Annotated in this window: 42 protein-coding genes, 1 tRNA gene, 1 pseudogene and 2 riboswitches (1 of these 46 running past the window's edge); of the genes and pseudogenes, 32 read left to right on the top strand and 12 right to left on the bottom strand. The window is 65.7% G+C overall.

Annotation, left to right across the window (positions count from 1 at the left end; genetic code table 11):
• Positions 1-279: 279 nt before the first annotated feature.
• Together QPK31_RS18150 and QPK31_RS18155 are read right to left on the bottom strand one after the other, a co-directional pair.
• Positions 280-1,278 (bottom strand): NAD(P)/FAD-dependent oxidoreductase, encoded by a 999-nt coding sequence (locus tag QPK31_RS18150; protein ID WP_290424306.1) that lies wholly within the window; start codon positions 1,276-1,278, stop codon positions 280-282.
• 69 nt (positions 1,279-1,347) lie between these two features.
• On the bottom strand, positions 1,348-2,289 hold the full coding sequence (locus tag QPK31_RS18155; RefSeq protein WP_290424307.1) for a cation diffusion facilitator family transporter: 942 nt from the start codon (positions 2,287-2,289) through the stop codon (positions 1,348-1,350).
• A gap of 146 nt (positions 2,290-2,435) precedes the next feature.
• Between QPK31_RS18155 and QPK31_RS18160 the strand changes: the two genes are divergently transcribed.
• The 11 genes from QPK31_RS18160 (at position 2,436) to QPK31_RS18210 (ending at position 13,533) form a co-directional block, all read left to right on the top strand.
• Positions 2,436-2,512 (top strand) — tRNA-Val (locus tag QPK31_RS18160).
• A 262-nt stretch (positions 2,513-2,774) separates the two neighbouring features.
• Positions 2,775-4,685: a threonine--tRNA ligase gene (gene thrS, locus QPK31_RS18165; RefSeq protein ID WP_290424308.1), complete on the top strand. Its 1,911-nt coding sequence runs from the start codon at positions 2,775-2,777 to the stop codon at positions 4,683-4,685.
• 12 nt (positions 4,686-4,697) lie between these two features.
• The gene (gene infC, locus QPK31_RS18170; protein WP_290424493.1) at positions 4,698-5,243 is read left to right on the top strand and encodes a translation initiation factor IF-3; all 546 of its coding nucleotides are present in this window, start codon (positions 4,698-4,700) and stop codon (positions 5,241-5,243) included.
• A 560-nt stretch (positions 5,244-5,803) separates the two neighbouring features.
• Positions 5,804-6,001 carry a 50S ribosomal protein L35 gene (gene rpmI / locus QPK31_RS18175; protein WP_026354218.1) on the top strand — a complete coding sequence of 66 codons (198 nt, stop codon included), beginning with the start codon at positions 5,804-5,806 and terminating at the stop codon, positions 5,999-6,001.
• Between the two features lie 20 nt (positions 6,002-6,021).
• Entirely contained in the window at positions 6,022-6,381 is a 360-nt protein-coding gene (rplT, locus tag QPK31_RS18180; RefSeq protein WP_056334468.1) for a 50S ribosomal protein L20, read from the top strand.
• A gap of 130 nt (positions 6,382-6,511) precedes the next feature.
• Positions 6,512-7,528: a phenylalanine--tRNA ligase subunit alpha gene (gene pheS, locus QPK31_RS18185; protein WP_290424309.1), complete on the top strand. Its 1,017-nt coding sequence runs from the start codon at positions 6,512-6,514 to the stop codon at positions 7,526-7,528.
• A gap of 95 nt (positions 7,529-7,623) precedes the next feature.
• Positions 7,624-10,065 carry a phenylalanine--tRNA ligase subunit beta gene (pheT, locus tag QPK31_RS18190; RefSeq protein ID WP_290424310.1) on the top strand — a complete coding sequence of 814 codons (2,442 nt, stop codon included), beginning with the start codon at positions 7,624-7,626 and terminating at the stop codon, positions 10,063-10,065.
• Between the two features lie 155 nt (positions 10,066-10,220).
• A complete protein-coding gene (locus QPK31_RS18195) occupies positions 10,221-10,574 on the top strand; it encodes an integration host factor subunit alpha (protein ID WP_290424311.1) in 354 nt (117 codons plus the stop codon).
• A 7-nt stretch (positions 10,575-10,581) separates the two neighbouring features.
• Positions 10,582-10,998 (top strand): MerR family transcriptional regulator, encoded by a 417-nt coding sequence (locus QPK31_RS18200; protein ID WP_290424312.1) that lies wholly within the window; start codon positions 10,582-10,584, stop codon positions 10,996-10,998.
• 143 nt (positions 10,999-11,141) lie between these two features.
• On the top strand, positions 11,142-11,774 hold the full coding sequence (locus tag QPK31_RS18205; RefSeq protein WP_005667428.1) for a response regulator transcription factor: 633 nt from the start codon (positions 11,142-11,144) through the stop codon (positions 11,772-11,774).
• 226 nt (positions 11,775-12,000) lie between these two features.
• Positions 12,001-13,533 carry a CHASE3 domain-containing protein gene (locus tag QPK31_RS18210; protein ID WP_290424313.1) on the top strand — a complete coding sequence of 511 codons (1,533 nt, stop codon included), beginning with the start codon at positions 12,001-12,003 and terminating at the stop codon, positions 13,531-13,533.
• Here QPK31_RS18210 and QPK31_RS18215 read toward each other — a convergent pair.
• A complete protein-coding gene (locus QPK31_RS18215; protein ID WP_313176219.1) occupies positions 13,530-14,339 on the bottom strand; it encodes a Crp/Fnr family transcriptional regulator in 810 nt (269 codons plus the stop codon). The two genes, QPK31_RS18210 and QPK31_RS18215, sit on opposite strands and share 4 nt — an antisense overlap.
• A 277-nt stretch (positions 14,340-14,616) precedes the next feature.
• On the opposite strand from QPK31_RS18215, the gene QPK31_RS18220 reads away from it, so the two are divergent.
• The 9 genes from QPK31_RS18220 (at position 14,617) to QPK31_RS18260 (ending at position 26,684) form a co-directional block, all read left to right on the top strand.
• On the top strand, positions 14,617-15,282 hold the full coding sequence (locus QPK31_RS18220; RefSeq protein ID WP_290424315.1) for a response regulator transcription factor: 666 nt from the start codon (positions 14,617-14,619) through the stop codon (positions 15,280-15,282).
• Entirely contained in the window at positions 15,279-16,598 is a 1,320-nt protein-coding gene (locus QPK31_RS18225) for a sensor histidine kinase (protein ID WP_290424316.1), read from the top strand. The genes QPK31_RS18220 and QPK31_RS18225 overlap by 4 nt, the downstream gene beginning before the upstream one ends.
• Positions 16,599-16,745: 147 nt before the next feature.
• Positions 16,746-17,180 carry a type IV pilin protein gene (locus tag QPK31_RS18230; RefSeq protein ID WP_290424317.1) on the top strand — a complete coding sequence of 145 codons (435 nt, stop codon included), beginning with the start codon at positions 16,746-16,748 and terminating at the stop codon, positions 17,178-17,180.
• Positions 17,168-17,800, top strand: a complete 633-nt coding sequence (locus tag QPK31_RS18235) for a type II secretion system protein (RefSeq protein WP_290424318.1) — start codon at positions 17,168-17,170, stop codon at positions 17,798-17,800. Before QPK31_RS18230 ends, QPK31_RS18235 begins: the two co-directional genes overlap by 13 nt.
• Entirely contained in the window at positions 17,797-18,243 is a 447-nt protein-coding gene (locus QPK31_RS18240) for a prepilin-type N-terminal cleavage/methylation domain-containing protein (RefSeq protein WP_290424319.1), read from the top strand. Before QPK31_RS18235 ends, QPK31_RS18240 begins: the two co-directional genes overlap by 4 nt.
• The gene (locus tag QPK31_RS18245; protein ID WP_290424320.1) at positions 18,240-19,430 is read left to right on the top strand and encodes a PilW family protein; all 1,191 of its coding nucleotides are present in this window, start codon (positions 18,240-18,242) and stop codon (positions 19,428-19,430) included. Before QPK31_RS18240 ends, QPK31_RS18245 begins: the two co-directional genes overlap by 4 nt.
• Before the next feature lie 3 nt (positions 19,431-19,433).
• A complete protein-coding gene (locus tag QPK31_RS18250; RefSeq protein WP_290424321.1) occupies positions 19,434-20,021 on the top strand; it encodes a hypothetical protein in 588 nt (195 codons plus the stop codon).
• Between the two features lie 77 nt (positions 20,022-20,098).
• Positions 20,099-24,868, top strand: coding sequence for a pilus assembly protein (locus QPK31_RS18255; protein WP_290424322.1), 4,770 nt, complete (start codon positions 20,099-20,101; stop codon positions 24,866-24,868).
• A gap of 157 nt (positions 24,869-25,025) precedes the next feature.
• Complete coding sequence (locus tag QPK31_RS18260; RefSeq protein ID WP_290424323.1) at positions 25,026-26,684, top strand: peptide chain release factor 3; 1,659 nt, start codon at positions 25,026-25,028, stop codon at positions 26,682-26,684.
• Positions 26,685-26,758: 74 nt separating this feature from the next.
• On the opposite strand, the pseudogene QPK31_RS18265 reads toward QPK31_RS18260, so the two are convergent.
• Positions 26,759-27,732: pseudogene (locus tag QPK31_RS18265) on the bottom strand (IS1595 family transposase).
• Between the two features lie 228 nt (positions 27,733-27,960).
• On the opposite strand from QPK31_RS18265, the gene QPK31_RS18270 reads away from it, so the two are divergent.
• Positions 27,961-30,120, top strand: a complete 2,160-nt coding sequence (locus QPK31_RS18270) for a TonB-dependent siderophore receptor (RefSeq protein WP_290424324.1) — start codon at positions 27,961-27,963, stop codon at positions 30,118-30,120.
• Between the two features lie 3 nt (positions 30,121-30,123).
• Here QPK31_RS18270 and QPK31_RS18275 read toward each other — a convergent pair whose 3' ends face one another.
• Positions 30,124-31,203 carry a DUF3108 domain-containing protein gene (locus QPK31_RS18275; RefSeq protein ID WP_290424325.1) on the bottom strand — a complete coding sequence of 360 codons (1,080 nt, stop codon included), beginning with the start codon at positions 31,201-31,203 and terminating at the stop codon, positions 30,124-30,126.
• Positions 31,204-31,437: 234 nt separating this feature from the next.
• Between QPK31_RS18275 and QPK31_RS18280 the strand changes: the two genes are divergently transcribed.
• The gene (locus QPK31_RS18280) at positions 31,438-33,156 is read left to right on the top strand and encodes a methyl-accepting chemotaxis protein (protein ID WP_290424326.1); all 1,719 of its coding nucleotides are present in this window, start codon (positions 31,438-31,440) and stop codon (positions 33,154-33,156) included.
• 466 nt (positions 33,157-33,622) lie between these two features.
• Here the strand turns inward: QPK31_RS18280 and gcvP are convergent, their stop codons facing one another.
• The 3 genes from gcvP to gcvT form a co-directional block, all read right to left on the bottom strand.
• Positions 33,623-36,505 (bottom strand): aminomethyl-transferring glycine dehydrogenase, encoded by a 2,883-nt coding sequence (gene gcvP, locus QPK31_RS18285; RefSeq protein ID WP_290424327.1) that lies wholly within the window; start codon positions 36,503-36,505, stop codon positions 33,623-33,625.
• 230 nt (positions 36,506-36,735) lie between these two features.
• On the bottom strand, positions 36,736-37,116 hold the full coding sequence (gene gcvH / locus QPK31_RS18290; RefSeq protein ID WP_229439779.1) for a glycine cleavage system protein GcvH: 381 nt from the start codon (positions 37,114-37,116) through the stop codon (positions 36,736-36,738).
• 55 nt (positions 37,117-37,171) lie between these two features.
• Positions 37,172-38,314: a glycine cleavage system aminomethyltransferase GcvT gene (gene gcvT, locus QPK31_RS18295; RefSeq protein ID WP_290424328.1), complete on the bottom strand. Its 1,143-nt coding sequence runs from the start codon at positions 38,312-38,314 to the stop codon at positions 37,172-37,174.
• A 66-nt stretch (positions 38,315-38,380) separates the two neighbouring features.
• Positions 38,381-38,475: riboswitch (glycine riboswitch) on the bottom strand.
• Positions 38,476-38,491: 16 nt separating this feature from the next.
• A riboswitch (glycine riboswitch) is annotated at positions 38,492-38,579 on the bottom strand.
• 126 nt (positions 38,580-38,705) lie between these two features.
• Between gcvT and QPK31_RS18300 the strand changes: the two genes are divergently transcribed.
• Entirely contained in the window at positions 38,706-39,266 is a 561-nt protein-coding gene (locus QPK31_RS18300; protein WP_290424329.1) for an ATP-dependent Clp protease proteolytic subunit, read from the top strand.
• A 355-nt stretch (positions 39,267-39,621) separates the two neighbouring features.
• On the opposite strand, the gene QPK31_RS18305 is transcribed toward QPK31_RS18300, so the two are convergent.
• Together QPK31_RS18305 and QPK31_RS18310 are read right to left on the bottom strand one after the other, a co-directional pair.
• Entirely contained in the window at positions 39,622-39,957 is a 336-nt protein-coding gene (locus QPK31_RS18305; RefSeq protein WP_290424330.1) for a hypothetical protein, read from the bottom strand.
• Between the two features lie 198 nt (positions 39,958-40,155).
• Positions 40,156-41,469, bottom strand: coding sequence for a methyl-accepting chemotaxis protein (locus QPK31_RS18310; protein ID WP_308633863.1), 1,314 nt, complete (start codon positions 41,467-41,469; stop codon positions 40,156-40,158).
• Between the two features lie 237 nt (positions 41,470-41,706).
• Here QPK31_RS18310 and QPK31_RS18315 point away from each other — a divergent pair, with 237 nt between their 5' ends.
• A complete protein-coding gene (locus QPK31_RS18315) occupies positions 41,707-44,334 on the top strand; it encodes a DUF1631 family protein (protein ID WP_290424331.1) in 2,628 nt (875 codons plus the stop codon).
• Positions 44,335-44,790: 456 nt separating this feature from the next.
• Here the strand turns inward: QPK31_RS18315 and QPK31_RS18320 are convergent, their stop codons facing one another.
• Entirely contained in the window at positions 44,791-44,994 is a 204-nt protein-coding gene (locus QPK31_RS18320) for a hypothetical protein (RefSeq protein ID WP_290424332.1), read from the bottom strand.
• Positions 44,995-45,354: 360 nt separating this feature from the next.
• Between QPK31_RS18320 and smc the strand changes: the two genes are divergently transcribed.
• From smc to QPK31_RS18350, 6 genes are read left to right on the top strand one after another with little or no spacing between them, the layout of a single operon-like run.
• Positions 45,355-48,879 (top strand): chromosome segregation protein SMC, encoded by a 3,525-nt coding sequence (smc, locus tag QPK31_RS18325; RefSeq protein WP_290424333.1) that lies wholly within the window; start codon positions 45,355-45,357, stop codon positions 48,877-48,879.
• A complete protein-coding gene (locus QPK31_RS18330; protein WP_290424334.1) occupies positions 48,876-50,057 on the top strand; it encodes a cell division protein ZipA C-terminal FtsZ-binding domain-containing protein in 1,182 nt (393 codons plus the stop codon). The genes smc and QPK31_RS18330 overlap by 4 nt, the downstream gene beginning before the upstream one ends.
• An 8-nt stretch (positions 50,058-50,065) precedes the next feature.
• Positions 50,066-52,414, top strand: coding sequence for an NAD-dependent DNA ligase LigA (ligA, locus tag QPK31_RS18335; protein ID WP_290424335.1), 2,349 nt, complete (start codon positions 50,066-50,068; stop codon positions 52,412-52,414).
• 33 nt (positions 52,415-52,447) lie between these two features.
• Positions 52,448-53,344, top strand: coding sequence for a UTP--glucose-1-phosphate uridylyltransferase GalU (galU, locus tag QPK31_RS18340; RefSeq protein ID WP_290424494.1), 897 nt, complete (start codon positions 52,448-52,450; stop codon positions 53,342-53,344).
• On the top strand, positions 53,331-53,867 hold the full coding sequence (gene def, locus QPK31_RS18345; RefSeq protein WP_290424336.1) for a peptide deformylase: 537 nt from the start codon (positions 53,331-53,333) through the stop codon (positions 53,865-53,867). The genes galU and def overlap by 14 nt, the downstream gene beginning before the upstream one ends.
• Positions 53,864-54,358, top strand: coding sequence for a hypothetical protein (locus QPK31_RS18350; RefSeq protein WP_290424337.1), 495 nt, complete (start codon positions 53,864-53,866; stop codon positions 54,356-54,358). Before def ends, QPK31_RS18350 begins: the two co-directional genes overlap by 4 nt.
• Before the next feature lie 116 nt (positions 54,359-54,474).
• On the opposite strand, the gene QPK31_RS18355 is transcribed toward QPK31_RS18350, so the two are convergent.
• Entirely contained in the window at positions 54,475-56,223 is a 1,749-nt protein-coding gene (locus QPK31_RS18355) for a DUF885 family protein (RefSeq protein ID WP_290424338.1), read from the bottom strand.
• A 294-nt stretch (positions 56,224-56,517) separates the two neighbouring features.
• On the opposite strand from QPK31_RS18355, the gene QPK31_RS18360 reads away from it, so the two are divergent.
• Positions 56,518-56,925 (top strand): hypothetical protein, encoded by a 408-nt coding sequence (locus QPK31_RS18360; RefSeq protein ID WP_290424339.1) that lies wholly within the window; start codon positions 56,518-56,520, stop codon positions 56,923-56,925.
• Positions 56,926-57,671: the 5' portion of an ATPase domain-containing protein gene (locus tag QPK31_RS18365; RefSeq protein WP_290424340.1), read on the top strand. It continues 724 nt past the right edge of the window; only the first 746 of its 1,470 coding nucleotides appear in the window; its start codon is at positions 56,926-56,928; its stop codon lies beyond the right edge, outside the window.

The following is a 57,671-nucleotide window of genomic DNA, read 5'->3' on the forward strand; positions in this document are numbered from 1 at the left end:
CATCTGTTTGAACTGCTCTGTGTACTTCGTCATATCACCCCAAAAAGTTGTGTCTAACTTTTTGGGGTCACTTCATCCATGCCCACGCGGTACGTGCTTAACTCCCGGCCACGTGCGGCGACGTGTCGCTCGAAACATGAGCCTCTGACAAAACATCCATCGTGCTGCTTTCGTCGTGCTGCATGCGCCATGGAAATCTGCTGCACGGCCAACGGAAATGGACACGCACGTACCGCGTGGGCACGGAGTGCCCACCCTACCGTTAGCCTTGGCGGAACATCAGGCGGCGCGCTGTTCTTTCTCCGGCGCCGGGCGCAAGGCCCACGGCAGGGCATTGTGGATCGTGGTCGCCGCGATTGCCGCCTGGCCGGCGGCCACCGCGATCTGGTTCAGGCCGCGCACCACGTCGCCGATCGCATACAGGCCCGGCACGTTGGTGCGCTGGTGATCGTCGACCACCAGCTTGTCGCACTCCGCCGTTTCCGCGCCGAGGTCGGCCGCCAGCTTCGAGCGCGCCGATTCCCCCAGCATCGGATAGAACACGTCGAAGGTGCGGCTCTCGCCATCGGCCGTGTTCAGGACCGGCTTCATGTCCTCGGTGAGGGTCACGCCCAGCAGCGGCGACTCGACGTATTTCACGCCGGCCGCCTCGATCTGGCGCCGCTCGTCGTCGTTCAGCATCGATTCCTCGCCGCGGTCGAACAGGGTCACGTCGGCGCTGAACGAGCGCATGAAGAGGGCATGGCCGACCGGGTTGGTTTCCGAGGTGACGACGGCGATGCGCCGGTCCATGACGTCGTAGCCGTCGCAGACCGGGCACAGGCGCACGGCGCCGGCCGCCACCGCGTCGTGCCAGCGTTCGACCGGCAAGCCGGCGTCGGCCACGCCGGTAGCCAGCAGGACGGTGAGGGCACGGATCGGCCGGGTGTTGCCGTCGTCGTCGAGATAATCGCCGATGAAGACGCCGTCTTCCAGGCGCAGGCCGGTGATCTCGCCGTGGCGTACCTCGCCGCCATAGCGCTTCAATTGCTCGGTGAGATTGACCAGCAGCTGCCCGCCCGGTACGCCTTCGGGGAAGCCGGGATAGTTGTGCGAGACGGGAATCAGGCACAGGCGGCTGTTGCCCTTGTCGACCACGACGATGTTGCGCGTGAAGCGGCGCAGGTAGATGGCGGCGGTCAGCCCGCCGGGGCCGCCGCCGATGACGAGCGTATCGAAAACGTGCTCGCTCAGGTCGGCATTGAGGTCGGCACTGCGGTGTTCGGTGATGTCATTCATGCACCGATTATGCGGCTCCGTGAGCGCGCCATCTATAGGCGTGCGCACCCAGCAAGAGTCGGAAGATACTTACACCGCCTGCAGCGGCTTGCCGTCCAGCGCTTCCGGCTGCAGGGTCACGTGGTCGATCCCGTGCTTGTCCAGCAGCATTTCCTTGACGCGACGTAGCACGATGGGCCATTCGCCCAGGTCGGCGATCTCCAGGTGGCCGATCAGGGCAGGGTGGCCGGGCGACATGTCCCAGACGTGCAGGTCGTGCACCGACAGCACGCCCTCGACGGCGGCCAGGTCGGCGCCGACCTGCAGGTAATCGATCCCGTGCGGCACGCCTTCCATCAGGAAGTGATAGGACTCGCGCAGGATGCCGACCGTCGATTTCAGGATCAATAGCGAGACGAAGATCGACAGGATCGGGTCGATCCGCACCCAGCCGGTGAAATAGATGATGGCGCCGGCGGCGATCGCGGCGACTGAGCCCAGCAGGTCGCCCATCACGTTGACCAGGGCCGCGCGGGTGTTGATGCTGTCGGTGTCGCGCGACAGCACCCAGGCCACCGCGATATTGATGCAGGCGCCGAGCGCCGCCACGATCAACACCACGCCGCCCTGCACAGGCTCGGGGTGGGTCAGGCGCTGCACCGCCTCGTAGACGATCCAGGCGACCAGGGCCAGCATCGCCAGGCAATTCACGAAGGCCGCCAGCGCTTCGGCGCGCACGAAGCCAAAGGAATGCCGGCTCGAAGGCGGGCGCTTGGCGATGAGCTGGGCCAGCAGGGCCAGGCCGAGGGCGGCGGCGTCGGTCACCATGTGGCCGGCGTCGGAGATCAGGGCCAGCGAATTCGACACGAAACCGGTGACGACTTCGACCAGCGCGAACAGCAGCGTCAGCGTGAGGGCAAAGGCGAGCGCCTTCTGGCTGCGCGGCTCGATGTAATGGCCATGTTCGGCGTCGCCGTCGAGGTGGGCGTGCAGATGGTCGGAGGTCGGCGGCGCGGCGTGCTGGGAGGACATGTTCAGTACTGTGGATTCAACGACTGGCAAGTGTAATGGATATCGCCTCGCAAGGCGGGCAGGGCGCTCGCCTTGAACTGCTGGAAATACTTAATTCGGATCAACCCTTGCGCGGTCGGCGCCTGGCCCCTATAATGCTCCTCATTGGGCGGTTAGTTCAGCTGGTTAGAATACTTGGTCGACATCCAAGGGGTCGCAGATTCGAATTCTGCACCGCCCACCAGAATAAATAGACAGTGCGGGGAACTCCGGTTTTCCGCTCTTGTCGTCCAGAGTAAGAGCGAGAAAGGCACAAACGGTTATGACACCGCGAACTACAACCTGGTTGTGGGGGAATCGCTAGACGCGGTACGGTGGCCTTTTGCTCGAAGAAACTCGACAACACTGAAGACAACGCGCCTGGTGCGCGTTTTTTTTCGTCCCGACTTTTTTAGTTTCAAATTTATACATGTTAGCGGGCGCAGCGGCGCCGATTGGAGATCAAAATGTTGAATGTGCGACTTCCGGATGGCTCCAGCCGTCAATTCGAGGGACCGGTCACCGTTGCCCAGGTGGCGAGCAGCATCGCCACCAGCCTCGGCAAGGCTGCCCTGGCCGGCAAGGTGAACGGCAAGGTCGTCGACACCTCGTTCCTGATCGAGCAGGACGCCGATCTCGCGATCGTCACCGACAAGGACCCCGAGGGCCTGGACGTGATCCGTCACTCGACCGCCCACTTGCTGGCCTATGCGGTCAAAGAACTGTTCCCGGACGCCCAGGTCACCATCGGCCCGGTCATCGAGAACGGTTTCTACTACGACTTCTCGTACAAGCGCCCCTTCACTCCGGACGACCTGAAGGCCATCGAAAAGAAAATGGTGGAGCTGGCCAAGAAGGATGAGCCGGTCACCCGCAAGGTGCTGCCGCGCGACGAAGCCGTGGCTTATTTCAAATCGATCGGCGAAGACTACAAGGCCGAGATCATCGCCTCGATCCCGGCGAACGAGGACGTGTCGCTGTATTCGGAAGGCGGTTTCACCGACCTCTGCCGCGGCCCGCACGTGCCGTCGACCGGCAAGATCAAGGTCTTCAAGCTGATGAAGCTGGCCGGTGCCTACTGGCGTGGCGACTCGAAGAACGAGATGCTGCAGCGCGTCTACGGCACCGCCTGGACCAAGAAGGAAGACCAGGAGCAATACCTGCACATGCTGGAAGAAGCCGAGAAGCGCGACCACCGCAAGCTGGGCAAGCAACTCGACCTGTTCCACTTCCAGGAAGAAGCACCGGGCCTGATCTTCTGGCATCCCAAGGGCTGGACCGTCTGGCAGCAGGTGGAACAGTACATGCGCAAGACCTATCAAGTGACCGGCTACAACGAAGTCAAGGCGCCGCAGATCCTGGACGTCACCCTGTGGCAAAAGACCGGCCACTGGGATAATTATCGCGACAACATGTTCACCACCGATTCGGAGAACCGTTCGTACGCGCTCAAACCCATGAACTGCCCGGGTCACGTGCAGATCTATAACGCCGGCATGAAGAGTTACCGCGACCTGCCGCTGCGCTACGGCGAATTCGGCCAGTGCCACCGCAACGAGTCCTCGGGCGCGCTGCACGGCCTGATGCGCGTGCGCGGCTTCACCCAGGACGATGGCCACGTGTTCTGTACCGAAGAACAGATCGCGCCGGAAGTGGTGGCTTTCCACGCCCAGGCGATGAAGGTCTACGACGACTTCGGCTTCCACAACATCGACGTCAAGATCGCGCTGCGTCCGGAAAACCGCATCGGTTCCGACGAAGTCTGGGACCAGGCCGAGGAAGCGCTGCGTTCGGCGCTGCGCGGCTGCGGCGTGGAATGGACCGAGCTGCCGGGCGAGGGCGCTTTCTATGGTCCGAAGATCGAGTACCACCTGAAGGATAGCCTCGGCCGTCCATGGCAGGTCGGCACCATGCAGGTCGACTTCTCGATGCCGGGCCGTCTCGGCGCCGAATATGTTGCGGAAGACAATACCCGCAAGGTGCCGGTGATGCTGCACCGCGCGATCGTCGGCTCGATGGAGCGCTTCATCGGTATCCTGATCGAGAACTACGCCGGCGCGCTGCCGCTGTGGTTGGCCCCGGTCCAGGTCGCCGTGCTGAACATTTCTGATGCGCAAGCTGACTATGTGAAACAGGTCGAGGCGAAGCTGAGGGAGGCTGGTCTGCGCGTTCACGCTGATTTGCGGAACGAGAAGATTACCTATAAAATACGCGAGCATTCCGTCCAAAAACTGCCTTACATTCTGGTAGTTGGCGACAAGGAACGCGAAGCAAACACCGTGGCCGTGCGTGCGCGGGGCAATGTCGATCTGGGCGTGATGTCCGTCGATGCCCTGTTGGAGCGCCTCCTGGGCGAGGTTTCCTCCAAAGCCAAATAACGCCGGCCGGTCATTCAGACATTAAAAGGAAACAACATAGCTACTGACAAGTCACATCGCATCAATGGCGAAATTACTTACCCGGAAATGCGACTGTCCGGGGTGGACAACGAGCCGCTGGGCATTGTGAGCCTGGCTGAGGCATTTCGTCTGGCCGAGGAGAAAAACGTCGACCTGGTGGAAATCGCGCCGAACGCGAGCCCACCGGTCTGCCGCCTCATGGATTACGGCAAGTTCAAGTATTCCGAGCAGAAGAAGGCCCACGAAGCCAAGCTGAAGCAGAAGATCATCCAGGTCAAGGAAGTCAAGTTCCGCCCGGGTACCGATGAAGGCGACTACAGCATCAAGCTGCGCAACCTCATCAAGTTCCTGGACGACGGCGACAAAACCAAGATCACGCTGCGCTTCCGCGGCCGTGAAATGGCCCACCAGGATATCGGCTTCCGCATGCTCGAACGTCTGAAGGGCGACCTGGAGCCGTATGGCCAGGTCGAGCAGTTCCCGAAGATGGAAGGCCGCCAGATGATCATGATCATTGCGCCGAAGAAGAAGAAGTAATTTTTTTCGCGATGTAAGCAGGCCGGGCCCGGTGTTGCAGTGTGAGCTGCAGCGCCGGGTTCGGCTTTGTTCGTTTGGGCGGCGTCGATTTTCGGATGGGTACCTTGGATCGGTGGGCCGTTGCAGGGTGGGCACTTGTGCCCACGCGGTACGGTGTCTGCACACACGCGGCTTGGCGACACGCTGCGGCTGCGTATTGTCGAGAGCGCGCTACAAGATAATCGCTGATGCAAGCGGACCGTGGTTCTCGTAAAGCCACGTGTTGGATAGTCACGGCACGTAGCCAAGCGCATGCGCCGCAGCCGCGGGGGGGGGGCACGGAGTGCCCACCGTACGGGTTCGCGTCGCATTGCCCATTTCCCGAATCCCGCCAAAGCAACACATTTCCCGCACAAGCTGTGCTAGAATCTGCGGTTCCTGTTTTTCGAAGCAGGTTGTAGTGGGTCCAGCACGGCGTGTAACGACCTGCTGCAAAACAAGTGAAAGTAGGCATCTAAGAGCAGCGTCGCTGCCACCTGCAATCCTGTTACATATGAGGCTGTCCGCGAGGACAGATGACTATGCCAAAAATGAAAACCAAAAGCAGCGCGAAGAAGCGTTTTCGCGTGCGTCCGGGCGGTACTGTCAAATCGGGTATGGCGTTCAAGCGTCACATCCTGACCAAGAAGACCACCAAGAACAAGCGCCAGCTGCGCGGCACCCGTAACATCAATGCGTCGGACGTGACCAGCGTCTACCGCATGATGCCATCTGCTTAATCTCACACTAAGGAGCGAATATGCCTCGAGTAAAACGTGGGGTTACTGCACGTGCCCGTCACAAGAAAGTTCTTGAGCTTGCCAAAGGCTACCGCGGCCGTCGCAGCAAGGTATTCCGTATTGCCAAGCAAGCAGTCATGCGCGCTGGCCAGTACGCCTACCGCGACCGTCGTAACAAGAAGCGCGTTTTCCGCGCACTGTGGATCACCCGTATCAACGCAGCATCGCGTTCGCACGGCATGACCTACAGCGCCTTCATGAACGGCCTGAAGAAAGCCGCGATTGAACTGGACCGTAAAGTCCTGGCCGACATGGCCGTGCACGACAAGCCGGCGTTCGCCGCGATTGTCGCTGCCGTCCAGGCCAAGCTGGCTGCTTAATAGCATCCCAGTTTGCAAGACCAGCCCTGCGGTGACGTAGGGCAGAGAGCGGGGCGGGGGTTGAATAAGCCCTCGCCCCGTTTTTGATTGTGGCGCCTCCCGCCACCCAAAAACAGGAAAAGAACAAAGCATGAACTCGCTGGAAGAACTCGTCGTCGTCGCAGGGACCGATTTCGCCGCTGCCCAGGATGCAGCCGCGCTGGAAAACGCAAAAGCGAAATACCTCGGCAAAACCGGCCAAATCACCGAACTGATGAAGGGTCTCGGCAAGCTCGACCCCGAACAGCGCAAGGCGCAGGGCGCCCTGATCAATGCCGCTAAAGAAAAAATCGAAAAGGCATTGACCGCGCGCCGCGACGACCTGGCTAACGCCCAGCTGATGCAGCGCCTGAACGCCGAGTCCATCGACGTCACCCTGCCGGGCCGCGGCCGCTCGGTCGGCGGCATCCACCCGGTGATGCGCACCTGGGAACGCGTCGAACAGATCTTCCGCTCGATCGGCTTCGACGTGGCCGACGGCCCGGAAATCGAAACCGACTGGACCAACTTCACCGCCCTGAACAGCCCGGAAAACCACCCGGCGCGTTCGATGCAGGACACTTTCTACATCGAGGGCCAGGACAGCACCGGTAAACCATTGCTGCTGCGCACCCACACCAGCCCGATGCAGGTGCGTTACGCGCGCACCCACACGCCGCCGATCAAGGTGATCGCGCCGGGCCGCACCTACCGCGTCGACAGCGACGCCACCCATTCGCCGATGTTTCACCAGGTCGAAGGCCTGTGGATCGGCGAGGACATCTCGTTTGCCGATTTGAAGGGCGTATACCTGAACTTCGTCAAGGCCTTCTTCGAGACCGACGACCTGCAGGTGCGTTTCCGTCCGTCCTACTTCCCGTTCACCGAACCGTCGGCCGAGATCGACATCGCCTTCGGTTCCGGTCCGCTGAAGGGCCGCTGGCTGGAAGTGTCGGGCGCCGGCCAGGTGCACCCGACCGTGGTGCGTAATTTCGGCCTGGATCCGGAAAAGTTCATCGGCTTCGCGTTCGGCTCCGGCCTCGAGCGCCTGACGATGCTGCGTTATGGAATCAACGACCTGCGCCTGTTCTACGAAGGCGATCTCCGCTTCCTCAAGCAGTTCAATTAAGAATGGGCATGTTGGAAGCCGTCGAGCACGCTCCGGCTTCCTCATCCATTTATAAGAAAACCTGATAAATAGCGCAGCTACAAGGTAAAAAGATTATGCAATTCTCCGAAAACTGGCTCCGTTCCCTGGTCGATCCGAAAATGAATTCGGACGAACTGGCCCACCTGCTGACCATGTCCGGCCTCGAAGTCGAGGAAGTGGAACCCGTCGCGCCGCCGTTCTCGAACGTGGTGGTGGCGCACGTGGTCGAAGTGGCCAAGCACCCGAACGCTGACCGCCTGAATGTCTGCCAGGTCGACGTCGGCACCGGCACGCTGCTGAACATCGTCTGCGGCGCCCCGAATGTGCGCGCCGGCATGAAGGCGATCTGCGCGAAAGCCGGCGCCGTGCTGCCGCCTGGCGCCGATGGCAAGCCCTTCGAGATCAAGGTCGGTAAACTGCGCGGCGTCGAGTCGCAGGGCATGATGTGCTCGGCCAAGGAACTGAAGATTTCGGAAGAAAGCAGCGGCCTGATGGAGTTGCCGGAAGACGCGCCGGTCGGCACGAACATCCGCGACTACCTCGGCCTGAACGACCTGAAGTTCACCATCAAGCTGACCCCGAACAAGGCGGACTGCCTGTCGGTGCTGGGCGTGGCGCGCGAAGTGTCGGCCCTGACCGGCTCGCCGCTGTCGCTGCCGAGCGCACGCGCGGTCGCCGTGACCACCGACGAAGTGCTGCCGGCCAAGATCTCGGCGCCGGACCTGTGCGGCCGCTTCACCGGCCGCGTGATCCGCGGCCTGAACGCCAAAGCGGCGACGCCGGAATGGATGAAGCGCCGCCTGGAACGCTCGGGCCAGCGTTCGGTCTCGGCCCTGGTCGATATCTCGAACTACGTGATGCTCGAAGTCGGCCAGCCCTCGCACGTGTTCGACCTGTCGAAAATCCATGGCGCCATCGACGTGCGTTGGGGCAAGGCGGGCGAAACCCTGAAGCTCCTGAACGGCAACACCATCGCCGTCGACGAGTGGGTCGGCGTGATCGCCGACGACAAGGAAATCGAATCGCTGGCCGGCATCATGGGCGGCGACTCCACCGCCGTGACGCTCGACACCACCGACATCTACCTGGAAGCGGCCTTCTGGTGGCCGAACGCCATCCAGGGCCGTGCCCGCAAATACAATTTCTCGACCGATGCGTCGCACCGTTTCGAGCGCGGTGTCGACTTCGCCAACACGGTGGAAAACATCGAGCGCATTACCGCGCTGATCGTGGAAATCTGCGGCACGAACGAGACGAAAGTCGGCCCGGTCGACGACCAGGTCGTCAACCTGCCGCAACGCCAGCCGGTCGTGCTGCGCACCGCGCGTGCCGCGAAAGTGATCGGCGTCGACGTCACCGACGAGATGATCGCCGACATCTTCAACCGCCTGGGCCTGCCGTTCACGCACAAGTTGGACGAGAACGGCGCTGGCCAGTTCTCGGTGACCGCACCATCTTACCGTTTCGACATCGAGATCGAGGAAGACCTGATCGAGGAAGTCGCGCGCGTGTATGGCTTCGAGAACATTCCGGCAAATCCGCCGGTGGCCCCGTCGGCCATGCTGATCGAACCGGAGAACACCCGCTCGCTGTTCGCCGTACGGCACCAGCTGGCTGACCTCGGCTACCAGGAAGTCGTCAACATGAGCTTCGTGGAAAGCGCGTGGGAGCAAGACTTCGCCGGCAACGACGCACCGATCAAGCTGCAGAACCCGATCGCCAGCCAGATGAGCGTGATGCGCTCGACCTTGATCGGCGGCCTGCTGGCCAACGTACGGTACAACTTGAACAGGAAAGCCGGCCGCGTGCGCGTGTTCGAAGTCGGCGCCATCTTCAAGCGCAATGCCGAGGTGGTCGATGGCCCTCTGGCCGTCGCCGGTTTCGAGCAGCCGAAGCGCGTCGGCGCCATCGCCTACGGTCCGGCCGTGGACGAGCAGTGGGGCGTGGCCACCCGCGCGGTCGACTTCTTCGACGTGAAAGCCGACCTGGAAGCCCTGTTTGCGCCACGTGTGGTACGCTTCAATAAGGCTGAGCATCCGGCGCTGCATCCGGGCCGCTGCGCGACCGTCGAGCTCGACGGCAAGGTCGTCGGCTTTATCGGCGAGCTGCATCCGCGCTGGCTGCAGAAGTACGATTTGCCGCAGGCGCCGGTGCTGTTCGAGGTCGATGCCGCCGCTTTGCAAGAACGCGTCGTCCCGGCGCACACCGAGATTTCGAAGTTCCCGGGCGCCACCCGCGACCTCGCCTTGCTGGTGAAACAGGACGTGCCGGCCCAGGCCGTGCTCGACAGTTTCACTGCCGCGGCAAGCGCTCATCCGAATGGCAAGATCTTGCAAGCCGTTGTTTTATTTGATGAATACCGCGGCAAGGGCCTGGAGGCGGACGAAAAATCGCTTGCTTTCCGCTTTAGCTTGCAAGATACTCAATCGACCTTGCAGGACGATGCCGTGGAGGCCTTGATGGCTGCCGTGGCTGATGCCGCAAAAGAAAAACACAGCGCAACATTGCGCGGGTAATTGAAAGCATCACGGCGTCATGGCGGTCTTGCCGCCTGAACGCCGCGATCACTTCGTCCAAACGTTTGATCTGAAGGCAGGGCTTCAAAATTAATAACAACGACGTTGATACGGCCGTATTCCAGGAGGCGCTGGCGGCCGACCTGCATCGTGCGATGCAAGTGGCGCGGGTACGGAAGGAAGCCGAGAAAGACCTGCCGACCCTGACCAAGGCCGAGCTGGCCGAGCTGCTCTTCGAGCAGGTCGGCCTGAACAAGCGCGAAGCCAAGGACATGGTCGAAACCTTCTTCGACGAAATCCGTAACGCGCTCGAGCGCGGCGAGGCCGTCAAGCTGTCGGGCTTCGGCAACTTCCAGTTGCGCGACAAGCCGCAGCGGCCGGGCCGCAATCCGAAAACCGGGGAAGAAATCCCGATCACGGCGCGCCGCGTCGTGACCTTCCACGCCAGCCAGAAACTGAAGGGCATGGTCGAAGAGACCAGTCCGGCATCCCTGGCGCGCGCTGCATAAGTGAGCCATGAACGACCGTCCGAACAAGAACGAACTTGCCGCGCTGCCGCCGATCCCGGCCAAGCGCTACTTCACGATCGGCGAAGTCAGCGAATTGTGCGGGGTCAAGCCGCATGTGCTGCGCTACTGGGAGCAGGAATTTACTCAGCTGAAGCCTGTCAAACGACGTGGTAACCGCCGCTACTACCAGCACCACGAAGTGTTGCTGATCCGGCGGATCCGCGAGTTGCTGTACGAGCAGGGCTTCACCATCAGCGGCGCCCGCAACCGCCTCGACAACCGCGCCAGCGACCTCGCCGGCGGCATCGAGCATGTCGAGGTCGAGGAAGCACCGGCGGTCGATACCGCCAAGCTGCGCGAAGACCTGCTCGACATCCTCGCATTGTTAAAACAGGACGCGCGCCCAGCCTCGACGAAGCGGTAACTGAGGCATTCGTGCGCCTGTTGTACTGGGGCCGCGAAGTGCTAAAATGTTACATGCGCTTAGCTCATCCAACGCATGACAGCCGGGGCGCGAAAAACGTTCGCACGGCTCTTTCCTGTGCCAGGAAAATTTAAGGGAAGACAATGATACGCGTTGCCATTTGTGACGATCACCAGATAGTTCGAGCAGGTTTCAAACAGATTTTCTCGTCCTCCGGCGATTTCGAAGTCGTCGCCGAGGGCGCCACCGGTCGTGAGGCGCTCGATATCGCCCGTCGCGAAATTTGCGACGTGCTGTTGCTCGACATCGCCATGCCCGACCAAAGCGGGATCGATATCCTGCGCACCATCCGCCAGGGCCAGCCGAACCTGCCGGTGCTGATTCTCTCCGGCTACCCGGCGCAGCAATACGCGCTGAATTTGTTCAAGATGGGCGCCAACGGCTACCTGAACAAGGAATGCGAAGCCGACGAACTGAAGACCGCCGTGCGCACCGTCTACCAAGGCCGCCGCTACGTGTCGTCGACGGTCGGCGAACTGCTGGCCCAGAGTTTCGACCGCGACCCGAACACGGCGCTGCACACCGAGCTCTCGGACCGCGAATTCCAGGTCTTCCTGCGCCTGGCCAAGGGCGCGACCGTGTCCGACATCGGCAATGCGCTGTCGCTGTCGATCAAGACGGTCTCGACCTACCGTACCCGCATCATGGAAAAGATGGGGCTGCAGTCGAACAGCGACCTGACGTATTACGCCATGAAAAACAACCTTCTCGATTGAGAAGGGCGCGGACGCCGCCCGGCGTCCGCCTTCATCGACCCTGGTCGCCATGTACCAGGCGTCGCCTGCAAGTCCCTGCGCCAAGCCTGGCGTTCCGCTGCGCTCACACGCAATCTGTCGTTTCCCGCCTACGTTGCAAGCCCGGTGGCAGCACCATTCGGGTGCGCCGATGTCCGCACAAGGCTATAATCGGCCGGTCCGTTAAGTTGCCGAAAGGAACCCGCAGATGTATTTCACCACCGATCCGGCGCCTTCCAGGGCTCGTGCACTGCCGCTCTACAAGACGCTGCTGTGTTTTGCCTGCGTGCTGATCCTGGTCGTGAACGGCGTTTTCTTGCTGCGCAACCTGGATGGACTGAAGGCGGCGAACGCCTTGCAGGAGCGTACCTCACAGGTGACCGAGGAGCTGCAGCACCTGAACCTGCTGGTGACCGACGCCGAGAGCAATCTGCGCGGCTATTTCCTGTCGGGTTCCGAAACCTACCTGGGCAGCGTGCAGGCGGCGCCGGCCCGCATCGACCAGCAGCTTCATGAACTCGGCAGCCTGCTCCGCGACAATCCTTCCCAGCAAAAAAACCTGACCCAGCTGCGCAGCCTGGTCGAGCGCCAGCTCGGCATGATGGGGCAAGCGCTGACGATCTACCGCGAAGGCGGCATCAACGACATCCTTGCCATCACCGGCGCGCCGGGCGACAACGACAGCGACGAGATCCGCCTGCAGGTGGTGATCATGCTGAGCGAACAGAACGAACTCCTGAAAGCGCGCAGCGCCGCGTTCTACGAGCAGTACCGGCATGCCGTGATGCTGGGTGTCGGCATCAATGCGGCGGCAATTGCCGTGTTGCTCTTGTTCTACCGCTTGGTGCGCCGCAGTTTCGGCGCGCGCAAGGATGCCGAGCATGCCCTGCAGCAAGCCAACGAACAGCTTGAATCCATCGTTGCCCGCCGTACCGAGCAATTGTCGGTGCTGTCGCGCCACCTGATCCACGTGTCGGAAGAAGAAAAGACCAAGCTGGCGCGTGAACTGCACGACGAAATGGGCGCCAACTTGACGGCGATTGGCATGGACCTGAACAGCGTTGCCGAGCAATTGCGCGGCACCCGGCCGGATCTGGTGGCGATGCTGACCCGTGCCCGCAGCACCCTGGTCGATACCGTGCAACTGAAACGCCGCATTGTCGAAGACCTGCGCCCGAGCCTGCTCGACAACCTGGGCCTGAGTGCCGCGCTGCAAAGCTACTGCGACGACTACGCGCGCGTGACCGGCCTCGACTGCGACGTACTGGTCGACGGCGACATCGATGGCGCCGGCCCGATGCACGCGATCGCGCTGTTCCGCATCGTGCAGGAGTCGCTGAACAATATCGCCAAGTACGCGCAGGCACGGAATGTCATCGTCCACCTGGATCGCGAGGACGAGGTCCTGAGCCTGGAAGTCAGCGACGACGGGATCGGCATTCCGGCGGACGCGCTGACCCGTTCGAAATCGCACGGCCTGCTCGGCATGCGCGAGCGCGCGCTGCTGCTGGGCGGAAAGCTGGAAGTCGTGCGTGGGGTCAACGGGGTAGGGACTTGCGTACGCGCCAGCATTCCGCTGGGCGCCGGCGTGGCGCCTGTGGCCGTGCCGGGATCGAACGTGGCGCCGGTATTACCGTTGGCGCAAAAGGATGCGGGGGGAATACTGCATTCCGGAGCGCCAGTCCCATCGCCGGTCTTGCCGACGATGGGGAGCGGCGATCTTGGAGAACTGCGGGCTTAGCGCGCCACGTCCATCAGCAGGCGGTCGTATTCGGTCTTGGCGACCTTGTAGCATTCGCCTGCGTACTCTTCCAGGCCGGCACGGTCGAGCACCGTGATGTTGCCGCGGCGGTACTGGATCAGGCCTTCGTCCTGCAGCTTGCCGGCGGCGGCGGTGATCGACTCGCGGCGCACACCCAGCATGATCGAGATCAGTTCCTGGGTCACTTTCAGTTCGTTGCCTGGCGAACGGTCCAGGCGGTCGAGCAGCCAGCGGCACAGCTTTTGTTCGATCGAGCTGTGGCGGCCGCCGACGGCGTTCTGGGCCATCTGGGCGAACAGGGCGTTGGTGTAGCGCATCAGCAGTTGGGGCAGGGCGCCGCCTTTCATGAAGGCATCGCGCAGGTACTGGGTTTTCAGGCGGTAGCCGTAGCCGGCGCTCTGCACGACTGCGCTGCACATGGCGCGTTCGCCCATGAACAGCGACACGCCAACCACGCCTTCATGGCCTACCACGGCGATCTCGGTGGTGGCGCCGTCTTCCATCACGTAGAGCAGCGACACGATTGCCGTCGTCGGGAAATACACGTATTCCAATTTGCTGCCATACTCGAACAGTTCTTTGCCGAAAGGCATAGGAACCAGTTCCAGGTGCTCGAACAGGGTTTCCAGGTCCTGGCGCGGCAGGGCGGCCAGCAGTTCGTTCTGCTGGGTGCCGCTGACACTGACAACTGGACGCGACGCAGCTCGAATTTCTTCTTTGGTCGAAGGCATGCCGTTGACCGATTGCGCTTTTTGCGTTGCACCACCAAGTTGAGCGTTGTTCATTTTCTGTCCTCTTATCTCTAGCTTCATTGCATCCGGGAGCGACTTTTCGGCTTGTTCACTTTGCCTCATCGCGATGTGTGTACATTAAAGCTATAGTCTGTTGCCGAACATAAGATTAGGGGTTGCCCCTGTGTAGTCCCCTCGTAGGATGTTTTGTCAGTCCAGTCCTACTAGGAAAGATGCTGCCGTTCAAGCCTTCTCTTCTGTCTTTCGTTTGTGGCTGGAAAGCGCTATGCCGCATAATGTGCGCCAACACCATTTCCTCATCTGAAGGCGCATGCACATCCTGCTCGTGGAAGACGACGCCGTCCTCGCCGACGGCCTGAACCGCACCCTGCAAGCCCAGGGCATGCAGGTCGAGATCGCCCGCGACGGCCTGCAAGCCGATGCCCTGTTGCAGCGCAATCCTCCCCTGGTCGCCGTGCTCGATATCGGCCTGCCCGGCATCGACGGTTTCGAAGTCGTGCGCCGCCTGCGCGCCCGCGGCGACGCCACCCCGGTGTTGCTCCTGACCGCGCGCGACGCCGTCGAAGACCGCGTGCGCGGCCTGGAGACGGGCGCCGACGACTACCTGGTGAAACCCTTCGCCACGCCCGAGCTGGTCGCCCGTATCCGCGCCCTGGCGCGGCGCAATGCGCCGAAAAGCAATGTGCTTGCGCTCGGCAACATCGTGCTCGACAGCGGCGCGCGCCGTGCGCGTGTGGGCGAGCGCGCCCTCGAGCTGTCGGTGCGCGAGTGGGCCGTGCTCGAATACCTGCTGCAGCATGCCGGGCGCGTGGTCTCCAAGCAGCAGATCGTCGACGCCATCGCGCCCTGGGGCGAAGACCTGACCCTGAACGCGGTCGAAGTCTATGTCTCGCGCCTGCGCCTGAAACTCGACGGCGCCGGCGTGTCCTTGCGCACCATCCGCGGCTTCGGCTACCTGCTCGAAGCGGGCACATGAGTTCGATCCGGCTGCGCCTGCTGAAGTGGCTGGTCGGGCCCATCCTCGTCTTCAACCTCGGCGCCGCCGCGCTCACCTACCTGCTGGCCTGGACGCCGGCCCAGCTCGCCTTTGACGATGGCCTGCGCGCCGCCGCCAGTGCGCTCGCGGGGCGGGTGCGCGCCGAAGGCCTGGCGCCGCTGACGAGCGGCCGCGCGCCCGACGATGGCGCCGGCGAAACGGGCTGGACCGCATTGCACGCGAGCGACGGCCGCCTGCTGGCCGGCAGCGCGGCGTTGCCGGCGCCCGCCGGCCCCGGCCTGCGCGACGCGCGCATCCAGGGCGAGCCGGTGCGCATCGCCGTTGTCGCGCTCGACTTTCAGGGTGGCACGGCGCAGGTCAGCGTGGCGCGCACGGTGCGTGCCCGCGGCCAGGTGCGCTCGGCCATCGTGCGCTCGCTGGTGCTGCTCGAAGGCGTGTTCAGCCTGGCGCTGATCGGCCTGGTGTGGTTTTCGGTCGGAAATGGCCTGGCGCCGCTGGCGCGCCTGCGCGCACGCCTGGATGCGCGCGGCAGCGCCGACCTGGCGCCACTCGACGACAGCGGCATGCCGCGCGAACTGGCGCCGGTGGTCGATGCCTTCAACGCCTTGCTGGGCCGGATCGAGGCCGGCGCCCGCGCCCAGGACGAGTTCCGCGCGAATGTGGCGCACCAGCTGCGCACGCCGTTGGCCGGGCTCAAGCTGCAATTGGAATGGCTGGCCGCGCGCCACGCCCTTGACCCGGACAGCGCCCGTTCGCTCGGCCTGATGCTGCAGGCAAACGAGCGCATGATCCGCCAGACCAACCAGCTGCTCTCGCTCGAGCGCGCCGAACCGAACCGCTTTGCGCGCGCGCGCCTGTTGCCTGTCGACCTGGCGCAGCTGGTGGCGGAAAGCATCCAGCACTTCGTCGAGCAGGCCGCCGCCAAGGACATCGACCTCGGCTTCGAGCTGGACGGGGCGCCGCTGCAGGGCGACCGCTTCCTGCTGCGCGACCTGGTCGACAACCTGGTCGACAATGCCCTGCGCTATACCCCGGCGGGCGGGCGCGTTACCGTGGCCTGCGGCGCGCTCGGCGACGGCGGCAGCTTCCTGCGCATCGAGGACAATGGTCCCGGCATCCCGGCCCACCTGCGCCCCCGGGTGTTCGAGCGCTTCGTGCGCCTCGACGAGCAGACCACGGGCAGCGGCCTGGGCCTGGCCATCGTGCGCGACATCGCCAATCTGCACGCGGCCGACCTCGTGCTGGGCCAGCCGGCAGCCGGCAGCGGGGCGGTCTTCACCCTCCATTTCCCTTGATGCGGAGGCAAGCGCGCTCTTGATTCGAGCGTGCGCCTGTCAGGATCCTGTCAGCATTTCCTCAGGGTAATGCAAGCTTTCTCGGGTATTATTCTCCTACGGCAACTTTTTCTTTCCGCGTGTGCCGCGCCCCGACCCGAGGATTCCATGAAACGCCAGGCAGGTTTTACCCTCATCGAACTCTTGATCACGCTGGTGGTCGTCGGCATCCTCACCGCCGTGGCCGTCCCGGCCTATGGCAACTACATGCTGCGCACGCGCCTGACCGACGCCTATGCGGGCCTGGCCGGCGTCCAGCCGCTGGCCGAGCAGCTCTGGGCAAACGAACACAGCTTCGAAGAGCTGGACGATGCCCCGAACTTTCCCGACGCTACCGAAAATTTCACCTACGCCCTGACGGCGGCTGACGCCACGTCGTACACCGTTACCGCCACCGGCCGCAACGGCGCGGCCGGCTTCGGCTTTACCATCGACCAGAACGGTCGCCGCACCACCACCGTGACGGCCGCCCGCGTGGCCGAGGGCTGGGCCGCCAGCGCCAGCTGCTGGATCAGCGACAAGGGCGGCAAGTGCAGCGAGTGAGAACGGCCATGCGCGCCGGCGGCTTTTCGCTGCTCGAAGCGCTGGTGGCGCTCGCCATCCTGGGCAGCATCCTCGCGGTCGGCGCACCGCGCATGGCGGCCTGGGTCGACGCCAGCCGCGCGGCCGCCGCCACCCAGTTCTATGCCGAGGGCTTCGCCCTGGCGCGTGCACAGGCGCTGTCGCACAACAGCGCCAGCCGCCTGGTGCTGAGCGAAAACGCCAACGGCCAGATGAACTGGCAGGTCGACATCTGCTTCCCGAGTCCCACCACGCCGTGCAACGACGCCAGCGGCTCGTGGTCGACCACGGCCGCCGCCGCGAACCGCGACCCCGAAGGCGCGGCCGGCTTCAAGTCGGTGCTGCGCAGCGCCGAATCCCTGCCCGGCACCGGCGTGCTGGTGCAGACGATCGGCCCCGACGACGCCGACAGCGTGTATTTCACCCCGGTCGGCTGGGTCGACACCACGGTCACGCCGCGCATCGCGCGCATGGACATGGAACCCGCCGAGGACCACGTGGGCGACTTTCCCGCCGCCGCCGTGGTGCTGACCCTGGCCGGCATCGCCACCAAATGCCAGCCCGACGCCGACGACGGCGATCCCCACAGGTGCCCGCCATGACCCGACCGTCTCGCATTTCGCCCATGCCGCTGCGCCGCCAGGCCGGCGTCTCCCTGATCGAAGCCCTGCTCGCCGCGGTGTTGCTGGGCATCGGCCTGCTCGGCACCATCGGCCTGCAGGCGCGCGCCTATTCCGCGCTGTCGGACGCCGGCATGCGCGCCGAGGCCACCATGGCCGCCGACAAGCTGCTCGGCGTGATGAGCACCGACACGGGCCACCTCGAGGACTATGTGCTGGCGGCGGGCGAGGAGCCGGGCGAACGCCTGGAAGCCTGGTACGAGGACACGCGCAGCCATATCCCCGGCGCTGCCGTCACGGTCAGCGTCGACGAGGGCACGGCCCCGGACCCGAGCGAAGTCGTGATCAGCATCACCTGGCAGCGCAAGGCCGGCGAGCTGGCCGGCAAGCACGAAATACGCGCCTTTATCTCGGGGGCGATGTGACGGGCCGCCGCTTTGCACGCAGCGATGTACGCCGCGCCCACGGCTTCTCGCTGGTCGAGCTGCTGGTCAGCGTGGTCATCGGCCTGCTGGCCCTGGTGTTCGCCACGCGCCTGATCACCGGCGCCGAGCAGAACAAGGCGAATGCGCTGGGCGGCTCGGACTCGATGCAGAACGGGATGCTGGCGATGTTCTCGATCAGCGGCGACGCCCAGCAGGCCGGCTACGGCCTGAACGACGCCTCGCTGATCGGCTGCAATACGCGCTTTTCCGACACCGGCGGCTACGAGCTGGCGCCAGCCACGCGCGGCGCCGCCACCATCCGCCCGCTGGCGCCGGCGGTGATCGAGTCCGGCGGCGCCGGCCCCGACCGCATCACCCTGTACGCCGGCAGCTCGATGAGCGGCACCGGCACCCTGCGCGTGACCAGCAACTACATCGGCGGCACCCGCCTCGACGTCGACCGCATCCCGTATGGCTTCAGCCTCGGCGACGTGGTGGTAGTCGCGCCCGACAACGTCGGCAACGGCGACTGCGCGCTGGCCCAGATCTCGGCCGACCCGTCCAGGCTCGATGCGCCGCCTTCGCAGCAGTACGTGATGGTGGCCGGCGGCACGGGCTTCCGCTACAACAGCGGCGCCCTCGGCACCAACTTCACCGCCGGCATGGCGCGCATCTTCAACCTCGGTCCCGCGAAAACCCTGGCCTTCCACACCTGGTCGGTCGACAACGGCTTCCTGCAGTTGCGCTCGACCGACATGGCCGGTTCCGGCGGCGCGGCCCAGACCGTGGCCGACAACATCGTCTCGATCAAGGCGCAGTACGGCTTCGACACCCGCACCGGCGGCGCCTTCACGCCCCAGGACGGGATGCAGGTGGGGCGCTGGTCGGCCGCCATGGTCGACGCCGACGGCAGCGGCGGCGCCGGCAACGCCGGCGACTACGAACACATCGCCGCGCTGCGCATCGCCGTGGTGGCGCGCAGCGCCGCGCGCGAGCGTCCGGGCGCGGACGGCGTCTGCCACGCCACCTCGGCCAAGCCGGTGGTCTTCGCCAGCGCCGTGCCCGAAGGCGTGACGGCCAGCCCGATCACGGTCGACGTCGACGCCGGCAGCACCAACTGGCGCTGCTACCGCTACCGCGTTTTCGAAACCATCGTCCCGCTGCGCAACGCCGGCTGGAGACCCTGAACCATGCGCAAGACCTACACGAAAGAGCAGGGCGGCCTGGCGCTGCCGGTCATGCTGATCATCCTGCTGGTGATGCTGATCTCGAGCATCTACCTGCTCAAGTCGAGCAATTCGACCACGCTGACCGCCTCCAACCTGGCCTACGACTCGGCCCAGAGCCGCGCGGTGGACGCCGGCCTGCATGCGGGCTTCAAGTGGCTGAGCCAGACGGCGGCCGGCAGCAACAAGGCGCTGCTGAACGAGGATTCGCCGCAGAATGGCTACCTCGCCACGCTCGACACCACGCAGACCGCGCGCTCGGACGCCTTCTGGAACGGCAAGAAGACCGTGGTGCACGAAGGCCAGAGCATCGAGTACGTGGTGCACCGCCTGTGCCTGCTGACCGGCGCCTTCGACGCCGGCGGCAATGCCTGCGTGCAGACCGCCGACGCGAATGCCGGCGGCGCTCACATCGGGGTGGGCGACAGCCTGGCGTCCGACTCGCCGCAATTCGCCGAAACGCCGAAGGTCCACTACGTGGTCACGGCGCGCCTGTCGGGCGCACGCGGCGGCAACGTGGTGAACCAGCTGGTGGTGCTGATCGGCGGCTGATGCCGCCAGGCCGCGACGCCGGCCGCAGCAAAGAATAAAAACCGTCCGCTCGCCGGACAACGAGAATGGAAACGCGCATGAACCGCCTGCTCTCCCTGTTTGCCTCGACCATCCTGGCTTCGCTCGCCGCCGTGCTGCTGGCGCCGGCCCAGGCGGCGCCGGTCAGCATCGCCGACGTCCCGCTGCTCAACATCAGCGGCACCGGCACGGTCAAGCCGAACCTGATGCTCCTGTATGATAACTCGGGCTCGATGACCTTCAACTACACGCCCGACTACGTCAACAACACGGGCAGCTGCCGCGCGCGCGCGACCATCGCCGGCGGCATCCGCGGCTGCAAGGCGGGCGACCCGCCGTTCGCCAGCGCCGACTTCAACAAGCAGTACTACAACCCGAAGGTGCGCTACCTGCCGCCGGTAAAGGCCGACGGCACGTCCTACCCGAACCAGAACGCCGGCGAGACGAGCAACTGGACCTCGGTCACGACCGACATCTACGGCGTCGACAAGACCGACCTGCTGGGCCGCGACACCAACAGCACCAACCTTGCGGCCGGCTTCCCCGACCTGCGCTGGTGCGACGGCTCCGACTGCGGCTACAACACCACCGGCTACACCTACCCGAACGACGCGCGCTACACGCCCGAGTACTTCGTCTCGAACCCCTACTACTACACGATCAACGTCGCCGAATACTGTACCGACGCCACGCTCACCAACTGCAAGGTGACGGCGGTGGGCGCGGCGGCGCCCGCCGGCTACCCTGAACCGGCCAGGGTGCGCTTCTGCACCGACCGCGCCCTGACCAATTGCCAGGCCAAGTTCGTCGGCGACTACAAGTACCCGCGCTTCTCCGACCCGAACCGCAACCCGGACTGGTACGGCACCATCACCATCAAGGCCTCGGCCTATACCAACTCGATGACCATCAACAGCGTCCAGGTCGTCGAGCCGAACGGCACCTTCACGCTCACCAACAGCGCCGTCACCGCCGCCAGCGGCACCGACACCGCCGCTAAGCAGAGCGCGGTGGCGGCCTCGCTGGCCGCCTCGATCATCGCCAAGACCGGCCTTGCCTACCAGTACACGGCCTGCCTGCGCACCGCCAGCGGCAGCGTGCCGGCCTGCTCGCGCTTCGGCATCACGCTGGAATCGAACAACGTCGTCGCCGTGGTGCCGATCAGCTGCCCGGCCGGGACCACCAGCAAGGCGGTCGGCCCCTGCACCGTGGTCAACGACGGCAGCCGCGGCGGGCGCGACCTGATCGTCAACTCGGGCAGCCGCGTCACCGCGCTGCTGCAGGTCGCCGGCACCTCGAACTCGTCGAAGAAGCAGGTCCTGAACGGCCTGTCCTACGGCGGCGTCCAGCTGTTCGGCAGCACGCTCAGCATCAACACCCGGTCCTCGAGCTCGGCGGTGGCCAGCCTGATCCGCGACAAGATCCTCACCAACAAGGGCGTGACCGCCTACATCGGCGGCACCAACGCCGGCACCGCCGGTCCGATCTGCGCGGCGGCGAACAACAACTACGTCTGCCTGGTCAGCACCAACATGGACACCGTCGGCGACAACATCTCCCTCGGTTCGCTGACCAACAACACCAGCGGCCGCACCACCTACCTCAGCTTCGGCGCCACGCCCGGCATCGGCGACGGCGTGCCGACCGAGGTGACGCCGCTGGGCGCCTCGGTGTTCGTGCGCACCGACATCGTCTCGAGCCGCACCAGCTATCCGAAGGACGTCAAGCGCACCGACTGCGCCGGCGCCACCTGCACCTACGCCGAGGAGATGACCAACTTCGCCAACTGGTACGCCTACTACAAGAGCCGCAACCAGATGATGAAGACCGCCGTCGGCCAGGCCTTCCAGCCGATCGCCGACAACTACAACGTCGGCATCGTGTCGCTCTCGACCGCCGCCGCCGAAGGCGCCATCCGCCAGCCGCCGAAGCCCTTCACCGGCGCCGCGCGCACCGCCTGGTACAAGGCGCTGTACGACATGACCACCAGCGGCTCGACCCCGGTGCGCCAGGGCCTGCACGCGGTCGGCAAGATGTACGCCAACCGTTCGCCGTATGCCTACTCGGCCGGCAACGAGGTGGTCCAGTTCCCCTGCCAGCAGAACTTCACCTTCGTCACGACCGACGGCTACTGGAACGGCGGGGCGGCCGACGGCGTCGTCAACAACGACAACCGGGAAAACCTGTCGCGCTTCTGCTCGCGCAGCAAGGGCTGCGTCGATCCGAGCGCGCAATCGGCCAATTCGCTGGCCGACGTCGCCCTGTACTGGTACAACGGCGGCTCGAACGACGCCGTGACCTCGCTGCGCCCCTCGCTGGAAAACTGGAACGAGCCGAACGGCCTGGTGGCCGCGGCGGCCGGCGACAACACCCGCCTGCACATGAATACCTACGCGCTCGGCCTGGGCGTGGACGGCATCATGACCTACGACGACAAGTACGACACCGCGCCCAAGGCCGGCAGCGACTTCTATAAACTGATCACCGGCGTGCAGACCGGCTGCCCGTGGAACAACAACGGCCCCTATGTGTGGCCGAACCCCCAAACCCAGGTCGACGACGGCGGCGCCGCCTACCAGTCGCGCGTGGACGACCTGTGGCATGCCGCCATCAACGGCCACGGCAAGTACTTCAGCGCTTCCGACCCGCTGCAGGTGATCGACGGCCTGCGCTCGGCGCTCTCGAACATCGAGGTGAAGATCGGCGCGGCGGCCGCGGCGGCGACCTCGACGCCGAACATCTCGCAGCAGGACAACGACATCTTCTCGGCCACCTTTACCACGGTGCGCTGGTACGGCGAACTGTCGGACAAGAAGATCGACACCGTCACCGGCGTGGTCGGCAGCAAGGCCAGCTGGAATTCGTCGGAAACGGTGGGCAGCCAGGTGGCCGCCGCCGAGGATTCGCGCAGGATCCTGATGCGCGATTTCCTGAACGCCGACGACATCGACGACGGCCTGAAGGACTTCGACTTCAGCCTGATGACGGAGACCGAGAAGGGCTGGTTCAAGGACAAGTGCAGCGCCCTGGCGCAGTGCCTGACACTGTCGGACGCCAACCGCCGGATCGTGAACACCGGCGAGAACATGGTGAACTGGCTGCGCGGCCAGCAGCAGTACGCCAACGACACGCTGTTCCGCGCCTACTCGAAGACCACCACCATCGCGGGCGGCGCCGCGGCCCAGCTGCCGATCGTGCTGGGCGATATCGCGTCCTCGAAGCCGGCCTACCTGCGCGACCCGCGCAAGTCCTACACGCTCGACGGCTACAACGACTACAAGCTGGAGAACGCCACGCGCCAGCCGACCGTGTTCGTGGCCGCCAACGACGGCATGCTGCACGCCTTTAACGCCAACACCGGCGTCGAGACCTGGGCCTACATGCCGCGTATCACGATGAAAAAGCTGCACCTGCAGGCCAGCACGACCTACGGCACCAACCACCAATTCACCACCGACGGTTCGCCCGAGGTGGCCGACGTGAAGATCAACGGCGAATGGCGCAGCGTGCTGGTGGCCGGCCTGAACGCGGGCGGGCGCGGCTACTACGCGCTCGACGTCACCGACCCCGACGCACCCAAGGCCCTGTGGGAACTGTGCGCCGACACGGCCGTGTGCAGCGGCGTCAACTACGACAAGGACATCGGCCTGTCCTTCGGCAATCCGCAGTTCGGCACCTTCAAGGATGCACGCGGCGTCGAGTACTGGGCCGTGTTCCTGACCTCGGGCTACAACAACATCCCGGGCACCGACGGCATCGCCACTGGCGACGGCCGCGGCTACCTGTACGTGGTCGACATCGCCACCGGCCGCGTACTGTCCAAGAAAGCCACCCCGGTCACGGCCGCGTCGCGCGACTACGTGGCCAACCCGTCGGGCTTTGCCCGCATCACGGCGATCAGCAACAACCCGAACACCGATCCGCGGATCACCTTCGTCTACGGCGGCGACAACGACGGTTCGATGTGGCGCTACGACTTCACCGCCCAGGGCGACCCGGCGGTGCTGCTGCTGGGCAGTTCCGGCGGCAACCAGCCGGTGACGACGCGTCCGGACGTGACCACCTGCCTGGTCGACGGCACGGCGGCGGACGGCCAGAGCGGCATCACGCGCGTGGTCGCCTTCGGCACCGGGCGCCTGCTCGACGAGGTCGACATCGCCAACACCGCGGTGCAGAGCGCCTACGTGCTGAAGGACGCCGGCACGTCGATCCCGGCGGCCGACTGGCGCGGCACCACCAGGATGGCGAAGAAGACCCTGGCGAAGATCAACGGCACCAGCACCGCGTATTCGATCAGCGGCACGGCGGTCGACCTGGCGACCCAGAACGGCTGGTATGTCGACTTCGCCCTGAATTCGGGCGAGCGCGTAAACCTGGACCCGAAGATCGTCTCGGGCGGCCTGAACATCGTGACCAACCTGCCGAGCTCCTCGTCGAGCTGCAAGGTGGGCGGCACCAGCAACGTCTACCAGCTGAACGTCTGCACCGGCGCGCCGCTGGGCGAAACGCTCAACGCCAGCACCGGCGCGCCGGTGGGCGGGGCGGGCGACGGATCGGGCGGCACGGGCACCGGGGACGGCACGGGTGGAACCGGCGGAACCGGGGGAACGGGCGGCACCGGCGGCAACAACGGCACCTATTACGTGACCGTCGCCGGCCACACGCTGTCGAACGCGTCGGCCGCGGTCGGCTTCATCATCGTGCGCCTGCCGTCGGGCGCGCTGAAGATGATCACCACCACCGCCGACGGCAACACGATCACCTCGGGCGTGGCTCCGGCGGAATCGGAAGGCGCCTCGCGCGCCGGCTGGCGCCGCGTCCGCGAGTAAAACGTAGGGTGGCGGCTTTTGTCATTCAGGCCCCCAGCCTGGATGACTCCACGCGTTCACACAGTACCAGCGTACCGTTAACCCCATTCAATTCACACGAACCCCCTGGTAATCGGTAAAATCGAGGGTTTTCTTCATGGGCCTATGGGGCTCGACTATGTCCAACGAAACTGACATCCTCGCGACCGACGCCGCCGCACCTGCGGGCGCCGCGCCGACGCCTGCCTTCATCTCGCGCGAAGTAGGGCGCCGCCGCACCTTCGGCATCATTTCCCACCCCGACGCGGGTAAAACCACGCTGACCGAGAAGCTGCTGCTGTTCTCGGGCGCGATCCAGCTCGCCGGCACCGTCAAGGGCCGCAAGAGCGGCCGCCACGCCACCTCGGACTGGATGGACATCGAGAAGCAGCGCGGCATTTCGGTCGCGTCCTCGGTGATGCAGTTCGAGTTCCGCGACCACGTGATCAACCTGCTCGACACCCCGGGCCACCAGGACTTCTCGGAAGACACCTACCGCGTGCTGACGGCGGTCGACTCGGCCCTGATGGTGATCGACGCCGCCAAGGGCGTGGAAGCGCAAACGATCAAGCTGCTCGACGTCTGCCGCATGCGCAATACGCCGATCGTCACCTTCATGAACAAGCTGGACCGCGAAACGCGCGACCCGCTGGAACTGCTCGACGAGCTCGAATCGGTGCTGAAGATCGAGTGCGCGCCGGTGACCTGGCCTATCGGCATGGGCAAGAACTTCCGCGGCGTCTACCACCTGCTGAACGACACGATCATGCTGTTCAAGGCCGGCGAGGAAAAAGCCGACGGCGCCTTCGAGATCATCAAGGGCATCGACAATCCGAAGCTGGCCGAGATGTTCCCGCTCGAGATCGAACAGCTGAAGATGGAAGTCGAACTGGTGCACGGCGCCTCGCACCCCTTCGACCTGGAGCGCTTCCTGGCCGGCGTGCAGACCCCGGTGTTCTTCGGTTCGGCGATCAACAACTTCGGCGTGCGCGAGATCCTGTCGGCCCTGGTCGACTGGGCGCCGGGCCCGCGCGAACGCGACGCCACCGTGCGCGCCGTGGCGCCGGTCGAGCCGAAGTTCTCGGGCTTCGTCTTCAAGATCCAGGCCAACATGGACCCGGCCCACCGTGACCGCATCGCTTTTCTCCGCGTATGTTCCGGCCGCTTTGAAAAGGGCATGAAGGTCAAGCACCTGCGGCTGGGCCGCGAGGTGAAGCTGTCGTCGGTGGTGACCTTCATGGCCTCCTCGCGCGAGCAGGTCGAGGAAGCCTATGCGGGCGACATCATCGGCTTGCCGAACCACGGCAACATGCAGATCGGCGACAGCTTCTCGGAAGGCGAGCTGCTGACGTTTACCGGTATTCCTTATTTTGCGCCGGACCTGTTCCGCACCGTGCGTATCCGCAATCCGCTGAAGGTGAAACAGCTGCACAAGGGCTTGCAGCAGCTGGGCGAAGAGGGCGCGGTGCAGGTGTTCAAGCCGGTGCTGGGCTCGGACCTGATCCTGGGCGCGGTCGGCGTGCTGCAGTTCGAGGTGGTGGCAAGCCGCCTGCTGAACGAGTACGGCGTGGATGCGGTGTTCGAATCGTCGAGCATCAGCAGCGCGCGCTGGGTGTCGTCGGACGACAAGAAGGCGCTGGCCGACTTCGAGAACCAGCTCGGCCACCAGGTCGCGTATGACGCGGCCGGCAACCTGGCCTTCCTGGCCACGTCGAGCGTCAACCTGCGCCTGACCCAGGAACGCTGGCCGAAGCTGACCTTCCACGCCACGCGCGAGCACGCGGCCAAGCTGGCATAAGACCTGCCCCGTTCGACGGGAGACAGGAAGCGGATGCACGTCAGGTCGTGCATCCGCTTTTTTCTTTGGCGCTGTCACCGTTCGCTATGGATGAGCCCGATTGCAAGGCGAAACAATTGATCGGCAGACGTCACCTTTCCGCCATCAAGCATCCGGCGCCAGCCCAGGTAGTTCGGCAGCCAGCGTGACGCGACACCATGGAAGGGCGCTAGCCACTCGCGAAGACGCTGGTGATACGCGTTTACGTTCTGCACGTGGATGGCGCCGTTGGGGTGCGGGCGGACACGCTTGCCGGCGCTGATATTTACGGCTTGGTGCGCGATACCGTGGGCGCGGGCGAAAGCCCGATAAGCCGCGTTCGCGTCTGTCACAAGCAAGACGTCCTTGTCCAAAAACGGCATCAGGTGGCGCTCCAGCTGTATTTTGCTGACGGCGCCGCGGCCGGTGACGGCATCGATGGTCTGCTTGTTGCGGTCGCGCGCGACGAGGATGCAGTCGAGCTCGCGTGAGATGCCGCGCCTGCTGGCGACGCCGCCCCGCTTGCGTGCCGGCCGGTCGAGCTTGCGCGACCCTTTTTGCGACTCCAGGATGAACATTCGTCGGCTTCGGCGATACCGTTCAGGCATCCTGGCCGGTCTTCTTTCACCCGATCAAGGAAGCGATGGCGCCAGCGAAAGGCGGTATTACGATGCACGTTGACCTCGCCGGCCGCCGCGCGCACCGGACGCGACGCACGCAACGCATCGAGATAGGCGAGCCATTTCCCTCGCAACCGCAGGCGCGCCAGCGGGGTGCCGGTCAAATCGTTGAAGGTACGCCGGCACGAGAAGCAGCGGTAGCGCTGCAGATCGTTGGCGTGGCCGTGCCGGTGCCAGCGCTCACATTGGCAATGGGGGCAGCAACGCCCGGCCGAACGGCATAGTCTGATCAGCGCCAGCACCTGGTGCAGGCCGGCAGCCGGACGCAAGGCGTCGAGGACGCGCAGCCGCTGAGGCTGATTCAGTGCGGGCAAGGCTGCAAACCACTTCGTGAAGCGCGGTGCTTTCATGGTCGACCCGTATCGATGGCGAGACGGGTTGGACCATGAATGAACTCAACAGTTCACTGCTCATCCATAGCTAACGGTGACAGCGCCTTTTCTTTTACGTGATTGCCATCTAGTTGCCGAAAGCATTGCTATAGAATAGCAGTAAATAGTTCCGAGCTAGGTTTACATTTTGCTACTTTACGGCATATAGTTATTCCAACAAGATGAATAACGACTGGAGAATCGCGCATGCGCCTGCCGCACCCCCGTTACCTGTTGATCGCCGCCGCCGGGCTGTCTGCACCGGCACTGGCCCAGCAAGCCGTTCCCGAGGAAGCGGTGCAGAAGGTGGAGGTGAAGGGCACGGCCGCCAGCTACGACCCGCGCCGCGACGACACGGCCAGCCGCATCGTGGTGCGGCGCGAGGAGATCGAACGCTACGGCGACACGGGCGTGCACGACGTGCTCAGACGCATACCCGGCGTGACGGTGACGGTCGGCGTGAACGGCAAGCAGGAAGTGCGCATGCGCGGGCTGGCCGGCGGCTATACCCAGATCCTGCTGGACGGCGAGCGCACGCCGGCGGGCTTTACCCTGGACAGCCTGTCGCCCGAGACGATCGAGCGCATCGAGGTGCTGCGCGCGGCCAGCGCCGAGTTCTCGACCGAGTCGGTGGCCGGCACCATCAACATCGTGACCCGCAAGAAGCTGCGCCGCAGCGAACGCGAGGCCAAGCTCGGCTACATGCATTCGAACGAGTTCCGCGGGCCGACCTTCAGCACCGACCTGGCCGAGCGCGGCGAGCGTGCCTCGTGGTCGCTGTCGGCGGGCGGCAACCACGACGCCCTCGCGCGCGCATCGCGCAGCTACCAGACCAATACCCGGCCGGACGGCATTGTCGATATGCGCCGCAACACCGTGATCGCCGAGCGCGGCCGCATGAACCGCCTGAACCTGGGCCCGCGCTTCAGCTGGACGCTGGACGACGGCGATTCGGTGGAGTGGGAGACCCTGGCCAACGGCAGCAGCTTCCGCAACCACGCTCACGCGCTGACGACCACGAGCGCCGGCGCGCCGCCGCCGACGCCCGACCTGCGTACCCTCGGCGCCTTCGACGACCGCATGCTGTCGTCGAACCTGCGCTGGAGCGGCACCCTGGCGTCGGGCGCGAAGCTGGAGACCAAGCTCGGCGTCGAGCGCAGCTGGCAGGATACGAGGGTAGAGCGCAGCGGCGTCGATGGCCTCGGGCGTCCCGAGACCGCGGGCAGCGTGCGCACCGAGACCGACGCGCGCGGCGCCAGCAGCACCGGCAAAGTCACGCGCGCCTTCGATGGCGGCCACGTGCTGGCGTTCGGCTGGGATGCGCGGTTCAACGCCAGCGAGGACCTGCGCGCCGAACAGGATGCGGTCCGCGTGCTGCCGCCCGGCCAGCCGCCGCGCGAGACCTTCGACGCACGTGTCGCGCGCGCCGCCGTCTACGCCCAGGACGAGTGGACCGTCAACCCGCAAATCTCGCTGTATCTCGGCGCGCGCTGGGAAGGCGTGCGCACGCGCGTCAGCGGCAACACCTTCGAACCCGCCCGGGTGCGTTCGAGCGTCTTCAGCCCGGTGCTGCAGACGCTGTGGAAGCTGCCGGGTGAGAAGGGCGACCAGCTGCGTCTTGCGCTGAGCCGCACCTACAAGGCGCCGGACCTGTACAGCCTGGTGCCGCGCCGCTATGCATGGGAAAACAACAGCGCCACCGAGGCCGACTACCAGGGCAACCCGCACCTGAAGCCGGAGCTGGCCTGGGGCATCGACGCGGGTTGGGAGCGCCACTGGGCGGAAGGCGCGATGCTCTCGGCCAGCGCCTCGCTGCGCCGGATCGACAACTACACCAGCAACCGCATCTACTTCGACGGCCTGCGCTGGATCTTCACTCCGGCCAACGAGGACCGCGCCGCGCTGCGCTCGCTGCAGCTGGAAGCGAAGTTCCCTTTGTCGGCCGTGATGGAGGATGCGCCGGCGCTCGAGCTGCGCGCCAGTGTCAGCCGCAACTGGTCGCGCGTGGACTCGGTGCCCGGGCCATACAACCGCATGGAGCAGCAGACGCCGCTCACCGCCAACCTGGGTCTCGACTACAAGCGCGGCGCATTGACGAGCGGCGCCAGCCTGGCGCACCGGCGCGGCGGACGCGTCGATCCGTCGGCGGAGCGCAGCTTCTATACGCATGCACGCACCGACCTGGAAGCCTATGCGGCCTGGCGTTTCAACCCAAAGCTGCAGCTGCGCCTGGCGGGCTCGAACCTGCTCGGCGAGGACAACTTCTTCGAGCCGGCGTATATCGACCCGGCGCGCGGCATCGAGCGGCGCGGCTGGACCTATCCGGAGAGCCCGACCTTGCGCGCGACGCTGGAAATGACGTTCTGAGCCTTACATGACCGCGGCGCCGGCGACGGGGGCGGTGTCGATGCTGGTCACGACCTGGTTCGCGACGCTGCCATCGGGTTCGGTCACGCGCAGCTGCACCGGCATCCAGTTGCGCTCGGGCGCGAGCCAGAGTTCGAGCCTGCGCCGGCCCGGTTCCGTCACTTCGGCCAGGCGCACCGTGGCCAGGCTGCCGGCGCCGGTGGCCAGGCGTTCGGGTCCCATCACCTCGAAGCGCGTCGCCTGCGCGCCGTCCGGCCCGCCGACCATCACCTCGATCACGCCCTGCATCTGCTCGGGTGCGGCCATGCCCATGCCGGCCAGCTGCATCAGCAGCGAGGCGCGATCCTGGCTGCCCAGGTAGAGCGGGTCGTCGGCGCCGTTCGATGCGATGCGGCCGGCGGCGCGGTCGAAGCGCGTGATGCGGTCGCTGCCGTCGTCCTGGTGCTCGCTGGCCTGGACCGGGGCAATGCCGGCGTCGTCGCCGCCGCCTTCGCTTTCCAGCAGGCCGAGCACGCCCTCGACGCGCAGCTGGTAGCGGCCGGCGCCGGCTTCCCACACCAGCTGGGCCTCGTCGCCGGCTTGCGGCGCGCGGCCGGGACGGGTGCGCGTCACGGCATAGGTCAGGCGCGCCGGCGGCGGCATGCGTACCTGGTAGCGGCCCGGCATTTGCCGGACGGCGGCGCCGCGCGGGTCGCCCAGCGCGGGCGGGGCCGGGCTGGCTGCGCGGCCGGGCAGGGCGGCAGGCTGCGCGGCCTGGCCGGCTTCGGGGGCCGCCGGCACGAGGGATTGCAGCGGAGGCAGGCTGGCGCCCGTGTCCGCAGCCACGACGCTGTCCCGGGCAGCGGGCGCGGGCGCGGGCGTGGTGCTTGGCGCCGGTTCGGCAGCGGCCTGCGGCGCCGCGGATGGGGTTGTCGCCGCCGAGCGGTCGAGGCGCAGCGCCAGCGCCACGCCCGGCGCCTGGCGCGCATCGAGGTCGCGCCGTCCGCCGATCCAGGCCAGGGCCAGCAGGTGCAGCAGCAGCGACAGCGCGCCGAGCGCCAGCAGGCGCCGGTGCCGGGCCAGGTGGACGGCAATCTTCTTCATGGCGCTAGTTTAACTGCGCTGCCGCAATTGTCCATGGCGCCACACCCGGGGCGCATGGCCGGGAAGGTCTTGATTTTGCGCAACAGCGCGCGCGGACGGATGACTTAGATTGGTCAAATGCGCTGAAGAAATTTTGCGTGTTGACGACATCGAGGGCCTTATGACGATTCTTCCGTTCTCTCCCGCCGCGGCCTGGCCGGCCGTGCCTTCCTCCCTCACCTGCGCCGCCTTCCCATGCTAGCCCGCCTGAAGATCGGTCCCAAGTTGCTGCTGGCGCCGGCCGTCGTGCTGGTCTTGCTGGTGCTGCTGTCCACGGGCGGCTATTACGCGATGGTGCGCCAGAACGCCTCGCTGGAAGTCATCGTCAACCAGCGCGCGGCCCACATGCGCGCCGCCAGCGAGCTGGTGGCGGGGGCCCAGCGCGGCCACGCCCAGGTCTACCAGTTGCAGACCTGGATCGCCGGCAGCTTTCCGAAAAGCCGGATCGCGCCGCTGATGCAGGGCATCGACCGCCAGCACGCCCAGACCAGCGCCGGCCTGGCGCGCCTGGCCCAGATGACCCAGCTGGGCGGCGCCGAACGCCGCTACGTCGACGGGGCGCAGGACGCCTACCGCGTCTACACGGCGGCGGTGAGCGACGTGCTCGAGATCGTGCGCGACGACCAGTCGATCGGCGCCAACGCCATGAGCAAGGCCGACAGCGCCTTTGCCGTGGTGGCCCAGCGCCTGAGCGAGCTGTCGGAGCACGAACAGGCGCTGTCGCAGCAGGCCTCGGAAAGCGCGGCCAGCGACTTCCGCGCCATGGCCCTGGCCACGCCCTGCGTGATCCTGCTGGCGGTGCTAGTGTCCTTGCGCATCACGATGGCGGTGCGGCGCGCGCTGCTGCTGGAAATCCGCGGCATCGGCGCGGCGGCGGTCGACCTGGCCAGCGGCGACCTGACCGTGAAAGACCGGGTATATGGGAACGACGAGATCGCGGACACCTCGCGCGCGCTCGACGCCAGCATCCGCAACCTGAACGGGACGCTGCGCACCATCCTCGAATCGGCGCGCTCGATCGGCAGCGCCTCGCGCGAGATCGCCCTGCGCGACCTGAACCTCACCACGCGCGCCGTGTTCCGCGCGCATTCGCTCGAGCACACGGCCTCGTCGATGCAGGAGCTGGCCGCCACCGTGCACCAGACCGCCGACAGCGCCCAGGCCGCGAACCGGCTGGCCGAGTCGGCGTCGAGCGTGGCCCTGCAAGGGGAAAGCGTGGTCGACCGCCTGGTGACGACCATGGAAACCGTGAAGGGCAGTGCGCGCCGGGTCGACGAAATCGTCGGCACGATCGATGCGATCGCGGTGGAGACCGGGACGCTGGCGCTGAATGCCGCGCTGGAGGCCGCGCGCGTGGGCGAGGGCGGGCGCGAGTTCGCGCTGGTGGCGGGCGAGGTGCGGTCGCTGGCGCTGCGCGTCGGCAGCGCGGCGCGCGAGATCCGCGAGCTGGTGGCGCACTCGGTGGCCGAGATCGAGGGCGGCACCGCCTGCGCCGCGCAGGCCGGCAGCAGCATGGCGACGCTGGCGATGTCGGTGCAGCAGGTGGGCGACATCGTCAGCCAGATCAGTTCGGCCAGCCTGGAGCAGGCCAGCGGCCTGGACGAAGTGAACCAGGCCATCGTGCAGATGGACCAGGTCACGCAGCGCAATTCGACGCTGGTGGAAGAAGCGGCCGATGCGGCGCGCAGCTTGCAGATGCAGGCCCTGACCCTGTCGCGGGCGGTGGCGGCGTTCAGGCTGGACGAGGTGGCGGCGGGCGAGCCTGCTCCTGCGGCCGCGCCGGCGCCCGATGCCAAGCCAGGCGCGGTGAAGACCTGGTCGCGGCTGGTGACGCAGGACGGGGCGCTCGAAGTCGCGGCAGAGAGAAGGCGACATCCGCGGCCGCACCTGCACCTGGCCTCGCGGCGGGATTGATGGACTTGCTCGCCTTCGTGGGGATGCTTGGGGCGCGGAGCGAACAGTCACCGCCGCGGGCTAAGGGATCGGCACGTAAGCGCGTGGGCACGGAGTGCCTTGCGCGGTCCGGCCACCCTAGGTTATCAAGGCCGCACTCCGGATGGGGGCGCAGACGTATCCCGTACGGTGGGCACCCCGTGCCCACGCGGAAATGGTGATCATTGTTGGCACCGGTTCTATCGAAACCGCTGCGGTTCGGCAGTCGCGCCAAGAGCGTCTCGTTGGCGTTCGCATCGATGGTTGAGCCGCGGAGCGAATAGTCGCCGCCGCAGGCAAAAGGACACGCACGTCACCGCGTGGGCACGGAGTGCCCACCGTACGATTGAGGCTGGCGCGGCCCGGCCCTTCCTACGGTTGCCGTTCGAGCCTGGAAAATAAAAAGCCCCGCACGCGGCGGGGCTTCGGTTACCAACCTGGAATCACATCACTCGTAATCGCTGATCGGTGCGCAGCCGCAGAACAGATTGCGGTCGCCGTACACGTTGTCGGCACGGCCCACCGGCGGCCAGTACTTCTTCTTGCGCAGCGAGGCCACCGGGAAGGCGGCCACTTCGCGCGTGTAGGTGTGCTGCCAGTCGTCGGCGGTCACCACTTCGGCGGTGTGCGGGGCGCCTTTCAGCGGGTTGTCCATCTTGTCGTACTCGCCGCGCTCGACCTTCACGATCTCGGCGTGGATGGTGATCATCGCCTCGATGAAGCGGTCGAGTTCCGCCTTCGATTCCGACTCGGTCGGCTCGATCATCAGCGTGCCCGGCACCGGGAAGCTCATGGTCGGGGCGTGGAAGCCGAAGTCCATCAGGCGCTTGGCCACGTCTTCGTTCGAGATGCCGGTCTTGTCCTGCAGCGGGCGCAGGTCGATGATGCACTCGTGCGCGACCAGGCCGTCGTGGCCGGTGTACAGCACCGGGTAGTGCGGGGCCAGGCGGCGCGCGATGTAGTTGGCGTTCAGGATCGCCACTTCGGTCGCGGCAGTCAGGCCTTCCGCGCCCATCATCGCGATGTACATCCACGAGATCGGCAGGATCGAGGCCGAACCGTAGGCCGCGGCGCTGACCGCGCCGATGCCCTGTTCGTCGCGCACGTAGCCGGTCGACAGCTGGTTCGGCAGGAACGGGGCCAGGTGGGCGCCGACGCCGATCGGGCCGACGCCCGGGCCGCCGCCACCGTGCGGGATGCAGAAGGTCTTGTGCAGGTTCAGGTGGCTGACGTCGCCGCCGAAGGCGCCCGGTGCGGCCACGCCGACCATCGCGTTCATGTTGGCGCCGTCCACGTAGACCTGGCCGCCGTGCGCGTGCACGATCTCGCACAGTTCCTTGATGCCTTCCTCGAACACGCCGTGGGTCGACGGGTAGGTGACCATCACGCAGGCCAGGTCCTTCGAGTACTGCTCGGCCTTGGCCTTCAGATCAAGCAGGTCGACGTTGCCGTTCTCGTCGCAGGCGGTGACCACGACCTTCATGCCGACCATGCTGGCCGATGCCGGGTTGGTGCCGTGCGCCGACGACGGGATCAGGCAGACATTGCGGTGGCCTTCGCCACGCGACTGGTGGTACTTCTGGATCACCAGCAGGCCCGCGTACTCGCCCTGCGAACCGGCGTTCGGCTGCAGCGAAATGGCGGCGTAGCCGGTGGCGGCGCACAGCATCGCTTCGAGCTGGGCGATCATCTCACGGTAGCCGACGGATTGATCTTCCGGCGCCAGCGGGTGCATGTTCGAGAACTCGGGCCAGGTGACCGGGATCATTTCCGAGGTCGCGTTCAACTTCATCGTGCACGAACCGAGCGGGATCATGGTGCGGTCGAGCGCCAGGTCCTTGTCGGCCAGACTACGCAGGTAGCGCAGCATCTCGTGCTCGGCGTGGTAGCGGTTGAAGGTCGGGTGGGTCAGGTAGGCGGTGGTGCGCTGCAGGGCGGCCGGGTAGGCGTCCTGGGCGCCGGCGTCGAGCGCGTCCAGGTCAACCGCGGCGCCGTTGCCGAACACCGACAGCAGCAGGGCCAGGTCGTCGCGGGTGGTGGTTTCGTCGAGCGAGATGCCGACGTGGGTGCCGTCGACGCGGCGCAGGTTGATGCCCTGGGCGGCGGCGTTCGCCAGCAGCGCTTCGGCGTCGCTCGTGCGCACGGTCAGGGTGTCGAACCAGGTGTGGTTGACGACGTCATGGCCGAGCGACTGCAGGCCGGCGGCCAGGATGCTCGCCTGGCGGTGCACGCGCTGGGCGATGCGCTTCAGGCCTTGCGGGCCGTGATACACGGCGTACATGCCGGCCATCACGGCCAGCAGGACCTGGGCGGTGCAGATGTTCGAGGTCGCCTTTTCGCGGCGGATGTGCTGTTCGCGGGTCTGCAGGGCCAGGCGGTAGGCCTGGTTGCCTTGCGCGTCGACGGTCACGCCCACCAGGCGGCCGGCCATCGAACGCTTGTATTCGTCGCGGGTGGCCAGGTAGCCGGCGTGCGGGCCGCCGAAACCGAGCGGCACGCCGAAGCGCTGGCTGTTACCGACGACCACGTCCGCGCCCCATTCGCCAGGGGCGGCCAGCAGGGTCAGGGCCAGCAGGTCGGCGGCGACGACCACCATCGCGCCCATCGCGTGCAGGTGTTCGCAGGCGGCGCGGTAGTCGCGCACTTCGCCGTTCACGCCCGGGTATTGCAGCAGCACGCCGAAGCAGGTGTCTTCGAGCTTCTCGATGTCGCTTGGGGCGATGCTGCGCACTTCGACGCCGATCGGCAGGGCGCGGGTGCGGATCACTTCCAGGGTCTGCGGCAGCACGTCCTCGGCCACGTAGAACACCTTCGAGCTCGACTTGCCGACGCGCTGGATCAGGGTCATGGCTTCGGCGGCGGCGGTGCCTTCGTCCAGCATCGACGAGTTGGCGATGCCCATGCCGGTGAGGTCGGTGATCATCTGCTGGAAGTTCAAGATGGCTTCCAGGCGGCCCTGCGAGATCTCAGGCTGGTATGGGGTGTAGGCGGTGTACCAGGCCGGGTTCTCGAAGATGTTGCGCAGGATGACCTTCGGCGTGTAGGTGCCGTAGTAGCCCTGGCCGATCATCGACTTCATGACCTTGTTCTTCGAGGCCAGCGCACGCAAGGTTTCAAGCGCCTGTTCCTCGCTGCGCGGTTCGACGAACTGGCCCAGGTCCAGCGTGTCCTTGCGGCGGATGTTGGCGGGAACGACGGCGTCGATCAGCGCTTCGCGCGTGTCGTAGCCGAGGGTCGACAGCATGGCTGCCTGTTCGGATTCCGATGGGCCGATGTGGCGCGGGATGAAGGAATCGCGTGCTTCGAGGTCAAGGAGGCTGGTGCGGGTCATGGTAGAGGCCAAAGAGGAGGGCGCGGCTGGCGCTGGGTGAAATGAATTCGGTACTGCGGTAGGGTGGACGGCTTCGCCGTCCACGCGTTCAATCATGGCATGCATCGTTGAAACGCATCCGATGGTTGGACGCGTGGACGGCAGAGCCGTCCACCCTACGGATCACGGCGGTAGTTCGGGCCGTTCGCCCGGATTACAAGCCGTTGTGACAAGCCGATCAACGACGACAATTAATTGTCGGTGGTCTTGCCGTAGGCATCGGCGTCCAGCAGGCCGTTGATCGCGTTGGCGTCCTGCGGCTGCAGCTTGAACAGCCAGGCGCCGTAGGCGTCGCTGTTGATCGAGTCCGGGGCGTCGGCAACCGGCTGGTTGACGGCGGTGACGGTGCCCGAGACCGGCGCGTAGATGTCACTGGCGGCTTTCACCGATTCCACGACGGCGGCGTCGTCGCCGGCGGTGAAGGTCTTGCCGACCTGCGGCAGTTCGACGAACACGATGTCGCCCAGTGCGTCCTGCGCGTACTCGGTGATGCCGACGGTCAGGGTGCCGTCGGTTTCGAGGCGGACCCACTCATGGGACTCGGTGTATTTCAGGTCGGCTGGGATGTTCATGTAAAAGACTCCTGGTTTGGGATGGTGCGTGATTATAAATCGGGTATCGCCGGTATTAAACAGCCAGCACTTTGCCGTTGCGCACGAAAGGCAGCTTGACCACGCTGGCGGCCAGCTTCTTGTCGCGGATCTCGACGTGGACGGTGTCGCCGACCTGCACGTCCATCGGTACGCGCGCCAAGGCGATGGCCTGCTGCATGCTCGGGCTGAAGGTGCCGCTGGTGATTTCGCCGAATTTCTCCGAACCTGCGCCGGACGCGGCGATCACCTTCTGGTGGGCGCGCAGGATGCCGCCTTTTTCGCGCAGGATCAGGCCCACAAAACGGGCGTTCTGGCCTTTGGTTTGCAGGGCCGCCTTGCCGATGAAGTCGCGCTCCGAGACCAGGTCGATCGTCCAGCCCAGGCCGGCGTCGAGCGGGTTGACGCTGTCGTCCATGTCCTGGCCGTAGAGGTTCATGCCCGCTTCCAGGCGCAGGGTGTCGCGCGCGCCCAGGCCGGCCGGCTTCACGCCGGCGGCGATCAAGGCATTCCACAGCGCTTCGACTTGCGTGGCCGGCACGCCGATCTCGAAACCGTCTTCGCCGGTGTAGCCGGTGCGCGCGACCATGGCTTCGCCGAAGGCGGTGTCGGGCACGATCACGACGTTGAAGGGCTTCATGGCTTCCGAGGCCGCCTTCGTTTGCGGCAGCACTTCCCAGACCTTGGCACGGGCGTTCGGGCCCTGCACGGCGACCAGGGCGATGGCGTTCGCGCTGTCGGTCAGGCCGTCGCGGCGCGGGGTGATGGTGAGGCCGCTGTTCGTGGCGTCGTTCTGCTGGCGCATCCAGGCGACGTCCTTCTCGGCGGTGCCGGCGTTCACGACCAGGCGGAACCAGTCTTCGCGGAAGAAATAGACGATCAGGTCGTCGATTACGCCGCCCTCGGGGTTCAGCATGGCCGAGTACAGGGCCTTGCCCGGCACTTGCAGCTTGTCGACGTTGTTGGCCAGCAGGCCGCGCAGGAAAGCGCGGACATTCGCGCCCTCGAGGTCGACCACGCACATGTGCGAGACGTCGAACATGCCGGCGTCCGTGCGCACGGCGTGGTGCTCTTCGATTTGCGAACCGTAGTTGACCGGCATGTCCCAGCCGCCGAAGTCGACCATCTTGGCGCCGGCGGCGCGGTGTGCGGAATTGAGCGGGGTCGCTTGGAGCGTCATGGAATCCTCTGGGCAGATAAATAAGGGAGCCGCCACGCATGCCGCCTGAAGCGGCCGTACGCGGCTGCGCGCCCCTCTGTCCTTGGTACCTGAGAGATAGCGGAAATCCGCCTGCCCCTTCGGTGGGCCAGGGCTACTGGCCGCTCTCCAGAGTTGGTCCGGTACGCCATGCGCACCGTCCCCTGACCGGTCCTTTTGCCTGAGAGTTTTTGGGTGATGCCCCTTCGGCGGCAGCGTGGAATCTGCCCTCTCCCGATCAAGACTGTGGAGAATATGTTACTCGTGCAGCCGTGTCAATGAAAGGAGAGGGCGCGCACCGTTGGCGAGCATGCGCGCAGGCTTTTTCTTCCATTTGTTACACTGGGGTTGTCACTTTGCGGGTAGAAAAACGATGAGCGAAGATCAAACCAAACACGACAAGGAAGCCTGGTTCACGCTGTCCGGCGACGTCAACAGCGACATGGTGCACCGGGTATTCGAGGCGGTCGGCCACATGACCGAGGACGGGATCGAAACGGCCCACGTGCTGGTGCAGTCGAATGGCGGCTACGTCAGCGACGGCTTGTGCCTGTACAACTTCATGTCGAAGTCGCCGATCGAATTCGTGATGTACAACGGCGGGGCGGTGGCCTCGATCGCCGTCATCATGTACCTGGCCGGCTCGCGGCGCTACGCCAGCGACACGGCGCGCTTCATGGTGCATAAATCGCACGCCACGGCCTCGCCGGGTTCGCGCCCGGATGCGCTGAACATCATCGTCGAGGGCTTGCGCGCCGACGATGCGCGTACCGAATCGATCCTGCGCCGGCATATCGAACTGACGCCGGACCAGTGGGCGATCCACCAGTATTCGGACTTGCACCTGAATGCTCGCGACGCGAAAACGGCGCGCATGATCGACGACGTGGCCGATTTCGCACCGCCGAAAGGGGCGATCCTGCGCAATATTTGACGCAAGATCGGACGCACTATCCGGCATAGGCGTCACGCGGGCCGGCAGGGAAATGCATTGCGATAGCGATGCGGGTTCCTGCCGGCTTTTTCATTTATTGCCGAGCAAATGCATGCCGGATTCGCCAGGAAAATAGATGAATCAATATCGTATTCATCAATCGGCCTGTCATTGCAAATAGTATTTGCAGTCGGGTTAACGCGACAATAAAATATGTGCGTCGTTGCCCGGTTCTGCAAATAGCCGATTGTCCGATCGACGCAATAATGAAAACCGATATTAAAAAAGCCTGGCCGCATGATGCGCCAGGCTTTTTGTTCATCGGCGTCCTGTCAAAGGACAGCAGATGCGCGCATCAGCGCTTGCTCTTGTTGCCTTGACGGCCGAGCTCGAGGTTCTGCTCGGAGGCGTCGCTGCGCATGCTGTTGCCCGAGCTGGAGCCCGAACGCGAACCGGAACCCGAGCCCGACTGCTTGTTGCCGTCGTTCTTGTGGCTCTGGCGGCCGGCTTCGGCATGCTGTTCAGGCGTGCCGCCGCGGGTGCCCGCACCTGATCCCGACGCGGAACCCGAGCGCGAACCCGAGCCCGAACCGGACTGTTTGTTCGCGTCGTTCTTGTGACTTTGACGGCCGGCTGCCGCGTGTTGCTCAGGGGTGCCGCCTTGCGTACCTTTGTTTTGATTCGAGGCCATGATTATTTCCTTTCAATGTAGAGAAATACGTCACTCGCCAAACTACTGCGTTGGGTTGAGCAGTCGGTTCGGTTGCGCCATCATGCGACCCACGCTGTGGAAGAGGTATCGGATGACCGCCTGAGCCTGTGTAGGGGGAAGTCCTACATATTAAAAATAATCGCTTCCTCAAATACGTCAATCTAAATCGCCAGCGAATTAAAACTCTTCCCAATCCGCTGCCGATTTCGGCGCCGGTTTGATCGCGGTGCGTTTTGCGGGTGCTGCCGATTTGACGGTTTTGGGTCCGGCTGCCGTTGCCGGACGCAGGGAAGCGGGGGCGGTGGCTGTTTTCCCGGGCAGGCGCGCGGCCGGGCGCGCCGCGGAGTTGTCCGACACCGTCGCGGCCTGGCCGGCAGCGGCCGCGCCAGGTTCCGCCAGCACGAAAGCGCCGGTGGCGCGCGTCAGTGCCGCCGCCTGTTCGCGCACCGCCGTGGCCGCAGCCGCCGATTCCTCGACCAGGGCGGCGTTCTGCTGGGTGGCCTGGTCCATCGCGGCAATCGCGCCGTTCACCTGCTCGATGCCCGCGGTCTGCTCCATGCTGGCGTCGGCAATCTCGGCAATGATGTCGGTCACGCGCCTGACGCTGGCGACCACTTCCTCCATGGTCTTGCCAGCCTTGTCGACCAGCAGGGTGCCGGCATCGACCTTGGCCACCGAATCGTCGATCAGGGCCTTGATTTCCTTGGCCGCCGCCGCCGAGCGCTGGGCCAGGCTGCGCACCTCGGACGCCACCACCGCAAAGCCGCGCCCCTGTTCGCCGGCGCGGGCCGCTTCCACCGCCGCGTTCAGCGCCAGGATATTCGTCTGGAAGGCGATGCCGTCGATCACCCCGATGATCTCGCTGATCTGTTTCGAGGAATCGTTGATCGAGGCCATGGTGCCGACCACATCCGCCACCACCTGGCCGCCCTTGACCGCCACTTCCGAGGCCGACACCGCCAGCCGGCTGGCCGCGTGGGCGTGGTCCGCGTTCTGGCGCACCGTGGCCGTCAACTCTTCCATCGAGGACGCCGTTTCTTCGAGCGACGCCGCCTGCTGCTCGGTGCGTGTCGACAGATCCATATTGCCGGTGGCAATTTCTCCAGTGCCGGTAGCGATGCCTTCGGCGCCGCTGCGCACTTCCTTGATCACCGTTGCCAGCTTGGCGGCCAGGACTGCCAGCGTTCCCATCAGCTTGCCGGCCTCGCCGGGCTGCCGGCTGTCCTGCCGTACCCGCAGGTCGCCGTCGGCCAGGCGCTGGGCCATCCGGCAGGCGTCGCGCAAGGCGCGCTGCGATTCGCGCCCGAGCCAGGCCGACAGCGCGGCGCTCACCGCGAGGCCGGCCAGGAGCGGGCCGAGCACACTGCCGCGCAGCAGCGTTTCGCCATCGCCGGGGGCAGTCAGCAAGAGCGCGCCCGCAAAGAAAGCGTAGAGCAGGGCAAAGGCGGCATGGATCTTGAGCCTGCTGTCGAGCTGGCGAATGGTCTTCATGAGGCGCTCCTGAGGGAAGGGGAGAAGGATGACCTTCCAATGTTATGGAAAGGAAATGCGCCGAATTTGTTCAAGCTCAACAGAAAACCTGCCGTTAAGCTATTCTGGGTGGCAACCCTTGGGGCGAGGCCACAACACACCGGCAAAACGTCGAGAAATATGTAAATGGGCTATTGCCATGCGGCAATAATGTGCAACAATGGCAGGAGCGGCGCCCCCACGCCGAAGGAATTCACCATGGCTCAAGCTAACACCGAGACATCCAGCAACAGCAAGCCAGCACAGCCGCGCGAGGTGCTGGCGCAACTCGTTCGCGCCGCAGCACGCGGGGCGGGCGAGGGGCTGGGCGGCATGGTCACGCGCCTGGTGACCGTGCTGCTCGACCTGACCACGGCCGGCGACGACGCCCAGGCCGCCTACCGCCGCACCCGCGCCGGCAACCTCCTGAAAAGCAATTCCTACGCCTTTATCCACCTGGCGGGCGAAGCCCTGGCGCGCGCGCTCGACGCCGCCGCCGACGAGCTGGCGCCGGCCACCAGGCCCGGCGCCGACCTCGATTCGCTGAGCCTGGTGCCGATCGAAGTCATGGACAGCAAGGTGGCCTTCGGTGCGCTGTGCCGTCCTTTCGAGATCGCGCATTCGGAAGTGCTGGCCAGCTTGTGCGTGCGGCTCGGCCTGCTGCTCGGACGCGACATCCTGCGCCCGGGCCAGAACCCGCTGCGCCCGGAAGTGTTCCTGACCGCGATCCACGAAGCCTGGTGCGCCTTCGAGCCGGATGCCGGTTCGCATGATTTGCTGCTGCCGCTGCTGACGCCGGACCATTTCCTCGACCTGGGCACGCTGTTTGAAGCCGCCGACAAGGAACTGCGGGCTCGCAACAAACAGGCGCGCGAGCGCTTTCATATCAGCAAAACCACGGACACCACGCGGACCAAACGCGCGGGGATGGATGCGGCGCTCGCCCAGCAATTGCGTCACCTGCTGGGTGGCGCCGACAGCGACCCGTCCGTGTCCCTGATTCCCGAGCTGCCGAACATGCCGCAGGGCGGTGGCTGGCGTCCGAGCTCGGCGCTGGGCTTCGGCGTGGCCGCGCCTGTCGTGGTGCAGGACAAGGCGAATGCGCCGGCCCAGGCGGCTGCTCCCGTCGCGCCTGCCGCGGCGTCTTCCCAGCCGGGCACCCCGCTGCCGGCGAGTTCGCCGCAATATATTTCGAGCGGGCAGGGCGCGGGAGCCGTGGCGCAGCATGGCATCCCGGCGGGCGTGCAGCTCGTCCAGGCGGGTGGCGCCATTCCGGTGCAAACCGGCGCTGTCGCGGCGCCCGGCCTGGTGCTGCAGCTTGCCCCCGGCAGCGTGATGCCGGCGCCAGGCTTCGTGGCGGCGCCGGGCAACGGCCATCTTCAAGCGGCGCCAGGCATCGTTGCCGGCGCACTGCCGGCAGCCGCCGCCGCGCCGGCGTCGCTGCTCGACCTGCTCGCCTCGCTGCAGCTTGCCCAGCCCGCCATGCCCGGCACGGATGCGCCCGATGCCGCCAACGCCGCGCAAGCCTGCGCGGCCCTGCAGGCGGGTGCACATTCGGACGCACAGCCGGGCGCGCAGCTGGACGCACAGGGCGGCGCGCACCAGGTCTTCTACCTGCCGCGCCTGAAGCAAAGCCTGCCCCAGGGCAGCCTGTCGCGTGGCGAAGAACACACGCTCGATCTGCTGTCGCGCATTTTCGAAACGGTCCTGCTGGACGACAACATCCCGCAAGAGACACGCGAACTGATCCGCTTCCTGCAAGTGCCGGTGCTGAAAGCCGCCTTGCTCGACCAGAGTTTCTTCTTCGAAGAAATGCACCCGGCGCGGCGCATGATCGACTTGTTGTCGCGCATGGGCTGGGAGCAGCGCCAGGCGCCGGACGATCCGGTGCTGCAGGCGATGCGCCGCGGCGTCGACAGGATCGGCCGCGTGCCGGACGCCGAACCGCAAGCCTTTGCCGAGGCGGTGGCCGAGGTCGAGGCCCAGCTGGCCGCCGAGGAGCGCGCCGCCGAAGCGGCCATCGCCAGGCCGATCGCGCACGCCACCAAACTCGAAAAGCAAACCGTTGCCACCCGCTCGGCGCGCCAGGCCGTGCAGATGCGCCTGGGCGACCGCGAGCTGATCGCCACCGTTTCCGCCTTCCTCGAACAACGCTGGGTCGATGTGCTGACCTTTGCCTACATGATCGACGAGGAGCGCCCCGGCGCGGTCGACAACGCCACCCATACCATGGATGAGCTGATCTGGACCGTGAAGCCAAAAGCGACCCAGGAACAGCGCAAAGCCCTGATCGCCAAGCTGCCGCCGCTGCTCACCACGCTCAACAAGTGGCTCGACGCCATCAAGTGGCAGGACGCCGACCGCCTGCAATTCTTTGCCGAGCTGGCCGAATGCCATTTGCAGATCGTGCGCGCGCCGATCGAACTGTCGCCGGAACGCCAGCTCGAACTCGCGGTGGAAGCGGCCCAGCAGGATGCCCTGCGCCGCATCGCCCAGGAACAGGCCGCGGCCGCCCAGGAGGCCCAGCTGCAGGAAACGTCCACGCCGAAGGACGATGCCGTACTGACTGTCGATGAGTTGGAGCGCGGCATGCGCCTGGAGTTCAAGGAACGCGACGGCAGCGTGCGCAAGGTCAAGCTGGCCTGGGTCAGCCCGCTGCGCACGCTCTTCATCTTCTCGGGCGCGGCGCGCCAGGAATCGTTCTCGCTGCCGGCGGAAAAGCTGGTCGAGGCAGTGCGCAGCGGCAGCATCCGGGTGCTCACCGTCGAGGGCGTGGTCGGCCGCGTGCTCACCGAAGCCATGCAGGAAGCCGTCAACGATCCGGCGCCGCAGCGCGCCGTCGGCTGAACGCGCAAAGACGCGCCAGCAGTGCTGGACGGTGAGGCTGTACTGGCATCCAGCTGTCCGTGGCAGGGATGACTGGCGCGTGCGGGTAACGGGACCTATCTCCGCGCTCCGCTTTGGCGTGACACTTTCCACGATCTGCCCGATAACTTCTTCAGGCCGGATGGATTGTTACGTGGACGAAATGAGTCTGCGCGTTTCCATTCAGAGGCGCTCGGCAGCAAAATCCACAAGACTTTCCACGCATTGCGCCTGACCCCGCCTATTGCGTTCACGAAGCGGCTTGGCGACGTGGCTGCGCCGTCAAACAATAGGCGATCGCCCCCGACACGCGCGTGGAAGTTCTTGCCATGAAAGACAGTACGCAAGAGCGTGCCGTGGGGCAGGAAGACAGTCTTCCATTGATAGCCATTGGTCACGGCCATGGAAAAGGAATCCGGCTGGTTCCTGGCCAGCCAGTCACGGATGGCAGCGGCGCCGATTTCCCCATACTTCTTTCTCGAAACCAGATTGCAGCGATGCAAGGAGCAGTTGCTGATGCAGTTCCACCGGGATCGGCATGGTCATCCCGGGAGGTGGGGTAGGATTTTTCATGATTTGCACGCTTTCAAACGCAGTTGATCGAAACCGCACGATATTGTGATGAAAGCGCGCGATCGGCATGGGGATTCGCACGAAACCATGGCGAATCCGGTCGACGGAAATCCGCTTTCAAACGATAGGTGCGATGGCTATGCAGTCTGTTGGACATTCACAGTTGGTATCGTTCGTTTTCGATGACCCATCGCTGTTTTGCGTCAGATAATCGCGTGCTATCGCTACGCCATCGGGCAGCTTCGCGGGCATATCGGGCAAACTCGCGCAGCATCGTGCGGTATCGCGCAGGTGCGGATAAAACCTGGTCCGGGGGCTGCCTCTCCTATCCCGCGATGCCGCGTCCGGTACAGCCTGCAAACTTGGCCGAAAAGCAAGCAACAAATGGTATGATGCGGGCTTCATCGATTCCCGAGTAGCCGAAGCAAGGTGCGACTATCCTCCATTAAATTGTCGGGATTCAAGTCTTTCGTCGATCCCACCAATTTCCAGGTACCTGGGCAGCTGGTTGGCGTGGTTGGCCCGAATGGATGCGGCAAGTCGAACATCATCGATGCCGTACGCTGGGTGCTGGGCGAATCGAAAGCATCGGAACTGCGCGGCGAGTCGATGCAGGACGTGATCTTCAACGGCTCCACGCACCGCAAGCCCTCCGGCCGCGCCTCGGTCGAACTGGTGTTCGACAACAGCATGGGCAAGGCCGCCGGCCAGTGGGGCCAGTACGCGGAGATCGCGGTGAAACGCACGCTCACGCGCGACGGCACCTCCACCTACTACATCAACAGCCAGCCGGTACGCCGGCGCGACATCCAGGACATCTTCCTCGGCACCGGCCTCGGCCCGCGCGCCTACGCCATCATCGGCCAGGGCATGATCGCGCGCATCATCGAATCGCGCCCGGAAGAACTGCGCGTCTTCCTGGAAGAAGCGGCGGGCGTCTCGAAGTACAAGGAACGCCGGCGCGAGACCGAAAACCGTTTATCCGATACGCGCGAAAACCTGCTGCGCGTGGAAGACATTCTGCGCGAACTGAACGCCAACCTGGAAAAGCTCGAAGCCCAGGCGGCAGTGGCCAACCGCTTCCACCAGCTGCAAGCCGACCAGGAAGAAAAGCAGAAGTTGCTCTGGCTGCTGCGCAAGAACGAAGCCGAGGCCGAACAGAAGCGCTGGTTCCGCGAGATGGAAGAAGCGCAGAACAGTCTGGAAGAGCAGACGGCCAAGCTGCGCAACGTCGAGCTGGAGCTCGAACACCTGCGCCAGCACCATTTTGCTGTCGGCGACCGCCTGCACACGGCGCAGGGCGCGCTGTACCAGACCAATTCCGAGATCGGCAGCCTGGAAGCCCAGATCAAGTTCGTGATCGAATCGCGCACGCGCCTGCAGAACCAGCTCGGCACGCTCACCGCGCAACGCGACGGATGGCTGGCGCAAGCGCAAGAATACGAAGAGCAGATCGAGGAAGCCAGCTTCCACGTCGAGGAACTGGCCGCGCGCGCGGAAGGCGCGCAGATCGCGGTGGAAGCGGCCGGCGAACGCCTGCCCGAGCTGGACGCCGCCTGGCGCGAAGCCCAGCGCAAGGCCGACGAATCGCGCGCCCGCATCATGCAGATCCAGCAGCGCATCGAGCTCGCCGCAGCGCACGGACGCAATGCCGCGAACATCCTGACCGGCCTGGCCACGCGCCGCGAACGCCTGCAAGGCGAAAAGAACGCGCTCAGCCCGCCCGACAGCACCCACCTGGCCAACCTGCGCATGCAGTTAGATGAAAAGCAGCTGACGCTCGAAGAGCAGACCATGCTGCAGGAAGAAGCGAGCGAGCAGCAGGAGCGCGTGGAAACCGAGCGGCGCGAAGCGCATGCCCAGGTCCAGGCCGAGTCCGAATCGAACGCCAAGCTCGAAGCCCGCCTGTCGGCGTTGAAGCAAATGCAGGAACGCGTGCAAAGCCAGGGCAAGGTCGCGCCCTGGCTGCAAAAGCACGAGCTGGCCGGCTTGCCGCGCCTGTGGCAGCAGGTGCAGGTGGAAGAGGGCTGGGAGACCGCCCTGGAAGCCGTGCTGCGCGAGCGCACCGGCGCCCTGGAAGTGTCGAACATCGACTGGGCCAAGGCTTTCCTGAGCGATGCGCCGCCGGCGCGCCTGGCCCTGTACTCGCCGGCGCCAGGCGCGCCAGGCGCGGCCGAGGCGCCAGGCCTGAAGCCCTTCGCCAACCTGCTCAAGCTGAACGACCCCGGCCTGCGCGGCGTGCTGAACGACTGGCTGCACCTGGTCTTCGTGGCCGAGGACGCGGCCACCGCCTTTGCCGAGCGCGCGCGACTGCCGCAAGGCGGCGCCTTCGTCACGCGCCAGGGCCACATGGTGTCCCAATCCAGCGTGCGCTTCTTTGCGCCCGATGCCGAGCAGGACGGCATGCTGGGCCGCCAGCACGACATCGACAACACGGCCAAACAGCTGCGCGCCCAGGCCCTGCTGCTGGACGAAGCACGCAGCCGCGCCACCCGCGCCGATGCCGCCGTCACAGACCTGCAGCGCCGCCTGCAGGATGCGCGCACCCGCGTCGGCACGCTGACGCGCGACGTGCACGCGCTGCAGATCGAGGTGGTGCGCCAGAGCGAAGTCGAGGCGCGCTTCAACCAGCGCAGCCACCAGATCGACCTCGATTTGAACGAGATCGGCGCCCAGGAAGCCGAGCAGCAGCAGGTGCGGGCGGAAGCCGAGGAGCAGTTCGAAGTCCTCGACATGGAGCTGGCCGAACTGCAGGGCAACCATGAGGACGGCCAGACCCTGTTCCAGCAGCGCGAAGCGGCACTCGCCGAAGCGCGCGACAAGCTGCGCGACCTGGAACGCGGCGCCCAGGAAGCCCTGTTCGCCGAGAAGACCGGACGCGCGAAGATCGAGGAACTGCGGCGCAGCATCGCCACCGCCCAGCAGCAGGCGGCGCAGGTGGCCGAGAGCCTGGCCTCCGGCCAAGCCGAATTGACGGCGCTGGAGTCGGGCACCGCCCACGAAGGCTTGCAGGAACTGCTGGAGCGCCGCACCACCCAGGAACGGCTGCTTTCCGACGCCCGCCACGAACTCGACCAAGTGGCCCAGCAACTGCGCCACGCGGAAGAATCGCGCATGGGCAACGAGCGCGGCCTGCAGCCGCAGCGCGACCGCATCACGGAAATGCAGCTGAAGGAACAGGCCGCGCGCCTGAACCAGGAGCAGTTTGCCGAAGCACTGGCCGCCACCGGCGCCGACGAAGCGCAGCTGGCCGGGAAGCTGAACCCGGAGCTCAAGCCGCAATACCTGCAGGCCGAGGTCACGCGCCTGACGAATGCGATCGCGGCGCTGGGCGCGGTGAACCTGGCCGCCGTGGATGAACTGGCCACTGCCACCGAACGCAAGCGCTTCCTCGACTCGCAGAACGCGGACCTGAACGAGGCCATCGCCACGCTCGAAGACGCGATCCGCCGCATCGACAAGGAAACGCGCGACCTGCTGCAGGACACCTTCGACCGCGTGAACACCCATTTCTCGGAACTGTTCCCGATCCTGTTCGGCGGCGGCCAGGCGCGCCTGGTGATGACCGGCGACGAGATCCTCGACGCCGGCGTCCAGGTCATGGCCCAGCCGCCGGGCAAGAAGAACGCGACCATCCACTTGCTGTCGGGCGGCGAGAAAGCCCTGACCGCGACGGCGCTGGTGTTTTCCATGTTCCGCCTGAATCCGGCGCCGTTCTGCCTGCTGGACGAGGTGGACGCGCCGCTGGACGACGCGAACACCGAACGCTTCTGCCGCATGGTGAAGCGCATGTCGGACCATACCCAATTTCTTTTCATCTCCCACAATAAAATCGCCATGGAGATGGCCAATCAACTGATCGGTGTGACGATGCAGGAGCAGGGCGTATCGCGCATCGTGGCGGTGGACATGGAGTCCGCCGCCCACTTCGCACAAGAGGCACAAGCAGCATGACAGACTTCCAAATGAGCCTGATCGCGGCTGGCGGCGTTTTCGTCGTCGGCGTCATCACCTACAACAAGTGGCAGGAGTACAAGGCGAGGAAAACCGTCGAACGCGCCTTTGCTTCCGACCACGACGACGTCCTGATGCGCAGCGGTTCGGTCGGCGTCGACCGCCAGGAACCGGTGCTCGACGTCGGCATGCCCGGCGCCGAAGCGATGGAGCCGAGCTTTGGCGCGCCATCGGCCGCCGCGCCCGACCTGGGCGCCGTGGGTGGCAGTGCCGGCGCGGGTGCCGGCACGGTTGCCGCTGCCTCGGCCGCGCTGGAGCCGGCCGCGCCGCCGCCCGGCGTGACCGCGCCCGGGGTGACCGCCGGGCCCGCGCCGGCCGAAGTGGCCGAAAGCCTGGTCGATCCGCTGATCGACTGCATGATCCCGCTGGCGCTGGAAGGCGCGGCGCGCGGCGACAAGATCCTGCCCTCGCTGCTGAAACTGCGCCGCGTCGGCAACAAGCCGATCCACTTCATCGGCCTGGCCGTGAGCGGCGACTGGGAGCCGATCGTGCACGGCGGCGTCTATACCGAGCTGCAGGCCGGCGTACAGCTGGCCACCCGCACCACGGCCCTGAACGAACTCGAATACTCGGAACTGGTCACGCGCCTGCGCGCCGTGGCCGACGAGATCGGCGCCGAGCCGGCCGTGCCCGACATGATCGAGGTGATGAGCGAAGCGCGCACCCTGCACAAGTTCGTCGCCGGCCACGATGCCCAGCTGGGCGTGAACCTCAAGTCCAACGGCCCGCCCTGGCCGATGGCTACCCTGATCGGCGCGCTGGAAAAGGTCGGCTTCGACGTGCGTCCCGACGGCCGCTTCGCCATGCCCGACGGCCATGGCGGCGTGCTGTTCACGCTCTCGACCAACGTGAACATGGGGGCGGAAAACACCGACCGCCTGACCCTGCTGCTGGACGTGCCTTGCGTGGCCCCGAGCCGCGACGGTTTCGGCGCCATGGTGAAATGCGCGAAAGAGCTGGTGGGGCGCCTGGATGCGACCATCGTCGACGACTTCGAGCAGCCGCTGCTCGACGCCAGCCTGGAAGAGATCGCCGGCCAGGTGAAGGAGTTCTACGAGGAGATGGAAGCGTCGGACATCCCGGCCGGCTCCACCCGCGCGTTGCGCCTGTTCAGCTGAGGACCAGCATGAGCGAAGCGCAAGCCTACCTCGAACGCATGGCCTGGCTGGTCGAGGAACTGAACCGCCACATCTACAATTACCACGTACTCGACGCGCCGACGATTCCCGACGCCGAGTACGACAAGCTGTTCCGCGAGCTGCAGGCGTTGGAAGCGGCGCACCCGGAAGCGGTGTCGAACGACACCCCGACCTCGCGCGTGGGCGGCGCCCCGATCCCCGAGTTCAAGCAGGTGACGCATGCGGTGCCGATGCTCTCGCTGAACAACGGCTTCCAGGACGAGGACGTCGACAACTTCGACCGCCGCGTGCGCGAAGGCCTCGACCTGAGCGCGGCCGCCGGCGCGGTGGAATACGCGGCCGAACTGAAGTTCGACGGCCTGGCCATGAGCCTGCGCTACGAGAACGGCGTGTTCGTGCAGGCCGCCACGCGCGGCGACGGTTACACCGGCGAAGACGTCACCGCCAACATCCGCACCGTGCGCGTGATCCCGCTGCGCCTGCATGGCGACGATATCCCTGCGGTGCTCGAAGTGCGCGGCGAAGTGCTGATGTTCAAGGCCGACTTCGAGAAGCTGAACGAGCGCCAGCGCGAGGCCGGCCAGAAGGAATTCGCGAATCCGCGCAATGCCGCCGCGGGCAGCCTGCGTCAGCTAGACGCGCGCATCACCGCCCAGCGCAAGCTGCGCTTCTTCGCCTACGGCATCGGCCTGGTGGAAGGCGCCGAGATCCCGGAATCGCACTCGAAGGTGCTGGACTGGTTCGACCGTCTCGGCCTGCCGGTGTCGAAGGAACGCGCCGTGGTGCGCGGCAGCGCCGGCCTGCTAGACTACTACCGCGGCATTGGAGACAAGCGCCCGATGCTGCCCTACGAGATCGACGGCGTCGTGTACAAGGTCGACCGCATCGAGGACCAGCGCGCGCTCGGCTTCGTCTCGCGCGCGCCGCGCTTCGCACTCGCCCATAAATTCCCGGCCGAGGAAGCGCTGACCGTGGTCTCGGCCATCGACGTGCAGGTGGGCCGCACCGGCGCCATCACCCCGGTGGCGCGCCTGGTGCCGGTGTCGGTGGGCGGCGTGACCGTCACGAATGCCACCCTGCACAACGAAGACGAGGTAAGGCGCAAGGACGTGCGCATCGGCGACACCGTGATCGTGCGCCGCGCCGGCGATGTGATCCCGGAAATCTTGTCGGTGGTGCTGGAACGGCGCCCGACACCGGAACCGATGGTGTACACCTTGCCCACGAATTGCCCGGTATGCGGCTCGCACGTGGTGCGCGAAGAGGGCGAGGCGGTAGCGCGCTGCTCCGGCGGCCTGACCTGCGCGGCCCAGCGCAAGGAAGCGATCCGCCACTTCGCCGGCCGCCGCATGATGGACATCGAGGGCCTGGGCGACCGCTACATCGACAGCCTGGTCGAGTGCAATTTGATCCACGGCGTGGCCGACCTCTACACGCTGACGCTCGACGACCTGCTGCAGATGAAGCGCGCAGCCGACGAGCGCGACGGCACGACGCCCGAGACGGTAAAACAGGGCAAGGTTGCGACCAAGTGGGCCGACAACCTGCTCGCCGCGATTGCCGCCAGCAAGCACCCGCCGCTGGAGCGCCTCCTGTTCGCGCTCGGCATTCGCCATGTCGGCGAGTCGACCGCGAAAACCCTGGCCGACTGGCTCGGTTCGCTGGCCCTGGTACGGCGTGCGCCGGCGGCCTTGCTGCGCGTGCTGCCCGACATCGGCGGCACCGTGGCCGAGTCGATCGCCGACTTCTTTGCCGAGGAAAAGAACCAGCTCGCCTTGAACGCGCTGCTGGAAACGGGCGTGGCGCCGCAGGGCGAGCACGCGCCGAAGGCGGCGCTGCGCGACAAGCTCGACGAAGTCCAGCTGCTGGCCGCCCTCGGCATCCCGAAGCTGACCGAGCCGCGCGCGCGCCAGCTGCTGGAGGGCCGCACGCTGGAAGACCTGGCCTTCCTGAAGGTGTTCGGTGTGTTCGGCCTGCCGCAGGCGCTGGTGACTTCGCTGGAGTCGTGGATGGCGGTCGAAGCCAACCGCGAGGCGCTGATGACGCTGTCGGCGCTGCGGCGCGAACTGCTGGACGCCTTGCCCGAGGAAGCCGAAGCGCCGCAAGGGGCGTTGGTGGGCAAGACCTTCGTCCTGACCGGAACGCTGCCGACCATGTCGCGTGATGCGGCCGGCGCGCTGATCGAAGCGGCCGGCGGCAAGGTCTCGGGGTCGGTGTCGAAGAAGACATCGTATGTGGTGGCCGGCGCCGAAGCCGGCAGCAAGCTGGAAAAGGCCGAGGCGCTGGGCGTGACGGTGCTGGACGAAGCAGGCCTGCTGGCGCTGCTGGGTAACTAAACGAGACAGAGGAAGCACAGCATGACGCAGCGCATTTCGCAGATCCGCAAGGCAGTCTTCCCCGTGGCCGGCCTCGGCAGCCGCTTCCTGCCCGCCACCAAGGCCCAGCCGAAGGAGATGCTGCCGATCGTCGACAAGCCGCTGATCCAGTATGCGGTAGAAGAGGCGGTGGCGGCCGGCATCACCGAGATGGTGTTCATCACCGGCCGCAACAAGCGCGCCATCGAAGACCATTTCGACAAAGCCTACGAGCTGGAGTCGGAGCTGGAAGCGCACAACAAGCACGAGCTGCTCGAGGTGCTGCGCAAGGTGATTCCGAAGAACGTCACCTGCATCTACATCCGGCAGTCGGCGCCGCTCGGCCTGGGCCATGCGGTGCTGTGCGCGCGCCCGGTGGTCGGCAACGAGCCGTTCGCCGTGCTGCTGGCCGACGACTTCATGGACGCCGGCGGCGGCAAGCCGGTGCTGGCCCAGATGACGGAACTCTACGGATACGAGAAGTGCAGCCTGCTGGCGGTGCAGGACGTGCCGCGCGCGAACACGCGCCAGTACGGCATCGTCAGCGCCGCGCCGTACCGCACCGACCTGGAACTGGTGTCGGGCATCGTCGAGAAACCGAAACCGGAAGAAGCGCCATCGACGCTGGCCGTGGTCGGGCGCTATGTGCTGAGCGGCGCGATCTTCGACCACCTGGAAAACCTGGGTGCCGGCAGCGGCGGCGAAATCCAGCTCACCGACGGCATCGCCGCGCTGATGAACGCCGAACGCGTACTGGCCTACCGCTATGCCGGCCAGCGCTACGATTGCGGCTCCAAGCTGGGCTACCTGCAAGCCACCGCCGCCATCGGCCTGAAGCACCCGGAAACCGCCGCCGGCTTCGGGGAATTCCTGGCGCAGTTATCCAGGGAGAGCGGCCATGGCCGTCCATGAAATCCTGAAGATGGGCGACCCGCGCCTCTTGCGCGTGGCCGAACCCGTGCGTGAGTTCGGCACGCCCGAACTCGATGCCCTGATCGCCGACATGTTCGACACCATGCATGCCGCGAACGGCGCCGGCCTGGCCGCGCCGCAGATCGGCGTCAATTTGCAGCTGGTGATCTTCGGCTTCAAAAGCAATCCGCGCTATCCCGACGCGCCGCAGGTGCCGGAGACCGTGCTCCTGAATCCCGTGCTCACGCCCCTGTCGGACGAGATGGAAGAGGGCTTCGAGGGCTGCCTGTCGGTGCCCGGCCTGCGCGGCAGCGTGCCGCGCTACACGCGCCTGCGCTACGAGGGCGTCGACCAGTACGGCAATGCCATCCGGCGCGACGTCGACGGCTTCCATGCGCGCGTGGTGCAGCACGAAGTCGACCACCTGCTCGGCATCCTGTATCCGATGCGGATCCGTGATTTTTCGCGCTTCGGCTTCACCGAAGTGATGTTCCCCGACCTCGATCCTGGAGCGGACGATTGATTTCCAAGGTTTTCAAGACACTCCCCCTGTTGCTGGCGCTGGCCGCACCCCTGGCCCAGGCCGACGACTTCTTCACGAAGATTGAGGCCGAGCCGAAAAGCGAAGTCTGGATCGACTCCGGCTTCTGGACTGCCCACTTCGACAGCGGCAAGGGCCTGAACGGCAACAACAAGGGCCTGGGCGCCGAATACCGCTTCTCGGGCACGATGGCGGCCGTCGGCGGACGCTTCTACAACAGCGACCGCGAATGGTCGAACTATGCCGGCGTGATCTGGCAGCCGTATGCAATCGGCCCGGTGCGCGTGGGCGCGGCGCTGGCCGCCTTCGACGGCTACCCGAAGATGCGCAACGGCGGCTGGTTCCCGGCCATCATTCCGACCCTGACCTACGACTACCAGCACGTGGGTGTCAACATCGGCATCATCCCGAGCTACAAGGACCGCCTGTACGGCGGGATTTCGCTGCAGCTGAAGCTGAAGGTGTTTGAATGACGTGGTAGGGTGGGTACTCGTACCCACCGTCGTACGATCGCGCATCGGCGCCTCCAATCGAGGCCGCGATTCGGCAGGGTGGCAGTGGTGGGTACGAGTACCCACCCTACGCGCTCTTACCCTGCAGGGTAAGGGCCCTTCCCACCTTCGGCGATAAAGCGGTCGATCCGCTCCTTCAGCACCGGCAGCGGCACCGATCCCAGCTGCAGCACGGTATCGTGGAAGTTCCGGATATCGAACTTCTCGCCCAGCGCCTTTTCCGCCTTGGCGCGCGCCTCCATGATCGCCATCTGACCGAGGTAATAGGACAGCGCCTGGCCCGGCCACGAGATGTAGCGGTCGACTTCCGTGGTGATCTCGTGTTCCGACAGCGCCGTGTTCTCGCGCAGGTAGGCCTGCGCCTGTTCGCGCGTCCAGCCCTTGGCGTGGATGCCGGTGTCGACCACCAGGCGCGAGGCGCGCCAGGCCTGGTAGCTCAGCATGCCGAAGACTTCATACGGCGTCTCGTAGATGCCCATCTCGCTGCCGAGGCGTTCGGTGTACAGCGCCCAGCCTTCGCCGAAGGCCGAGATGTAGGCGCGGCGGAAGCGCGGCAGGCCTTTCTGTTCCAGCGCCACCGGCATCTGGAAGGCGTGGCCCGGCGCCGATTCGTGCAGGGTCAGGGCCGGCAGGCTGTACAGCGAACGGGCCGGCAGGTTGTAGGTGTTCACCAGGTAGACGCCGGGGCCGCCGCGGCCGGCGGTGTAGTAGGGCGCCTGGTCGTCCGGCACCGGCAGGATGGCGAAGCGCTGGCGCGGCAGGTAGCCGAAGTACTGGCCGGCCTTGGCGTCGAACTTCTTCGCTACCCAGGCCGCGCGCATCAGCAGTTCTTCCGGGGTCTTGGCATAGAAGCGCGGGTCGGTGCGGAGAAAACGAAGGAAGGCCGGGAAGTCGCCCGTGAAACCGGTCTGGCGGATGGTGTCCGCCATCTCGGCGCGGATCTTCGCCATCTCGGCCAGGCCGATGCGGTGGATCTCGTCGGCGCTGAGGCTGGTGGTGGTGAACTCGACGATCTTCGACTGGTAGTAGGCCTTGCCGTCGGGCAGGCGCTCGGCCGCCAGCACGTCGCGCGCGCCCGGCATGTATTCCTCGCGCATGAAGGTCAGCACCCGCGCGTACGCGGGCTGGACCTGGCTGCGGATCGCCGCCACGGCCTGGGCCCGCAAGGCGGCCTGCTCGGCGGCGGGAATCGCGGCCGGCATGGTCTTGAACGGAGTATAGAACACCGTGTCCTCGGGCTTGGCGTCGACCACCGAGGCCAGCGAGGCGTCGCGCCCGGCCAGCGTGACCTTGGCCGGCGTGAAGCCGCGCGCCAGGCCGGCGCGCATGTTGTCGAGCTGCTCGCCGAAGTAGCGCGGGAAGCTGGCCAGCTGCTGCAGGTAGTTCGCGTATTCCTCGCGGCTGGCGAAGCCCTGGCGCGCGCCGTAGGCGACGTCGGTCCAGAAGGCGCTGTCGGCGTTCAGCGGCTGCTCGTATTCGCGGAAGCGCAGCTCCTCGACAAAGGCCGCGATCTGGGCCCGATACACCTGGTAGTCGAGCCGCGCGGCGGCGCCCAGGCTGGCCTGGGGCAGGGCGTCGAGCTGGCGCAGCACGCCCTGCCAATGGGCCAGGCGGGCCTGCTGGGTGCGCGCATCGACGTGCGGCAGTTCCTCGCGCACACGGCCGCGGGTGTTTTCCTCGCTGGCCAGGCGCTCCTTGACGCGCCATTGCCATTCGGCCTTGTAGATGCTTTCGAAGCGGGCATCCGCGGCGGACGGGGCCGCGTGGACATTCGTTGCCATCAGGATTCCTGCGGCGGCCAGGGCCGCGACCAGCGTGTGCTTCATGTTGCTCCTCTTTATGAACCGGATACAGCGTGCGGACTACAGCGTGTCGAAAACTCAAGAATTGCTAACTAGCATTATGTCGTACCTGTGCAGTGGCTGCATTTTTTTCGCACCGCAGCAACGCGCGCAAAAGATTTTGCCGGCTGGGCTGACGATTTATAAAAATTGTCGGTATTACCTCTATAATTGAGGATCAGCCAGCCAGTCGGCAGGCCGTGCACATACACAATGACAGCTGATCAGCAAGCATGGACCAATGAGGACGCGGACCCTCCGCCATCCGACAATGCCGACATGACGAACAGGAACGATGCGACGATGCCCAAAGCGGGTGCGGAAACAGGAGCAGGGCCGGCGCACGACGCGCGCGTCCAACCCTGGCTGCGCCTGGGCGCGCAGCTGACGCCGCTCATCGGCGACAGCGGCTTTTGCGCGTTGTTCGGGCGCGCCGTCCGGCTGGCGTCGGCGCGCTTTGGCGGCCTCGAAGGGTGCGACCCGTCGAAACCCACCGCCCACCTGTTTGCGTCCCTGACCAGAACCCTGAACGAGCTAGGACCGGAGCAGGCAGCCTTGGCGAATGCCGAGCTGCTCGAGACTTTCACGACACTGCTGGGCACCTTGATCGGCGAAGCGCTAACAAAGCAGCTGTTACACGACGCAATGGGCGGAGACGGGCAGAAGCATGAACAGGAGCAGAAGTAAATGAGCGACAAAGTAGCCTTGGGACTGCTGAAAACGGGCGTGCCGGGTCTGGATACGCTGCTGGGCGGTGGACTTCCCGAATTTTCGTTCAACCTGGTCGCCGGCCCGCCCGGCAGCGGCAAGACCACGCTCGCGCACCAGATCATGTTTGCGCTGGCCAGCAGCGAGCGCCGCGCCCTGTTCTTCACCGTGCTCGGCGAGCCGCCCCTGAAGATGCTGCGCTACCAGCAGCAATTCTCGTTCTTCGACGTGGCCAAGGTCGGTCCGGCGATCCGCTACGTGAACCTGGGCGAGAACCTGCGCACCGGCGACTTCAGCGGCGTGCTCGACCGCATCATGGCCGAGGTCGAGGCTTTTTCGCCGTCGCTGGTGTTCGTCGACTCCTTCCGCTCGGTGGTCCAGACCGCCAAGGGAGGCAACGAAGGCGCGGCCGATCTGCAGTACTTCATCCAGGAACTCGGCACGCGCATGACCACCTGGCAGGCCACGACCTTCCTGATCGGCGAGTACATGCACACCGACCCGGAAGCCAACCCGATCATGACGGTGGCCGACGGCATGCTGTCGCTGACCCAGGCCCACGAGCACAGCACCGTGGTGCGCAAGATGCGCGTGGTGAAGATGCGCGGGCGCGCCCACCTGGCCGGCTCGCACAATTTCCGCATCACCGACGACGGCCTGCGCGTCTATCCGCGCGTGCTGCCGCCGCTGGCCGGCGACCGCCAGCCCGGCGCTGGCGTCGAGAC

Source organism: Massilia sp. YIM B02769 (assembly GCF_030411995.1).
In the GTDB taxonomy this organism is placed as follows: Bacteria; Pseudomonadota; Gammaproteobacteria; order Burkholderiales; family Burkholderiaceae_D; genus Telluria.

What these genes read in the sequence shown, in the direction of transcription:
- QPK31_RS18330 (WP_290424334.1), top strand. Translation starts at nt 48,876, where the DNA reads ATGACAGACTTCCAAATGAGCCTGATCGCGGCTGGCGGCGTTTTCGTC.
- pheS (WP_290424309.1), top strand. Translation starts at nt 6,512, where the DNA reads ATGAACTCGCTGGAAGAACTCGTCGTCGTCGCAGGGACCGATTTCGCC.
- QPK31_RS18320 (WP_290424332.1), bottom strand. Translation starts at nt 44,994, where the DNA reads ATGCCGATCGCGCGCTTTCATCACAATATCGTGCGGTTTCGATCAACT.
- QPK31_RS18260 (WP_290424323.1), top strand. Translation starts at nt 25,026, where the DNA reads ATGTCCAACGAAACTGACATCCTCGCGACCGACGCCGCCGCACCTGCG.
- QPK31_RS18310 (WP_308633863.1), bottom strand. Translation starts at nt 41,469, where the DNA reads ATGAAGACCATTCGCCAGCTCGACAGCAGGCTCAAGATCCATGCCGCC.
- QPK31_RS18360 (WP_290424339.1), top strand. Translation starts at nt 56,518, where the DNA reads ATGACGAACAGGAACGATGCGACGATGCCCAAAGCGGGTGCGGAAACA.
- QPK31_RS18215 (WP_313176219.1), bottom strand. Translation starts at nt 14,339, where the DNA reads ATGAACAACGCTCAACTTGGTGGTGCAACGCAAAAAGCGCAATCGGTC.
- gcvH (WP_229439779.1), bottom strand. Translation starts at nt 37,116, where the DNA reads ATGAACATCCCAGCCGACCTGAAATACACCGAGTCCCATGAGTGGGTC.
- QPK31_RS18230 (WP_290424317.1), top strand. Translation starts at nt 16,746, where the DNA reads ATGAAACGCCAGGCAGGTTTTACCCTCATCGAACTCTTGATCACGCTG.
- QPK31_RS18220 (WP_290424315.1), top strand. Translation starts at nt 14,617, where the DNA reads ATGCACATCCTGCTCGTGGAAGACGACGCCGTCCTCGCCGACGGCCTG.
- QPK31_RS18275 (WP_290424325.1), bottom strand. Translation starts at nt 31,203, where the DNA reads ATGAAGAAGATTGCCGTCCACCTGGCCCGGCACCGGCGCCTGCTGGCG.
- ligA (WP_290424335.1), top strand. Translation starts at nt 50,066, where the DNA reads ATGAGCGAAGCGCAAGCCTACCTCGAACGCATGGCCTGGCTGGTCGAG.
- thrS (WP_290424308.1), top strand. Translation starts at nt 2,775, where the DNA reads ATGTTGAATGTGCGACTTCCGGATGGCTCCAGCCGTCAATTCGAGGGA.
- QPK31_RS18355 (WP_290424338.1), bottom strand. Translation starts at nt 56,223, where the DNA reads ATGAAGCACACGCTGGTCGCGGCCCTGGCCGCCGCAGGAATCCTGATG.
- QPK31_RS18250 (WP_290424321.1), top strand. Translation starts at nt 19,434, where the DNA reads ATGCGCAAGACCTACACGAAAGAGCAGGGCGGCCTGGCGCTGCCGGTC.
- QPK31_RS18300 (WP_290424329.1), top strand. Translation starts at nt 38,706, where the DNA reads ATGAGCGAAGATCAAACCAAACACGACAAGGAAGCCTGGTTCACGCTG.
- QPK31_RS18315 (WP_290424331.1), top strand. Translation starts at nt 41,707, where the DNA reads ATGGCTCAAGCTAACACCGAGACATCCAGCAACAGCAAGCCAGCACAG.
- QPK31_RS18270 (WP_290424324.1), top strand. Translation starts at nt 27,961, where the DNA reads ATGCGCCTGCCGCACCCCCGTTACCTGTTGATCGCCGCCGCCGGGCTG.
- pheT (WP_290424310.1), top strand. Translation starts at nt 7,624, where the DNA reads ATGCAATTCTCCGAAAACTGGCTCCGTTCCCTGGTCGATCCGAAAATG.
- QPK31_RS18155 (WP_290424307.1), bottom strand. Translation starts at nt 2,289, where the DNA reads ATGTCCTCCCAGCACGCCGCGCCGCCGACCTCCGACCATCTGCACGCC.
- QPK31_RS18200 (WP_290424312.1), top strand. Translation starts at nt 10,582, where the DNA reads ATGAACGACCGTCCGAACAAGAACGAACTTGCCGCGCTGCCGCCGATC.
- rplT (WP_056334468.1), top strand. Translation starts at nt 6,022, where the DNA reads ATGCCTCGAGTAAAACGTGGGGTTACTGCACGTGCCCGTCACAAGAAA.
- QPK31_RS18195 (WP_290424311.1), top strand. Translation starts at nt 10,221, where the DNA reads ATGCAAGTGGCGCGGGTACGGAAGGAAGCCGAGAAAGACCTGCCGACC.
- QPK31_RS18305 (WP_290424330.1), bottom strand. Translation starts at nt 39,957, where the DNA reads ATGGCCTCGAATCAAAACAAAGGTACGCAAGGCGGCACCCCTGAGCAA.
- QPK31_RS18255 (WP_290424322.1), top strand. Translation starts at nt 20,099, where the DNA reads ATGAACCGCCTGCTCTCCCTGTTTGCCTCGACCATCCTGGCTTCGCTC.
- QPK31_RS18205 (WP_005667428.1), top strand. Translation starts at nt 11,142, where the DNA reads ATGATACGCGTTGCCATTTGTGACGATCACCAGATAGTTCGAGCAGGT.
- gcvT (WP_290424328.1), bottom strand. Translation starts at nt 38,314, where the DNA reads ATGACGCTCCAAGCGACCCCGCTCAATTCCGCACACCGCGCCGCCGGC.
- QPK31_RS18225 (WP_290424316.1), top strand. Translation starts at nt 15,279, where the DNA reads ATGAGTTCGATCCGGCTGCGCCTGCTGAAGTGGCTGGTCGGGCCCATC.
- QPK31_RS18240 (WP_290424319.1), top strand. Translation starts at nt 17,797, where the DNA reads ATGACCCGACCGTCTCGCATTTCGCCCATGCCGCTGCGCCGCCAGGCC.
- QPK31_RS18210 (WP_290424313.1), top strand. Translation starts at nt 12,001, where the DNA reads ATGTATTTCACCACCGATCCGGCGCCTTCCAGGGCTCGTGCACTGCCG.
- rpmI (WP_026354218.1), top strand. Translation starts at nt 5,804, where the DNA reads ATGCCAAAAATGAAAACCAAAAGCAGCGCGAAGAAGCGTTTTCGCGTG.
- gcvP (WP_290424327.1), bottom strand. Translation starts at nt 36,505, where the DNA reads ATGACCCGCACCAGCCTCCTTGACCTCGAAGCACGCGATTCCTTCATC.
- QPK31_RS18280 (WP_290424326.1), top strand. Translation starts at nt 31,438, where the DNA reads ATGCTAGCCCGCCTGAAGATCGGTCCCAAGTTGCTGCTGGCGCCGGCC.
- def (WP_290424336.1), top strand. Translation starts at nt 53,331, where the DNA reads ATGGCCGTCCATGAAATCCTGAAGATGGGCGACCCGCGCCTCTTGCGC.
- QPK31_RS18150 (WP_290424306.1), bottom strand. Translation starts at nt 1,278, where the DNA reads ATGAATGACATCACCGAACACCGCAGTGCCGACCTCAATGCCGACCTG.